Consider the following 57,671-nt stretch of genomic DNA (forward strand, 5'->3'; position numbering starts at 1 on the left):
AGGCCGGTGACGCGCAGGGTGGGCAGGTGCAGCACCGCGCCCGCGGGGACCGTGGGCGGCAGGATGATCGGACAGGCCACCCACGTCCAGTCCCGATACGATCGCGGATCGGGGCGGGTGGGCAACTGCAACCGCAGCAACACCCTCCTGGGGTCGGTGTCGCTGCGTTCGATGGTGGCCTGCTGCCGGTCACACGCGGCCAGCAGCAGCATCCGCGCCACTGCCGGGACGCCTTCCAGCTCGAAGACGTCCACCGGCAGCCGGCCGTGCGCGGCAAGGAACCTGGCAGCCTGCCGCGTGCGGGACTTGATAATGCTGGACGGTAGATGCTCCCCGCCCGGAACCGCCTTGCGTACCTGCTCCCACTCCTGCGCGGTGCGCTGACGCGGATCGGCCGGCCACGTCGCCAACACACCGGAGGTCAGGCCCGCACGCCACCACGCCGAGCGCAGCGCCCGCCCGGCCTGTTCCTGGGCCATGCGCACGATCCGGTCGTTGACCTTCACACCCACCGGCGCGGCGACCGTCCAGCCCAAGCGTCGCAGCGCCATCCACGCATTCGACGGAAGTTTCCGGCCACCCGCGTCGTGTCCGGAGGCCAACACCTCCACATCCGCGCAGTTCCACCGCTCAACCAACAGGCCAGAGACCATGCCCGCCACCAGATCGGCACACCAGCCGATCCGCTGCGCAAGCACCGCCTGCGACAGGACCTCACCGCTCTCCTCGTCCACCCCCGATCGGAGCAAAGCGCGGGCGCAAGCGGTACGGGAAGTCTGGCCCCCAGCCAGCGGTAGTTTTCCGGTCACCGGCTCATCACCTCAACAACGACCCAGAAGAACCCGCGATCACGACCGGCCCACCTCACCGGAATCTCCCCCGAACCAGCCCAAGGCGAAGCGCCACAGTCCACACGGTCAACCTATGATCACCGACGATTCCTAATCAAGTTGGTCAGCCTACGCGCTGCGGTTCGGCGGCCGGAATCGCAGCTGGCTGCGGCCACCTGGCCCGGACGGCGAGGTAGGCGCCCAGGCCGAGCGGCCCGAGCAGGATCGTCAGCACCAGCACCGGAGCCATCACCAGCGCCGGCACCCCCCGCTCCCGGCTGTCGAGCCACGCCCACCGCCCGACGAACAGATCGAACGCGATCATGTGCGCCCAGGCGGCTGCGGCGCCGTCGGCGGTGCCGAGCAGGTCGCGTACGCCGTCCAGGGTGGGGGACGCCACGGCTGGCAGCACGTCGGCGAGCGCTGGGATCACCAGGATCGCGTAGATCACCAGGACCGGTGTCACGATCAGCGGCGACCTGATGATCCGGGCGGTCCACGACCAGCGCGGCAGCAGGATCATCAGCGTCCAGAACGGTGCGGCCAGCGCGAACGTCAGCGAGAACAGGGTGCCGGTCATGCGGCCAGCACCACCTGCGGGCGACGCCGGCCGGCCACGACCGCGCCGGCGGCGGTCGCGGTGGCGAGCGCCAGGGCCGCCACGGCGGTCAGAGTGAGCGCGTCCGGCCGCAGCAGCGGCTGCCCGCGCAGGGCCTGCCAGGTGAACAGCATCGTGAGTGCACCGTACGCGGCGCCTGCGACGACCACCAGCCGCGCCTGGGTGTGCTCGTCCAGTCGCCGGAGGAACCGGCGCAGCAGGATCGCCAGGATCGGCAGCGCCTGCAACGCGTGCATACCCACGAAGTGCCCGATCCGCAGATCCCCGCCGGTGGTGCTCCAGCCGACCAGCGGCAGCCCGGGCCCGCCGTCCGGTACGCCGACGCTGTGCGCCCCGGAGATCCCCTCGAGGCCCGGGGGTTCCTGGCTGGGCAGCACCATCGGTATCGCCACGGCCATGCCGAGCAGGGTCAGGCCGAGGCCCAGCCCGACCGCGTACTTGGCGGCCCGGTCGGCGATCGGCTGACGCACCACCACGATCCCGATGACGAGGTGCGCCATGAACAGCACCATGATCGCCGCACCCATCAGCGCGAACAGGGCGGCGTTCAGCGGGCTGGTCCCGTTGAAGTGGCTGGTCGTACCGCGCAGCACCTGCCCGACGATCACCGTCATCTCCACCACTCCCATGGCGACGATGACGGTGGCCGCCCACTCCGCGACCCGGCTACGCCTCGGCAGCAGGGAGAGCATCCAGGCCAGCGTGGTGCCGTACAGCACGAACGACACGGAGAACTTGAACGGCTTGAGCCAGATCGGCACGCCGGTGAGGATCCGCGAGTCGGCGACGATGCCGACTGCGGAGACGAGGGCGAGCACCGCCATCGCCGCGACGAAGAGCATCAATGGGCGGTGCCAGTGAGCCGCCCGGCGCATCGTGGTTGTCATACCTGCAGATGCTGGTGCGCCGGCATGCGGACTTCGCCCGACCTGAAGCCCCGGCTGCGGCCGGCGGTCGGACCGCTTCCTCCTACCTGGGTAGGAGACGGAAACGTTCGACACCGCTACGATCCGCGCGGTCCCTGGCACCCGGTCGCGCCGGCAGGTGCGTGCCGGCGCGACCGGGTGTGCTGGTCAGGACAGTTGCAGCCGGGGCTCCAGGGTCACCTCGAAGAGCCGGTCCCACGGCAGCTCCACCCGCACCGACTCGACTCCCGCCAGCGTGGCCGTGAACGTCTTCGCACCCCGCCGGCCCAGCACGATGCGGTGCCCGGCGAAGTGGTCGGCGAAGTACCGCTCGGTCAGCGGCACCAGCCGCTCGCGTACCCAGCCGTCGAAGTAGGTCTTCTGCGTAGGCGTGAGCGCGAGCGGGTCCCAGCCCTGCGCCCGGGCATGCGCGTACGCCTCGACCTGCACCACGTTCTTCCACGGGTCGTCCTTGACGAACCGGTAGAGCAGGTACTCGGCGTGCGCCAGGCCCGGCTCGCGCAGGTCCGGCACGCCGTACCCGCTGCCGGAGGAGCGCAGGTGGGCCCAGCGGGCGGTGCCGTGACCGAGCGCCAGCCCGAGCGCGTTGCCGCCGGTGTTCCACCCCGAGTAGGACAGCAGCGCGGCGAGGTCCAGCCGGTTCTCCATCCGCGCGACCAGGTCGTGGTCGGCCTTGTTCACGATCAGCGGGTCCACCACGATCACCGGGGTGCCGGCGGCCAGCAGGTCGCCGATCCGCCCGACGAAGGCGTCCAGGTCGGCGGCCCGCTGCCCGGCCGCAGCCGAGGGGGTGTTCACGGCGAGCACGATGTCCGCGTCGCCGTCCACCACCCGGCCACCGACGGCGGCCACGTGCCGGCGGATGTTCTCCGCGAACGGGATGCCCTCCAGCTGGGCGGTCCAGTCCTCACCCGAGACGCCGGCGTACTCCAAGCGGTAGGTGGGCGTCGTGCCGGCGGCGACCACCCGGGCGACCAGCAGCGCGTCGACCTCGTCGGCTCCGGGGAAGATCTCCACCCGGTCGCCGACACCGAGCTGCGCCACCAGCGCCTCCAGCTCGACCCGCTCCGCGCGGGCCAGGCCGACCGGCGCGGTGTCGTCCTCGGAGAGCACCAGGTGGCTGATGGTGCCGTCGGCGACCCACTCGACCATCAGCCGGTTGACCTGGTGGTTGCGGGCCCGCGCGGCGAGGTAGTCCTCGACGACCTGGTCCGGGATCTGCGCCCGGACGGTGTCGAGCCGGGCCCGCAGCTCCTCCTGCCCGAGGTTGACCACCTGGTCGTAGAGCTTCGCCCACTCGACCAGCCGGTCGCGGTACTTGTCCAGCTCGGTGCCGGTGCTGGTGATCGCGAGCCGCTGGATCGTGTCGTGCACCTCGATCACCGCTCCCGGCCGGGTCGCCCGCAGGTTCCGGATCGCGGCCAGGTTCGCCAGGGCGGCGGCCAGGGTCGGCGCGGCGGTGCGGGAGGCGATCAGACCGCCGTAGGCGAGCATGCTCACCGAGATCACATACCCGTCGACGCCGTCGGTGGCGCCGAGCCAGCGGGCGATGACGGCGCCGTCGCCGGGGGTGAAGAAGCGGCCCAGCAGCTCCCGGGGCGGCAGCAGTACCTGCGCGCCCGCGCTCGCCGCGGTCATCTGCGGGCAGTAGGTGTTGACCGGTCGGTCATCCAACGGCACCAGCGCCACGGTCAGCTGCCGGTCGGCGGCCCCGGCGAACGCCGGCCGGCCGATTGCCACGGTGGCCAACCCGGCCACGCCGGTGGCCAGGAGGGTACGTCTTCTCATCTGTTCTCCCTGTTATCTGGGGGCGCCCGCCGCGCGGGGGGTGGCCGGCACGAGCCGGCGGGTGATCCACAGCGGTGAGGTGACGGCGTTGCCCATCACCACCGCGTGCGCACCGGCCTGGAAGGCCGCGCCGATCTGCTCCGTGGTGCGGTACCGCCCTTCGGCGATCACCGGCACCGGTAGCTGTGCGACGAGTCGCGCCACGAGCCCGAGGTCGGGCCCGTCGGTCTGCGGGCTGGCCGGGGTGTAGCCGGACAGCGTGGTGGCCACGGCGTCCGCGCCCGCCTCGACGGCGGCGACGCCCTCGGCCGCGGTGGACACGTCGGCCAGGACCAGCGCGTCGGTGTGCTCGCGGATCGCGCGGACCGTGTCGGCGAAGGTGCGCCCGTCCGGTCGGGGGCGGTCGGTGGCGTCGACCGCGACGATGTCCGCCCCGGCCCGCGCCACCTCGAGCGCGTGCGCCGCCGTCGGGGTGATGAACACATCCGCCGTGCCGTGCTTGTACAGCCCGATCACCGGCACGTCGACGGCCGCGCGCACCGCCCGGACATCGTCCGGTCCGTTGACCCGCACCGCCACCGCGCCGCCGCGTACCACCGCGGCGGCCACCCGGGCCTGCACGTACGGGTCCCGCATCGGGTCGTCCGGCTCGTCCGGCAGCGGCTGGCAGGACACCACCAGCCCGCCGGTCAGGTCGTCGAGCACGCTCACTTCTCTGGTCCTTCCACTGATCCGGGTACGGCTCGCGCCGTCACCGCCTACTCCGCTGTGGTCATGGCCAGCCGGGCCGCGCCGACCACCACGGCGTCGGCGCCCAGCGCGGCCGGCAGCAGCGGCACGTCGGCCCAGCCCGCGGGCAGCTCCGCCGGGTAGGCGAGCGACGCGGCGGGCAGCAGCGCGCCGGCCGCGCCGCCGGCCACCAGGACGGCCGCCGGGTCGAGCAGGGCCACCAGACCCGCCAGGGCCGCGCCGAGGACGCGGCCGGCCCGGTCCACGACCTGCCGGGCGGCGCCGTCTCCGGCCGCCGCGCGGTCCGCCACGGCGCGCCCGGTGAGGCGTTCGCCGGTCTCGATGGCGTACGCGGCGGCCAGCCCGGTGCCCGACGCGATCGCCTCCAGGTGCCCGTACCGGCCGCACCCGCACCGCAGCCGGTCGGCGCCCGGGGCCGGCAGATGCGCCACCTCACCGGCGGCGCCGCGGGCACCGGACTCGACGCGGCCGTTGCGGACGATCGCCCCGCCCAGCCCGGTGCCGACGGCCACCAGCAGCACATGACCGCGGTCCCGGCCGGCCCCGGCCCAGCATTCGCCCAGCGCCGCGGCGTTCACGTCGTTGGTGATCCGCACCTGTCGGCCCAGCCGCGCGGCCAGCGCCTCGGCGACGGGGGTGCCAGCCCAGCCGGGCAGGCTGTCGGTGGCGTACCGGATGCTGCCGGTCGCCGGGTCGACCGTGCCGGCGGTGCCCACCCCCACCGGCCCGGGCCCGGCCACGCCGAGCAGCCCGGCGGCCAACCCCGCGGCGGCGTCCAGCACCGCCTCGGGCCCGCAGCGGGCGGGGGTGGGCACCTCCCGGCGTTCCAGCACCTCCCCGCCCGGGCCGACCAGCGCGACGACCGTCTTGGTGCCGCCGATGTCGACCCCGACCACCGAGGCCGTCATCCCTTGAGGCCGGTGTGCGCGAGGCCCTCGACGAACTGCTTCTGCGCGATGACGAACACCACCAGCACCGGCAGCGCCGTCATCGACGCCGCGGCGAGCTGGACGTCCCACATCGGACCGCCGTAGGCGTCGACGAACTGGGTGAGCGCCTGGGGCAGGGTGAACTTCTCCGGCGAGGAGAGGAACACGATCGGCTCCAGGTACAGGTTCCAGCTGTGCAGGAAGGTGAAGATCGCCACCGCGCCCAGCGCGGGCCGGGACAGCGGCAGGGCGATCCGCCAGAACGTGGCGAAGCGGCCCAGCCCGTCGACCCGGGCCGCCTCCTCCAGCTCACCGGGGAGGCTGATGAAGAACTGCCGCATGATGAACGTCGCCAGCACGCTCGGCGCGCCGAAGATCGGCACCAGGATCAGCGGCCAGTGCGTGTTGATCAGCCCGAGCTTGAAGAACATCTGGAACAGCGGCACGATCGTCACCTCGCTGGGGATCAGCAGACCCGCGAGGACGACCAGGAACAACACGTTCTGGCCGCGGAACCGGATGCGCGCGAAGGCGTACCCGGCCAGCGCCGACACGGCCAGGGTGCCGACGGTGACCACCAGCGCGATGTAGAGGCTGTTGAGGTACTGCTGCCCGAACGGTTGCAACTCGAACACCCGCTGGTAGGCGTCGAGCCGCGGGTTGACCGGCAGCAGTTGCGGCGGGAAGGCGAAGATGTCCGCCACCGGCTTCAGCGACGAGGTGACCATCCACCAGGTCGGGAAGACGAACGGGATCGCCAGGACCAGCAACACCCCGTAGAGCACGAGCTTGGTCCGCCGGGACAGGTCACGATTCATGGAAGACCCACCTCTTGCGCATCTGCCACTGCAGCACGGTCAGCGCGAGCACGATGGCGAACAGCACGATCGACAGCGTGGCGCCGTAGCCGAAGTGGTGGAACTGGAACGCCTGCTGGTAGAGGTAGTAGACGAGCACGGTCGTCGAGGTGCCGGGACCGCCCTGGGTCAGCACCGCGATCTGCGCGAAGACCTGCAGCGACCCGACCACCGTGATGATCGAGGTGAGCAGGATGGTCGGGCTGATCAGCGGTACGGTGATCCGCCAGAACTGGCGCATCCGGCTCGCCCCGTCCACCTCCGCGGCCTCGTACAGCTCCGCCGGCACGCCCTGCAGGGCGGCCAGGAACAGCACCATGTTCAGGCCGACGTTCTTGAACACCTGCACGACGATGACCGACAGCATCGCCGTTCCCTCGCCGCGCAGCCAGTTCGGCCCGTCCACACCCAGCGTGTCGAGCAGGCCGTTGATCCCGCCGTTGTCCTGCAACAGGAAGCCCCACACGATGGTCCAGGCCACCAGCGAGACCACCACGGGGGAGAAGAACAGCGTGCGGAACAGGATCGTGCCCCGCAGCTTCTGGTTGAGCAGGACGGCCAGCAGCAACGCCAGCCCGAGGTTCAACACCACCAGCCCGACGGAGAACAGCCCGGTGGCCCGCAGCACCGCGCCGAGGTTGGGATCGTCGGCGAGGGCCGCGTAGTTGTCGGTGCCGACGAAGTCGAACGTCCCGGCCAGCACGTTCCACTCGTGCAGGCTGTACCAGACCACGAGGACCAGCGGCAGGATCACGAAGACGGCGCTGCCGAGCAGTTGCGGGGCGACGAAGAGGTAACCGGTGAGCTGGTCCCGGCGGCGGCTGGTCCAGAACGGCCGGGCCGGGCCCAGGGTGGGCCCGGCAGCGGCCGGGCCCACCCTGGTGTCCGTCTGGGTCATGATCGTTGGCCTTACTTCGCCAGCAGCGGCTGGATCTTGGCGCAGACGCCGTCGAGTACGGCCTTGACGTCCGCGTCCGGCTTCCACAGCGGGTCCAGGCCGGCGCGGACCTGCTGGCTCAGCTCGGCCTGGCCCGCGTGGCTGGGCTTGACCACGCCGCTGGTGATGCCGTCGATGACGACCTTCTGCAGCTGCTCCGGCTTGAGCTTCGGGTTCGTCTTCGCGAGGGTCTCCGCGGTCAGCTGCGACTGCCGCGGCGGCGGGAAGAACTGGGCGAGCTTGGCCGAGTTGGTGGGGTTGGTGAAGAACGCGAGGAAGTCGGCCGCCTGCTTGGCGTGGGGGCTCTTCTTCATCACCCCGACGCCGGCCTGGCCGACCACCGCGTACGGCCCCTTCGGACCCGCGGGCAGCGGAACCAGGTCCCAGCCGAAGCCGCCGTCCTTCAGCAGCGAGGCGCGGGAGATCTGGGTGACCGTCATGGCCGCGTCACCGGCGAAGAAGTCGGCGGTGGTGCCCGGACCGGGCAGCGCCTTCGTGGTGAAGATGGCCTTGTGCAGGGCGGTCATCGCATCGACCATCTCCGGGCTGGCGAAACCGCAGGTCTTGCCGTCCTCGCTCCACGCCTGGGCGCCCCACCCGGTCCAGAAGGTGGACAGGTTGTCCCAGCCCTTGTAGTCGAAGTCCCGGATCACCAGGCCGGCCTTGCCGGTGGCCTGCTGCGTGGCGCCGGCGGCGGCCAGCGCGTTGTCCCAGGTCCACTGCCCGGCCGCGATCAGCTCAGCCGGCGTCTTCTGCCCGGCCTTCTTCAGCAGGTCGGTGTTGACGAACACCCCGAACGGCGAGGTGGAGAACGGGTACGCGTAGAGCTTGCCGCCGTTCTGCCAGAGCTTCAGCGTGGCGGGGGAGAGGTCGTCGTACTGGTAACCGTCGGCCTTCTTGAGCGTGTCGTCCAGCGGCAGCAGCGCGCCGGAGGCCACGAAGTCGGGGGCGGAGTTCTCGAACACCCACGCCAGGTCGGGCGCGTTCCCGCCGGCGATCTGGGTGGTCAGGGTGGTGGTGTAGTTCTCGAACGGCAGCGGGTCGAACTTGATCTCGGCGACGTCCGGGTGGCTCTTGCGGTACTCGTCGGCGATCTCGTTGAACAGCTTCAGGTGCGCCTCGTTGGCCGACCAGACGGTCATCCGCAGACTGGCCGGACCCTCGTCCTTCGCCTCGCCGCCACCGCAGGCGGACAGGGCGAGGACGCCGGCCAGCGCGGCGGCGACAACAGCCAGACCCTTTCCTGGTTTCACTATCTTCTCCTCACCGGGGGTTTCAGTAGCCCGCGATCTGCGGCCAGCGGCGTTCCACGCCGGCAGCCGAGACGCGGTCGGTGAACTCGGCCAGCAGGCGGGGGGTGCCGCGGACCGCACGCGGGGACTCGCCCCGCGTCAGACAGAAGTCGGCGAGCAGGCCGGCGACCTCGCCGACGTTCCACTCGACGGGGTGCAGCCGGTAGCTGCCGTTGGTGATGTGCGTGGTGCCGATGTTCTTGCCGGCCGGCAGCAGGTTCTCCATCCGCTGCGGGATCAGCGCGCCGAGCGGGATCTCGAACGGGCAGGAGCCGACGTCGATGTAGTTGTCGCCGCCGGTCGACGGGTGCAGGTCGATCCGGTACATCCCCACGCCGACCGAGTCGGGGTAGTGCACCGCGCCGTGCTCACCCCGCACCGCGAGGGAGAGGTCCTGCTCCACCACCGTGTACTCGGCCCGGATGCGGCGCGACTCCCGGATGTAGGGGGCCTGTGCCAGCCCGTCCGGGCTGCCGGTGACGTCACCGCGCAGCCGCAGGCCGGGAAACCCGGTGCCGCCGTCCGGCCGCGGCGCCTCCGTCTGCAGCCAGTAGAGCACCGAGTACGACAGCTCGCGGGCCTTGGCCAGGTGCCACGACGCGTTCGGCACGTCGATCACCGGGCCCTCGAAGTAGTCGATCATCGGCCAGTTGACCAGCGTGATGTCGCTGCCGTACGCCCCGTCGGTGAAGTTGCGCCGGGCGGCGATCCGCCGGAACGTCCACAGGTTGCCATCACCGGGGTTGACCCGCTGGTCGGCGTTGACGCTCAACGGGTCGTCGTCCGGGTTCGGGGTGAAACTGCGCTCGACGATCTCCAGCGTGCGCGGGTGCGGCGACCGCCACGACAGCAGCCGGTCACCCCAGAAGTCGGGCTTGTAGTCGCGCCAGAAGTCGTACCCCGCGGGGCGGTCGATGGTGTGGTCGCCGTCGACGTGGTCGAGGGCGAAGCACACCGACACGGCCTGCATGTTCATCGGCTGCGCCTCGGCCGGCGCGCTCGGCTCCCCGGTCTCGGCCTGCGACTCGAACCCGGTGACGTACTCGGTGCCGGTCAGCGGCAGCAGCTCACCGGTCTCGGTGGCGTCCAGGACGTACGGTGCGACCACGTCGATCCGCTCGTCCCGGTCCCGGTGCGCCAGGGTGACGCCGGTGACCCGGTCCCCGTCGGTCGCCGCGGCGACCGGCCGGTACGGCTGCAGCACCGTCAGCCGCCCCGACCCCCGGTACGGCGCGAGCATCTCCTCGAGGACGGCGACGGCCACCCGGGGCTCGTGGCAGAGCCGGCTCACCCACCCGGCCCCCGGGTTGAGGTCGGTCCAGGCCCGGGTCCGCTCGGTCAGCGGGTAGTGCCGCCGGTAGTAGTCGCGGATGCCGTTGCGCAGAGCCCGGTAGCTGGCGGTCGCGCCGAACTGCTCGATCCAGGAGTGCTCGTCCGGCGGCACGGCCTGGCTGGTGAGCTGCCCGCCGAGCCAGTCGAACTCCTCGGTCAGGATGACGGACCGGCCGGCCCGGGCCGCGGCGAGCGCCGCGGCGACCCCGCCCAGTCCGCCCCCGACGACGAGGACGTCCGCACGCATCTGTACCACTTGCTTCCTTCCAGTTGCGCGGTCGACCGCTCAGCGGCGGTCGACCGCCGGATCAGGGGTGCCGAGGGTGTTGCCCTCGACGAGTTCGCAGGGGAGAAGTCGCTGCTGGAGACCGGCCGCGCTGCCGTCGATGACGCCGGTCAGCACCTCGACCGACTGCCGGCCCATCTCCTCGCGCGGGATGAGGAACCCGGTGAACGCGATGTCGGTGGGGACCGGGACGGTCGGATCGCCGAGGGTCACGATCGACAGGTCGCCGGGCACGGTCAGCCCGCGCCGACGGGCGGCCGACTCCAGCGCCACCGCCGTGGCGAAGTCCTCCACGAACGCCACGGTGGTCCCGTCGGCCAGCAGGTCGTCGAGGCACGCGTCGGCCTCCTCGGCCACCGCGGACACCTGGCGCGCGCTCTCCGCGGTGGTCGCGGCGGCCAGATACCCGCGCCGCCGGTCCTCAGAGGACTCGGCGGTGCTGCCCATGCCCACGTACGTCAGGCGCCGGTGGCCGTGCCGCAGCGCCAGCTCGGCGAGCCGGTTCACCGCCGTGGCGTAGTCGGCGCCGACGTAGGGCACCGGTCCGCCGGCGTCGTCGCGGCGTCCCACGGCGACGTACGGGTATCCGTCGCGGTTGAGCCGGTGCAGTTCCGCGCCGTCGACCTCGCGTCCGAGCAGGATGCACCCGTCGGCCAGGCGCAGCCGATTGTCCTGGTGGAAGATGCGTCGCCGGCCGTCGACCACCGGTGCGCTGGTGAACAGCAGCAGATCGCAGCCGACCCGCTCGGCGTACTCCTCGATGCCGAGCAGGAACGGGTGGAAGAAGTCCCGGCTGCCGCTGGGGAAGGCGGGCTCGTACGTGAAGACGCCGATGATCCGGTTGAACCGTGAGGCGAGGCGGCGAGCCACGGGGTCCGCGGCGTACCCGGTCTCGGCGATGACCCGCAACACCCGGTCCCGGGTCTCCGGGGCGATGCGGATCTCGGCGTCTGCCCGGTTGTTCAGCACCAGCGACACGGTCGCCTGACTGACACCGGCCAACCGCGCGATGTCACGTTGGGTGACGCGTCTGGGGGGAGCGGTCACGACGGGTCCTTCCGGTGCGGCTAATGCGTATTAGCGCTCGGCGTTGGGAAGGAGCCTGGCGTGGCCGGCCGGCCCGTGTCAAGAGGGCGAACGGAGATTTCGACGGGATGAACTCCCTGAAGTAATGCGCATTAGCGAGAACCGCTCCCGACGACGCGCCGCCCCGGGCACCGGGGATGCGCTCGGTGCCCGGGGGAGTTGCGGCAACCTCTTGACAGGAGCCCTCCTCGGCGAGCAACATTCGAGAAACATAGATGCTAATACGTATTAGCGCGGTGGCCCCGGGTGGGGCCACCGACGTTCGATGATCCATGTGTTCTTACTGAGAGTTACGCACGCCGCCCGGCGCCCTGCCCGGCCGGCGCGGAACGCCACGCCCGCGACAGCGGCCCTCGTGCTGTCGTCGCGGTGCAGCGTGCCCGGCGCGCCCAACGCCCGAACGAACCGACAGAAGGGGAAGACGCATGACGAGACCACCCGCCCCATCATCCCGACGTGCTGTCCTGGCGACCGCCAGTGCCGGCCTGCTCGTCGCCGCCATGACCGGCGCCGCGCCGGCCGCCGCCGACCCCGGCCTCGACTTCCCCCAGTTCACCTACGTGGGCACCGCGTTCGACAAGAGCACCCTCGCCTACAACCCGACGAACGAGTTCATCTTCCCGAGCGTCATCCGGGCCGCCGACTACTTCCCGAACCCGCTCGGCACCTACTACCTGTACTACGCGCCGCACGAGCGTCCCGGTGGGATCGCCCTCGCCTACTCCGACTCGATCAACGGCCCGTGGACCGAATACGACGCCAACCCGCTGATCAGCAACACCTGGCTGCCGTACTACTCCACCGTCAGCCACATCTCCTCACCGCACGCGGTCTGGATCGAGGGGGAGCGGAAGCTGTTCCTCTACTTCCACGGCGAGAACTCCATCACCCGGTACGCGACCTCCGACGACGGCATCCACTTCAGCTACGGCGGCACTGCGGTCAGCCGGAACGAGACGACCGGCGGCGAGACGTCCTACGCGCGGGTGTTCGAGCAGTCCGTGCCGCGCCTCGGCACCCGGTACCTGATGGTCTTCATGGACAACCCCACGGGCGGGGCGCCCGGACCGACCGGGCCGGTGTCCCGGCGGATCCGCTGGGCGGTCTCCAACGACGCCCGCACCTGGACCATGCAGCCCGAACCGATCGTGACGCCGCAGGGCGACGAGGGCCCGAACGCCTCCGGGCCGTTCTTCCTCCGCTGGAACGACCGCAACCTGGTGATCTACCACGCCGCCGACGGCAACATGCACGCCGTGGACGTGGGGGAGGACTTCGACCAGGAGATCCACCTCGGTGTCGTGCACGACTCGATGACCGCCGCCCCCGACCTCGGCCGGTCGGCCGCGCCGACGTTCTACTTCGACGGCCGGACCGCGCACATGTACTACGAGGCCGGTGGCCGGCTCACCGCGACCATCGGGCACGCCACCGCCACCCTGGCGAACCCGCTGCCGGTGCGGCAGCTCGACTGCGCCGTGGACCGGCCGGTCCTGTGGCCGCCGAACCACGAACTGGTCGACGTCAATGTAACCGTGGACCTGCACGACGGGGTGCTCGGCCCGAACGCGTTCGCCCTGACCGGCGTGACCGGCGGTGACGCCGCCGACATCAGCGGCTTCGCCGTCGGTGTGCCGGACACCAGCGGCCAGCTGCGGGCCGAACGAGCCGGGAACGGCGGAGACCGGGTCTACCACCTGACGTACACCGGCCACGACGAGATCGGACGCCCGGTCGGATGCACGGTCACCGTCACCGTCCCGCACGACGAGAGCACCGACGCGCGCTGATTCCGCGGGCCCGCCGGCACACGGCCGTCCAACGGCCGGTGCGGCGGGCCCTCCGGGACCGCTCAGTCGAGAACCGACTCACCACCGGGGTACGCGAACGACGAACGCGGCGAGTAGAAGCCCCACACCACCTCCAGCGGCTCGGCCGGACGCAGCGCGTAGACCGGGTGGTCCGGCTCCAGGAACTCCAGCGACTCGACCTCGAAGGGGTCGACCGGCGCCGCCACGAACGGGTAGTTGCCGCTGAGCAGGTTGCCGTCGAGCCGGGTCAGGTAGCGGAGCTGCCCCCGATTCACCGCGTCGCCGGTGCGGCCGACGCGGGCGGTCGTCCTGATCACCGGTACGCCGTCCGCCTCCGTGGTGGCGACCAGCCGCTGGCCCCGCACCTCGATGGTCGTGGCACCCACAGTGGCCGGTACGCCCCGGGCGGCGGCATACTCCCGGACCACTGAACTCGAGTTGAAGTAGTGCGTCCACCAGCGGCCCGGGGTGACCCCGTCAGGAGCGTCCACGCCGGACAGGTCCGGCCCGATGTACGTCAGCGAGTAGGCGCCAAAGCCGGAGGTCTGACCGGGTTCGTCGACGACGTACTGATTCATGAAAACCTGTCGGTTCGGCGTCGGCTTGAGCCCCTCCGGCACCAGGGCGGCCACGGCCTCCGGGTCGGCCGGCAGCCAGCCGAAGTAGATCATCCTGCTGTTCACGACGAGCTGCGGAGCGACGAGTTCGGTCACGAGGGGAGTCCTTCCGCGCGGCATCGATCTGTAGTCGCGACGCTACGGACGGCCCTGTGGCGAGACAACGACGGATTGACGACACGCGACCGCCCGGGCGGCACCACACCGAAGCCCGCAGATGCGAGCCGGCCCCGGGCCGACGCGACAGCGCGCCGATCCGGGGCCGGGGAGGTGGCGGAGCTACTCAGCCGAACGGCTCAGGCTGCGGGGTCCGGCGTCGCCCGGCCCAGTGCCGGCGGGCTCACCGGGGACATCCTCTCCAGGTAACGCCAGAGCGCGTCGCCGCCGCTGTAGCGGGGTAGGGCGATGAGAAGAGCGACTTGCCGGCGTCGGGAGAGGGGCGACGACCGGGTGGCGGGCACCGAGCTACCCGGGTCGCTGACGTAGCACAGGCGCAAAGATGTCGATCACTCGAGGTAAGACAAGTTTTTCGCTCCATTCGAGCCGATGTCGCTCGGGTGCGGGCAAGCTCCACATATGCGCTTTCCACGAGTCCTCGTCGCCCTTCTCGCCCCCATCGCCACGGCAGTGGCCCTGGCCTCGCCAGCCGGCGCGGCAGCAGCCGTCGATTCGCCCCGACCGCAGGCCCCGGATCGACCCCTGCGCGTGATGACCTTCAACATTCACCACGGGGCCGGTACCGACAACGTCCTCGACCTGTCCAGAGTGGCCCAGGTGATTCGGGACAGCCAGCTCGACGTGGTCGGCCTGCAGGAGGTCGATCGGCATTACGGCGAGCGGAGCAACTTCGTCGACCAGGCCGCCTGGCTCGCTCGCGAGCTGAACATGCACGTCGTCTACGGGGCCAACCTCGATCTCGATCCGCTCTCCCCGGACCAGCCGCGTCGCCAGTACGGCACTGCGATCCTCACCAACTACCCGATTCTGGACTGGGACAACACCCATCTCCCGCGGTTCGGCAACCATGAACAGCGCGGCCTGTTGCGGGCTCGGATCAATGTACGCGGGGTACCGGTGCAGGTCTACAACACCCATCTGCAGCACAACGACGCCGCCGAGCGGGTCGTCCAAGCGCAGGCGATCACGCAGCTGATCGGCACTCCCGCGGAGTCCGTCGTCCTCGTCGGAGACCTGAACGCGACCCCGGACGCGCCCGAGATCCGTGCGCTCGTCGACGACCTTGTTGACGCGTGGGAGGCCGCCGGTGTGGGTGAGGGAAACACCCACCCCGCCGAGGACTCCACCCACCGCATCGACTACGTCCTGCGGTCCGGCGACGTGGTCGCTCGCACCGTCGCCGTCCTCACCTCGCCGCTGGCCAGCACGGCTTCTGATCACCTGCCGGTGGTCGCGGACCTCGCCCTGCCAGGGCAGAAGGTCGGCATCGGCCATTGACCGCGCACTCCGCTCCCGCCCACTGGCGGGACGCTCCCGCAGCGGAGACAGCGGCGGCGACCGCCGGAGCCCGAAGCTCCTGCGGTCGCCGCCCGTCCGAGAACACTCAGTCGTTCGTCGTGTCCCAGCCGTAGTCGGGCAGGTCGAAGAAGTCGTCACCGTCGACCCGGTCGACGGTGCCGTCGGCCAGGCCGCCGATCAGCGACTCCACACCGGTCTGCACGCTCTTCACCAGCATGCCGTGCTGCTTCTGGCCCAGGTCGTCCTGCTGGCCGCGGACCTCGAACAGCACCGTGCCGGTGCCGTTGAGGGCGAACGCCGAGCGGCCCTGGCCCGCGTACTCCCGCGCGTCCGGGTGGAAGTACCGGCCGACGGCCGCGAGCTTGGACTGGCTGCCGTACTGCGCCTGCATACCGTTGGCGACGGTGAGCGCGTAGCGGCGGGACTTGTCCTGGTCCAGCGCCGGCCACGCCGCCTTGTACTTGGCGCCGTCCTGCACCCCGAGCGGCGGGTAGTCGAGCGAGACGGAGATGAGCTTGCCGTCCTGCTCACCGCCGGTGAGTCGGTCGCACGGTCCCATGTGGTGCAGGTCGACGTACGCGTCGACCGCGCCCTTCTCCGACCGCAGCCCCACATAGACGTCGCGGATGGCGCGCGACTCGGGGGAGAGGAAGAACCCGGCGTCGGTGTCGCGGCCCGGCAGGTCGGCGGCGCGCGGCACGTAGTTGAGGTCGGGATTGAAGTCCCGGTTCAGGTCGTAGCCGGGCAGGTCGATGCCGTCTCCCCTGAGCCCGTGGTACCAGGCGCGCGGCGCCCCGGCCAGCTGCGGGAACTCGGCCACCGTCTCGTCCCAGGACCGCACGTTCATCCGCCGGTTGAGCTCGCCGCCGTCCGGGTTGACCATGGGCATCGCGACGAACGTGATCTCGCTGAGGATCTTCTGGGTCTGCGCGTCGCCGCTGCTGCCCAGGCGCTTGAGGATCGCGAGCAGCGCCTCGGTGCCGGTCCGCTCGTTGCCGTGGATCGCGCTGGTGACCAGCAGCACCTTGTCGCCGGTGCCAACCCGGGCCGCCCACAGCTCCCGGCCCTGCTGGGTGTGTCCGGCGACCTCGACCTTCACCCGACCGCCGCTGGTGCGCTCGATCTGCGCCAGCTGCTCGCCCACCTGCTGGTGGTTGCTCCAGCCCGACCAGGACGGATCATCGGCGATCTTGCAGCTGCCCTGCCCCGGTCCCTCTGGGGCGGCGGCGGAGACGGGTGGGGCGGTGAGGATCGAACCGGCCAGGGCGGCCGTCACGGCGGCGGCCAGCGCGCCTCGGGATCGGAGGATCGTCGACATCTTGTGTACCTGCACGCGTGCTCCTCTCGTGGATCCACCCACCGAGCGAGGCGCACGTGAGCACCGGTGATGCTCGGGGGAGCGGACCACCTCTGCCTTTTGGCGATCTTGACGTGCCGGCGAAGGAAGAAGCAACAAAAAGCTGCAGCTTTATCAATGAAAGCGCCGATTTCCTACAGATGTGGCGGACCCGCCCATCCCTCTTCCTACAGAAGGTGGTAGAAGCCCAGAGCTGGACTCGTCCGGCCTTCGGCATCGGTCATCGACGGGGCAGCGCCGCGGCGTCGCCTGCCGCATCCTGATGCGATGACAGTCGGCATCAGTTCTGACGGGACGCAGGGGCGGGCCCTACGCGTCGCTGCCCTCGGCGGTCTGGGATTCGATGCGCTCTACGTCGCCCACCGCCTGCTGCAGGGCTTCGGGCCCGAGGCATCGACCGCGGACGCCATCGCCGCGTACCAGGCCGATCATCGTGGCGCTCTGCTCGGCAGCGAGGTCGCTGTCGGGCTCGCGCTACTGGCCGTCGTCGTCTTCCTGGCGCCGCTGGTGCCGGCCATCCGGCGAGCTGGGCAGGAGGCACTGGCCACCGCGGTGCTGATCTCCGGCGTCGCGTTCATCGCGATGGGCTTCCTGTCCCTGGCCGCCGAGACCGCCCTCGTCGGCGTGGCCGACAGCGACCAGCCCGCGGCCGTACTTGTCTTGAATGAGCTGCAGGGACGCACACCGGTGGTGTGGACCATCACCGCGCTCACCGCGGCGATCTCGCTGGCCGTACTGCGCACCCACCTGCTGCCGAAGTGGCTGGGCATCGCCGGTGTGGTCGCGGCCGCCGTGTTCCTGCTCGGATCCATCTTCAGCGTCCTGGGCCGCACGGCCGAAGGAAACTCCTCACTGTTCGGCATCGGCCTGTTCGTCGTGTGGATGCTCGCGCTGAGCATCGCGCTGTGGCGAGCAGCCTCCTATCGCGACAGGCCACTGTCGTAGACGACGGCGCCGCCGGCGATCGTGTGGGTGACGCGGGCGTCGGCCGGTAGTCCCGCCCCGGCGGCGAACAGGTTACGGTCGAGCACGGCCAGGTCCGCGCGCTTGCCGACCGCGATCGTGCCGCCGTCCGCGTCATGGTTGACATACGCCGAGCCGGCGGTGAACGCGGCGAGGGCGACCGACAGCGGCAGCGCCTGCTCTGGCAGGAACGGCGCGTTGTCGCGGTGCTCCGGGTCGATCCGGGTCACGGCGACCTCGATCTCCTCCAGCGGGTTCGCGGTCGTCACCGACCAATCGCTGCCCATGGCCAGGGTGGCCCCGGAGCGCAGCAGATCCCCGAAGGGGTACTGCAACTGCGCCCGCTCCCGCCCGAGGAACGGCACCGTGAGCTCCTCCATCTGCGGTTCCATCTGCGCCCAGTACGCCTGGCAGTTCGCGGTCACCCCCAACTGCCGGAAGCGCGGCACGTCCTGCGGCTGAACGAGTTGCAGATGGGCGATGTGATGCCGGTTGTCGCGACGCCCGTTCGCCGCACGAGCGGCCGCGACCGCGTCGAGGGCGTTGCGCACGGCGCGGTCACCGATCGCGTGCAGGTGCACCTGGAAGTCGAGCCGGTCCAGTTCGGTCACCGCGGCGGCGAGCAGTTCGGCGTCGACGTACGTCACGCCGTGGTTGTCGGTGTGGCCGCCGCAGCCGTCGCAGTACGGTTCGAGCAGCGCGCCGGTGTAGTTCTCCAGCACTCCGTCGGTCATGATCTTGACGGTGTTGGGGTGGAAGCTGCCACCGGCCGCGGACTCCCGCTGGGTGCGGAACTCGGGGATCTGGTCGAGGCCGCGGTGCCGGTCCCACCACAGGGCGCCGACGACCCGGGCTGTGAGCCGGCCGGACGCGGCGAGGGACCGGTACGCCTCCAGGGTTCCCGGGGTCACCCAGGCGTCCTGCCAGCCGGTGATGCCCAGCGAGTGCAGATGTTCCTGGGCGTTGAGGATGGCTTCCTCCCACTCGGCGCGCCCGGGCAGGGGCACGTGCCGGTCGTTGAAGCCGTACGCCGCGCCCTCGTGCAGGGTGCCGGTCGGCTCGCCGGTGTCCGGGTCGCGTTCGATGCGCCCGTCGGCGGGGTCCGGGGTGTCCCTGGTGATGCCCGCGATCTCGAGGGCCCGGGAGTTGACCCACGCGCCGTGCACGTCCCGGTTGAACAGGAAGACGGGGCGGTCCGGGGCGATCGCGTCCAGGTCCTCCTTGCGTGGGGTGCCGCCGGGGAAGTGCTCCATCGCCCAGCCGCCGCCGATGATCCAGGGCTGGTCGGGGTTGTCGGCCGCGTACCGCGCGACCCGGTCCAGGTACGCCGGCCGGCCGGCGAGGTCGTTGAGCCACACCCGGAGCCGGTTGCGCCCGGCGAAGGGTGCGTGGAGGTGCGCGTCCTGGAAGCCCGGCAGCACCATGCCGCCCGCGGCCTCGATCATCCTGGTCCGCGGGCCGATCAGCTCGGACACGGGCTCGGAGCCGACCGCGACGATCCGGTCCCCGCGTACGGCGACCGCGTCTGACCAACTGCGGACGGCGTCGACGGTGTAGACGTCGGCGCTGGTGATGACCAGGTCGGCGTACTCGGTCAACCTCGCACCCTCTTCCGGCTCAACCGCGCGGAGGTCGCCCGCCTCTGCACGTTGGCTCAGGATCGAAGCACAGACGGAAACGCTTCGGCAATGGTCGGCGCAGCGGCGGCGCGGCCGAGGAGACCCTCGACCGGCGAGCATCGAAGAAGGCGACGCTCACCCTGCAAAGCATTCGGGCTGTTCATGCTGGCTGATCCCGGATAGGGTCCCCGCCAGTCGTCTCAGCCAGGAGGTTTCCGGTGGTCAGCAAGCGTGCGCTTCGCATCGTCGTCGGTCTCGCCACACTCTCGCTCGCCGTCACCGGCTGCGGACGCTCAACCAGCGGGCAGACCCCACCGGGCGCCGGCGCCGCCTCGGTCGCCGCCGACGCCAAGGCCGCCGACCTGCTCCCGGCCGCCGTCAAGGACAAGGGCGTCCTGCGGGTCGCCACCGCCGAGGGCTACCCGCCGATGGAGATGTACAAGGACGGGACCCAGGAACTCACCGGCGTCGACCCGGATCTGGCCGCGGCGATCGCCGAGCGGCTCGGCCTCAAGCTGGAGATGACCAACGCCAGCTTCCCCGGCCTCACCCCCGGCCTGCAGGCCGACCGCTGGGACCTGGCGATGTCCTCGATGAGCGACACCGAGGAACGCCGCAAGGCCGTCGACTTCGTCGACTACTTCCAGGCCGGCGGCTCGATCATGGTGGCCAAGGGCAACCCTGCCGGGGTGAAGGACCTGGCGGACCTGTGCGGCCGGGCCGTGGTCCTCGCCAAGGGCAGCTCCAACCTCGCCATCGGCGAGAAGCAGAACGCCTCGTGCGCCAAGAAGATGACCATCTCGCAGAGCGAGGACGCCCCGACCGGCCTGCTGCAGATCGACGCCGGGCGCGCGGTGGCCACCATCGTCGACTACCCGGTGGCCAAGATGCTGGCCCAGCAGAGCGGCAAGTACGACGTGCTGGAGGCCCAGTACGAGGCCGGCCCGTGGGGCATCGCGATCGACAAGAAGGACAGCCAACTGCGCGACGCCGTGCGCAAGGCGCTGCAGGAGCTGATCGACTCCGGCGACTACTCCAAGATCATGGAGAAGTGGGGCGTGCAGGGCAGCGCCGTCAAGACCGCCACGGTCAACGACCAGAAGTGAGCACACCCGTGGAGGAGACCGTCGCGGGCCCGGGCGAGGCCGGGCCCGCCGCCCCCGAGACGCCCGAGGCGAACCGGATCAGCCACCCGCTGCGACCGGGGCGCTGGCTGGCCGCCGGGGCGACCGCCCTGATCCTGGCCTGGCTGGCCTGGACCATCGCGATCAACCCGAACCTGCACTGGGACATCGTCGTCAAGTACCAGCTCGACCGGGTCATCCTGGACGGACTCTGGGTCACCATCCAGCTCACCGTCGCCTCCATGGCGATCGGCGTGACGCTCGGCGTCATCGTGGCGCTGATGCAGGTCTCCGACAGCCGCATCCTGCGCGCGGGCGCCATGGCCTACGTCTGGTTCTTCCGCGGCACGCCGCTGCTGGTGCAGCTGATCTTCTGGTTCAACATCGCGCTGATCTTCCCGGAGGTCGGCCTGGGCGTGCCGTTCGGCGGTCCGAAGCTGGTGACCTGGGAGACCAACACCCTGGTCACCGGCTTTGTCGCCGCGCTGCTCGGGCTCAGCATCAACGAGGGCGCCTACATGAGCGAGATCGTCCGGGCCGGCCTGCGCGCGGTCGACCCCGGCCAGCAGGAGGCCGCAGCGGCGTTGGGCATGTCCCGTATGAAGATCATGAAGCGGGTGGTGCTGCCCCAGGCGATGCGGATCATCGTCCCGCCGACCGGCAACCAGTTCATCTCCATGCTGAAGACGACCTCGCTCGTGTCGGTCATCGCCGGCGCCGACCTGCTCACCGTCGCCCAGCGGCTCTACCTGACCAACTTCGAGGTGATCGCCCTGCTGATCGTCGCGTCCATCTGGTACCTGGTGCTGACCACCGTCGCCAGCATCGGCCAGTACTTCCTGGAACGCCGGTTCAGCCGCGGCTTCGGCGCCACCACACCCGGCACCCTGCGGGGGCGGATCGCCCGCAACCTGCGGCTCACCGGGAGCGCGCGATGACCCCGCCGATGGTGCAGTGCCGGTCCCTGCGCAAGAGCTTCGGCCGCCTCGAGGTGCTGCGCGGCATCGACCTGACCATCGAACGCGGCCGGGTCGTCTGCGTGGTCGGCCCGTCCGGCTCCGGCAAGTCCACACTGCTGCGCTGCCTCAACCACCTGGAGGAACCGCAGGCGGGCCGGGTCTACGTCGACGGCGACCTGATCGGCTACTCCGAGCGCGGCGGCCGGCTGCGGCCGCTGCCGGACGCGCGCCTGCGCCGGCAGCGCGAGTCGATCGGCATGGTCTTCCAGCGCTTCCACCTCTTCCCGCACCGCACCGCCCTGGAGAACGTGATGGAGGGCTTGATCGCGGTGAAAGGCGTCCCGACGAGCGACGCGCGACAGCGGGCCGCCGACCTGCTCGACCGGGTCGGGCTGGCCGACCGCGCCCACCACTACCCGGCCCAGCTCTCCGGCGGCCAACAGCAGCGGGTGGCCATCGCCCGGTCCCTGGCCATGTCGCCGAAGCTGATGCTCTTCGACGAGCCGACCTCGGCGCTCGACCCGGAACTGGTCGGCGAGGTGCTGGACGTGATGAAGGACCTCGCTGCCAGCGGCATGACCATGATCGTGGTGACCCACGAGATGGGCTTCGCCCGCGAGGTCGGCGACCACCTCGTCTTCATGGACGAGGGCGTGATCGTCGAACAGGGGCCACCCCGCGAGATCCTCGCCGCACCGCAGCACGACCGTACCCGCGCCTTCCTGTCGAAGGTGCTGTGATGGCGCGCCTCGACCTGCTGATCACCGGCGGGGAGATCATCGACGGCACCGGCTCCCCAGCCCGTCCGACCGACGTGGGGGTACGGGACGGGCGGCTGGTCCTGCTGCCGACCGGCAGCCGCACCCCCGGCGTCGAGGTGGTCGACGCGACCGGGCTGGTCGTCACGCCGGGCTTCATCGACGTGCACACCCACTCCGACCTGCTCGCCGGCGACGACGCGCAGCGCGAGACGTTGCGCCGGGCACCGCTGCTCCAGGGCGTCACCACGGAGATCTGCGGCAACTGCGGGATCAGCCCCTTCCCGATCCCGCCCGACCGCGACGGGCCGGTGCGGGAGCTGATCGCCGCGACCTTCGGCCCGCCCGCGTCGGCGTACGCGTCGTTCGCCGAGTTCGCCGACGCGCAGGGCGTGGCCCGGCGCAACCACCTCGCCGCCCTCGTCGGGCACGGCACGCTGCGCGCCGCGGTGGTCGGCTTCGCCCAGCGGCGAGCCACGCCAGCGGAGATCCGGCGGATGTGCCAACTGCTCGACGAGGCGCTCGCCGCGGGCGCCGCCGGCCTGTCCACCGGCCTGATCTACTCACCGGGCGTGAACGCCAGCACCGACGAGGTCATCGCGCTGGCCCGGGTGGCGGCCGCGCACGGCAAGCCGTACGTGACACACCTGCGCGACGAGATGTCCCAGGTCGAGTCGGCCCTGGAGGAGGCGATCGAGATCGCCACCGCGGCCGGGTCGGCGTTGCAGGTCTCCCACCACAAGACGGCGGGGCGGCGGGCCTGGGGCAGCACCATCCGCACCCTCGCCCGGCTCGAGCAGGCGCGCGCCGACGGGCTCGACGTCACCTGCGACGTCTACCCGTACACGGCGGGCAGCACGGCCCTGCACGCGATGCTGCCGCCGTGGCTGATCGCCGACGGGGTACCGGCCATGCTCGCCGCCGCCGCCGAGCCGGCGGTCCGCGACCGGATCCGCCACGACCTGGTCGCCGGGGTGCCGGGCTGGGAGAACACCGTCGGCAACGGCGGCTGGGACCTGATCCGCGTCGCGTCCGCCCCGAACAACCCGGACACCCAGGGGCACACCATTGCCGACCTGGCCGCCGCGCGCGGCGTCGACCCGGTCGACTACGCCTGCGACCTGCTCGCCGCCGAACGCGGCGACGTCACCATCCTCAGCCACTCCATGCACGAGGACGACGTACGCCGGGTGCTGGTCAGCCCGCTGACCATGCTCTGCTCGGACGGCGTACCCAAGGGCGGCCGCCCCCACCCGCGGTGGGCGGGTAGCTTCGCCCGCGTGCTGGGCCACTACGTGCGCGACGTGGGACTGCTGGACCTGGCGGCGGCGGTGCACAAGATGACGTCGATGCCCGCCCGCCGCTTCGGCCTACCGGAACGAGGACTGCTCACCGACGGCTACCTAGCCGACCTGGTGGTCCTCGACCCGCAGCGGGTCGCCGACGGCGCCACCTACGACGACCCGCTGGCACCGCCGGGCGGTGTGCGGTGCGTGGTGGTCGGCGGCCAGGTCGTCGTGGACGACGGCACGGTCACCGACGCCCGGCCCGGGCGGGTGCTCGCCGTACCGGATCGGGCGCCGACCGGGGCGGGACGGCCGTGAGCGCGGCTCGCGGCGGTCGAGCCATGCGGGTCGGGGCGATGGTGCGGCGGCTGGAGGACGGCCACTGCCTCTCGGCGGAACCCGACCTGGTTCTGCCGCTGGCCAGCGTCGGCAAGGTCCTGCTCCTCGGCGAGGTGGCGCAGCGGCTCGCCGATGGCACGCTCGCCGCGGACCAGCCGGTGCAGCTGCGCGACGACGACCGGGACGTCGGCGGCACCGGCCTGCTCGGCCGGCTGTCGCCGACGTGCTGGACGGTCGCCGACCTGGCCACGGCGGTCGCCGCCGTCAGCGACAACGCCGCCACCAACGCCCTGCTGCGGCTGGTGACGCTGGACGCCCTGCAGCAGGCGGCCCGCCGCGCCGGGCTACGGGACACCACCGTGCACGACCGCATCCGCGCCGAGCGCGGCCCCGGCGTACCGGAAACCTTTGCCACCGGCACCGCCCGCGAGCTCTGCGCCTTCCTCGCCCAGGTAGCGACGGGGACGTGGCGGAGCCCGCAGGCGTGCCGGCTGCTGCGCGGCTGGCTCGCCGGGAACACCGACCGCGCGATGGTCGCCGACTCGGTCGGCCACGACCCGTGGTCGAGCGACGGCGTCCGGGTGGAGAACAAGACCGGCACCGACACCGGGGTACGGGCCGACGTCGGGATCGTCTCCGGCCGGCACACCGTTGTCTACGCCGTGATCGCCGCGTTCGAACCCGCGGCCGAGCGCGCCGCCGTGGCCGAGTTGCGGCGCTGGGGCACCGTGGTCGACCGGCTCGCCGGACCCCACCGCCCGGACAACTCCTGACTGAGCTCCACCGCCGCGTCGGTCAGCCGCTCAACGAACCTCCCGACCACGGGATTGGGGTTGCCGGGGCGCAACGCCACACCGATCTCCCGGTGCAGACTGGCGTGGGCGAGCTGCCGCACCGCCACCCCGCCGGGATTGCGCAGACCGAGCGACGGCACCAACGCCACCCCGACACCGGCCCGCACCAGGCCCAGCACCACCTCGTAGTGGTCGCTGCGGCACCGGATCCGCGGCGCGAAGCCCTCGGCCCGCGCCGCCAACTCCAGCACCGACACCTCGCCCTGCACGCCGAGGGTGGTGATCCACGGCTCGGCGGCAAGGTCACCGAGCTGCAGCCGCCGCCGGCGGGCGAGCGGATGGTCGGCCGGGAGCACCACCAACTGCGGGTCCACCATCAGCGGCTCGACCTTCGCGTACGGCAACTCCTGCGCCGGACTCAGCGGATGGTCGAAGACCACCACCAGGTCCAGCTCGCCCTGCTGGAGGCGGGGCAGCAGCTCGTGCGGCTGCCCCAGGATCAGCGCCAGCTCGACCTGCGGATGGTCCCGGGTGAAGCTGGACAGCGCGCGCGGCAGCAGCTCCGTGCCGGCGGTGGCGAAGAACCCGATCCGCAGCAGTCCCCGGCGGCCTGCGCCGTGCGCGGACAGCTCGTCCCGGGCCGCCGACATCAGATCGGCGATCTGCTGCGCGTAGTCCGCCAGGCGCTGGCCCGCGACCGTGAGCCGCAGGCTGCGCGGCCCCCGGTCCACCAGCGCCACCCCGGCCTCCTGCTCCAGGGTGGCGAGCTGGTGGGAGACCGCGGACGGGCTCAGCCCCAGCTGCTCGGCCGCGGCGACGATCGTGCCGTGCCGGGCGATCTCCAGGACGACCTGCAGGCGTGCAGTGTTGAACATCGGCGGGCTGCCTTCCCTGCTCAGCGGCGGTGCGGTCGATCGTCGACCGCCGCCGGTCCCACACTCTTGCATGCCGGCCGCGCCCGCTCCAGACCGACGACGCGTCGCACGGCCTACGCATAGTCCGCCGTCGGTGCGGGTAGAAGGACGTCACTGCACTGCAGTGGGTATGGGGCGACGCTGCCTCACCCCGCACGAGTCGATCCGCGCCGGCTGGACGCCCGGCCCCCGGTGGTTACCCGCTGGCGAGGCGAGGCGACTCGATCACCGCATTCGAAGGAGGGCGGCCGATCATGATTTTCCAGGGTGGATCCGTTCGTCGACGGCGGGCGCCGGCTGCGTTGCACAGCCGCCGCGCCCAGCACTGGCGGCCGTTCGCGCCGGCCTGTTCCCAGGCGTGGCACGGGCGTGTCGTCCGCCGGGTCGGGTGACCGACATGTCCGCTGTGTCCCCGCGCCGAACGGCGCTCACCGTCCCGTCGATACCTCGCGGGTACGTGCAGTACCTGCAGACCAAGCTGCTGGAGGCCGAAGCCGGCCTGACCGCGATGACCGACCGGTACGAGCGGACGAAGGCGCGCTTCGATCGCTGCTACGCCCGCCGCGGCATCACGCCCGAGGCCGACATCGTCAACTACAGCAACGCCAAGGGGATGAACCCGGAGCTGAAGTTCTGGTACGCCAAGGTCGAGCACTTCCAGCGGGAGGTGGCCGCGTACGGGGCGGCGCTGACCGGGCTCGACGCCGCGCGCCGGATGCTCACCGACGACGGCTACCGCGTCCCCGAGTACGGGCGCTCGCGCAACAACAGACGCGCCCTGAACCGCGTCAGCTGACGATCCGCGAGGCCGCCTCTTCCGGCTGCTGCTGCCTCCCGCGCTCGGGGTGAACTGGCACGTTCCAGCTCGCTCGACGCGAGCGTCCCTGCCGTCGAGGGCCGGTAGCCCGAGCCGGCAGGGGAGGAGGCGGGTGCGTGGGCACCCGCCACCTCACCGGCACGGCTCCGCCGAGCACGAGGGTTATCCCAGCGACTCCGTCAGGGGCAGGTCACCGTACGGCCGTTGGCGACGGACCTGATCCCGGCGGCGTCCCGGACCGTGCGGAAGTTGGTCCGGAACGCGTTGAACACCGTGGTGTCCTCCAGTTGCAGCAGCGTCTCGTCGGACTGGCGCAGCGAGTTGTAGCTGAAGTTGTGACTGCCGACCCAGGTGATCGTCCGATCCGCGCCGCCGTAGTAGTTGCCCTCCACCTGCAGGTACTTGCTGTGCGTCCAGACGCTGTCGCCGACGCAGTAGTACTTGACGACCGGCCCGCCGTAGGCGCTGTTCGTGGCGGCCAGGAGGTTCTTCATCGCGGTGACCTCGGAGCCGCTGCCCGAGTCGTACCGCTCCACCACCTCGACGTAGCAGCCCGCGTTGTCCAGCGCCCACAGCTTCGAGGCGAGGTAGGTGCGGCTGAAGATGGCCTGGTTGACCCGAATGATGGTGCGGTGGGTGCCGTCCTGGGTGCCCGCCACCGAGTTGCCGAAGCACGCGACGTTGTTGAGCACGGTCATGATCGCGTCTTCGTTCGGGTCGTTGTACGGCTGTCCGTTGCTCTCCTGCCGCGGGTAGAAGTGGATCTTCGCGTTGCCGGAGGTCACCGCCGGTCGGCCGGTGTCGTAGTAGTTGTTGTTGGCCACGCGAGCCCTGAGGTCGTCGAAGTAGCCGCTGTAGGCGTTGTAGATGGCGGTGTTCCCGACCAGGACGAGCGCGGCGTTCCACCCGCCGAGCCCGTCCCGGCCGGTGTGCAGGTTGGCCGTCGACTGAACCACCACGTTCGAGGCGCCCTGGGTGCTGGAGAAGAGGAGGAACTTGTTGTGGTTGATCGACTCGACGGTGCTCAACACCCGGTTGCCGATGCAACCGCGGCCCGCCGGGCAGAACAGGATCCACGACGCCGCGCCGAGGTTGGTGCCGAGCGCCGTCACGAGGGCGGCGTACGGCGCCTTGGCGGAGTCGTTGTCGTTGAAGATGACCTGGACGTTCACCCCCCGGTTCTTCGCCGCGATCAAGGCGTTGGGCACGGTGGCGTCGGTCGCGTAGAACATCGCCATCCGGATGCGGGAGCCGGCCGGCGCGCCGTCGATCAGTTCCACGAGGCGGGTCTGGATCGCCGCCTCCTCGGCGGCCGTACCGATCGGGTTGTTGAAGACGGCGGTGGTGGTCGGCACGGCGACCGCGGGCGCCATGTCGACGGACAGTCCCGCGGCCAGGAGGCACGCGGACGCGGCGATCGACGCTATGGCTCTGCGTAGGGACATGGACCCTCCCGGAGGACAGACGGGCGACGCTTGTCGATTAATCGATGCTAAAAAAATCATCGATCCGCCGCTGCCCTCTTCCGGCCGGCAGCTTGAGAGCGGCAGGCGAGGAGGCGGGCGCGGGGCACCCGCCTCCTCGGCATCGGAGAGCCTGGCGGATCAGCGGCTGAGCCGCTGGTAGCGGCGGACCGCCAGCGGCGCGATCAGCACGATGAGCAGCACCGGCCAGCCGACCGCCAGCACCAGCGGATGCTGCGCCGCCCACGACTCGCCGCCGATGCCCGGGTTGCCGAACAGCTCCCGCGCGGCCGCCACGGTGGCGGACAGCGGATTCCACGCGGCTACCGTGCCCAGCCACCGCGGCAGCAGGTCCGGGGCGACGAAGACGTTGGACAGGGCGGTGAGCGGGAAGGCGAGCGGGAACACGATCACCGCGACCGTGTCCGGGTTGGGCACGAGGAGGCCGAACAGGATGCCCACCCAGGTCAGCGCCAGCCGCAGCAGCAGGATCAGGCTCATCGCCGCCAGGGCGTCGCCCAGTCCGTTGCGCCACCGCCAGCCGACGAGCAGGCCGCAGACCACCAGGGTGGCCAGCTCCAGCACAGCCCGGGCGAGGTCCGCGCCGGCCCGCCCGGTCAGCAGCGCGGACCGGGCCATCGGCATGGAGCGGAACCGGTCGACCACGCCTCGGCTGGCGTCGACGGCGACCGCCGAGGCGGTGGCGCCGAGGCCGTAGAGCATCGTCATCACGAACACGCCGGGCAGCAGGAACTCCCGGTAGTTGCCGTTGCCGGGCACCGCCATGCCGCTGCCGAACACGTAACCGAAGACGAGCACGAACATGATCGGCAGCGTGAAATAGAGGACGATCTCCTCCGGCGAACGGACCACGTGCCGCATGTTCCGCCCGGCCATCACCCAACCGTCGGCCACCGCCCAGCCGAGCCGGACCAACACCCCAGCCGTCCGGACCTCTGCCGTGGTTGCGGCCGCGCCGCGCCGGGAGTCGACTGCCGTGCTCACACCGCCACCTCCTCACGGGGGCCGGCCGACCGCTGCCCGGTGAGCCGCAGGAACGCCTCGTCCAGCGTGGGCCGGCGCAGCACGACATCTTCGACCGCGATGTCGTGATCCTGCAGCGCCCGCATGACGTCGGCGAGCGCGCCGATCCGGTCCACGACCGGCGCGCTGAGCTGCCGGATCTCCGCATCCGAGGTCACCGGCCCGCCGGTGGCCCGCTCGACGATGCCGGCGGCGGCCGGCAGCTGGGCGCCGTGCCGAACCACCAGCTCGATCCGGTCCTCGCCGATGCGGGCCTTCAGCTCGGCCGAGGTGCCCTCGGCCACCACCCGGCCGGAGTCCACCACCGAGATCCGGTCGGCCAGCTGGTCCGCCTCCTCCAGGTACTGGGTGGTGAGCAGCACCGTGGTGCCGTCGGCGACCAGCGACCGGACCGCCTCCCACAGGCCGTTGCGGCTACGCGGGTCCAGTCCGGTGGTGGGCTCGTCCAGGAACAGCACCCGCGGCGTGGTGATCAGGCTGGCGGCGAGGTCGAGCCGGCGGCGCATCCCGCCGGAGTACGCCCCGGCCGACCGGTCCGCCGCGTCGGCGAGCCCGAACTGCTCGAGCAGCTCGTCGGCCCGCCGCCGGGCCACCCGCGCCGGCAGGTGCCGCAGCCGGCCGAACAGGATCAGGTTCTGCCGTCCGCTGAGGATCTCGTCGACCGCGGCGTACTGCCCGGTCAGCCCGATCAGCGCGCGGACCCGTTCGGGATGCCGGGTCACGTCGTGCCCGGCCACCCTCGCGTGGCCGGCGTCGAAGCGCAGCAGGGTGGCCAGGATCCGCACCGCAGTGGTCTTGCCCGCGCCGTTCGGGCCGAGCAGCCCGCACACGGTGCCGGTAGGCACGGTCAGGTCGAACCCGTCGAGAGCGGGCGTCCCGCCGTACGACTTGCGCAGCCCCTCGGCGACGACGGCCGATGTTTCGTAGGTCATGCCGGCAGCGTCGCCGGGCCCGCTGACCGGCCGCGCACCGTCCGCTGACGGGCGGCCGCGCCGCCGTCAGCGCTCGTCCAGCAGCGCGAGCGCCTGCTCCCGGCCCAGCCCGGCGCCCCGGGCGAAGGCCCGCTCGAACGTCGCGTCCCCGATCTCGGCCCGGGCGGCCGCCGCCACCGGCGCGGCCCGCGCCGCCTCGCCGGCACCGGTGCCGTGCAGCAGCGCCGACACCGCCCCGAGCAGCAGCGCCGCCTGCTCGGCCGCACCCCGCCGCAGCACCGGCCCGACCAGACCCTCCACCGCGGCGCCGACCGTCGGCACGTCCCAGACCCCGAGGGTCGCACCCAGCACCTGCCGGTAGTGGGCCCGCGCTGTCGGCGCGTCCCCGACCGCGTCGGCGAGCTGCCCGAGCGCGACCAGCGCCGCGAGCCGCACCACCTCGGCGCCGAACCAGCCGGCCGGGCACTCGGCCACCGCCTGCTCGCACAGCCGCCGCGCCCGGTCCAGGTCACCCCGCCGGCGGGCGATCTCGCCGAGCCCGTAGTGGGCCGCGGCGACCAGCTCCGGCGCCCCCGCCGGCCGGGCCACCTCCACCACCCGCCGGTAGTCGACGTCCGCCCCGTCCAGGTCACCGACCCCGAGCCGCCCGTCCGCCCGGGTCCGCAGCAGCTCGGCCATGTCGAGCGCGGAGCCGAGCTCGTGCGCCAGCCGCAGGGCCTCCGCCATCGGTTCGGCGGCCGCCGCCGGGTCGCCCACCCGGTAGGCCCCCTCGGCGAGCGTGCTGAGGACCAGGATCATGCCCCACCGTTCGCCGATCGCGCGGAAGCCGTCGAGGGCGACCGTCAGGTCCGCGCGGGCCTCGTCGTATCGGCCGTGGAGCAGCCACAGCATCGCCAGCCCGAACGAGCCCAGCGCCTGGCTCCACGGGTCGGTGCCGAGCAGCGCGTTCGGCCGCTGCGCGAGCAGCGGCATCCGTTCCTGCGGTGGGGGACCGGCGATCATCCCGGACAGGTAGAGCAGGAACGGGTGTTCCGGCGGCCGCCCCAGATTCCAGAGGATGTCGTTGGCCGGGCCGATGTGCAGGGGACGGGCTCCGCCGCCGCTCACCGTGGCGACCAGCAGGCAGATTGCGTACTCCTCGGCGAGCCCGGACGGCGGGCCGCCGAGCAGGTCGACGAGCCGCCCGGCCAGCGCGGCCCCCTCACCCCGCAGCCCGCGCAGCCACCAGTAGAACGACAGGGCGGCGACCAGCCGCAACGCGACATCCGCGTCGTCGGCCGCCACCGCCCGGCGCAGCGCGGCGAGCAGGTCGTCGCGTTCCGCGTCCAACCGCCGCAGCCAGTCCAGCTGCGCCGCGCCGCGCAACCCGACGTCGCCCGCCCGCGCGAGGTCCAGAAAGTACGCCGCGTGCGCCCGGCGCAGCTCGTCGGCCTCGCCCGCCTCGGCGAGCCGCTCGGCGGCGAACGCGCGCACCGTCTCCAGCATCCGGAAACGCCCGTCGGCGGCGTCCACCAGCGACTTCTCCACCAGGCCGGTCAGCACGTCGAGCACGTCCGCGCCCACCGGCGCGCAGACCCCCTCGACGGCAGCCAGGTCGGCGTGACCGGCGAAGACGCTCAGCCGGCGCGCCAGCCGCCGTTCCGGCTCGTCCAGCAGGTCCCAGCTCCACCGGACCACCGCGCGCAGGGTCTGGTGCCGCGGCTCCGCGACCCGGCTGCCCCGGTTCAGCAGCCGGAACCGGTCGTCCAGCCGGGCCGCCACCTCCGCCACCGGCAGCGCCCGCAACCGGGCGGCGGCCAGCTCGATGGCCAGCGGCAGGCCGTCGAGGGTACGGCAGATCCGCAGCACCGCAGGCGTCGTGGTCTCGTCCACCGTGAACCCCGGCGCCACGTCGGCGCCGCGGTGCGCGAACAGCCGTACCGCGGCGTACTCCCGGGCCAACCCGGGCGCGACGCTGCCGGACGGCACCGGCAGGCCGGCCACCGGGCAGAGCGCCTCCCCGGTCACGCCGAGCGGTTCGCGGCTGGTGGCCAGGACCCGCACCAGCGGGGCGGCCCGGAGCAGCCGGGCGGTGAGCCGGGCCGCGTCGGCCACGACGTGCTCACAGTTGTCGAGCAGGAGCAGCAACCCGCGGTCGGCGAGCGCCGCGACCAGCCGGTCGGTGACGTCACGGGGGCCGCCCGGCACGCGCAGCGCGGCGTCACGCAGGTCGAGCGCGGCCAGCATCGCCGGCGCCACCTCCCCGCCGGCCGGCACCGCCGCCAGCTCGACCAGGCACACCTCGCCGCCGTGCCGGGCGGCGGCCTCGACGGCCAACCGGGTCTTCCCGACGCCGCCCGGGCCGTGCAGCGTGACCAGCCGGGCCTCGCCGAGCAACTTGCCGAGGCGGCGCAACTCCTCCTCCCGGCCCACGAAGCTGCTCAACTGCCCGGGCAGCGGGGGCAGCCGGGGCGGCGCCGCCCCGGCGCGCGGCTCGACCTCGTCGCGCAGCAGGGTCGTGTGCAGCGCGACCAATTCGGCGGACGGGTCCGTGCCCAGCTCGTCGGCGAGCAGGCGGCGCAGGTCCGCGAAGGCGGTGAGCGCCTCGGCCCGGCGGCCGTCGGCGTGCAGCGCGCGCATCAGCTGGCCGTGCAGCCGCTCCCGCAACGGGTGGGCCGCGACCAGCTCCCGCAGCTCCGCCACCAGCGCCCCGACGGCAGGCGATCCGGGCGCCGCCAGCCGCAGCTCCGCCTCGATCCGGTCCTCCGTCGCGGCCAGCCGGCGATCCCACAGCCGCGCCGCCTGCGCCGCGGCGAACGGCGCCTCCGGCACATCCGCCAGCGGATCCCCGCGCCACAGCGCGAGCGCCTCGCGTAGCACCTCGGCGGCCCGGCGCGGATCACCGGCACCGAGCGCGGCCCGCCCGGTGTCGGCCAGGCGAAGGAACCGGTGCGCGTCGACGTCCTCCGGGTCGACGGCGAGCCGGTAGCCCGCCGGATGGAACTCGACCGGGTCGACCGGACCGGCCGGCAGCACCTGGCGCAGCCGGGACACCTGTGACTGCAGCGCATTCGCCACGCCGGCCGGCGGTTCGCCGCCGTACAGGCCGTCGATCAGGCGCTCCCGCGCCACCACCCGGCCGGCGTCGAGCAGCAACAGCACCAGCAGCGCACGCAGCCGCGGCCCGCCGACGGCGAGCCGGCGACCGTCGGCGGCGTACACCTCGGTCGCGCCCAGAATGCCGAACCGCACGCCGTCGATTGTCGCTCAGGCGTTCCCGGTCGAGGTTCGTCCGGCTCGGTGCAGTCGGTCGGTGCGTCGAGCACGGCCGTGATCGACTCCGTCAAATACGATGTGCCGCATGGTCGCAACCCGGTGGCCGCGCCGCCCCTACCGGCGTCCCCGCCGCGACGGCCCGCGCCACCACCGTCCCACCGTCCTGAGAGCCGCTCGATGACGGACCCGGTCGCAGGCTTTTCCCGCCCGGCCGGATGGTGGCTGCGAATCGTGTTCGGAGTCATCGGCCTGGCCGCCCTCGTCCTCGGCTACATCGGCTTCGAGCGCCTGCTCCAGGTACGGCCGGACACCGCCCACGACCCGTACGACGTGCTCTACTACGACCTGCAACTGTTCGTCCTCAGCGCCGAACCCTTCCAGAACGCCGGCCCCTACCCGTGGCAGCTGCAGGTCGCCCGGTTCGCCGCCCCGCTGTTCACCCTGCTCGCCGTGGCCGAGACCGGCCGGCTGCTGCTGGCCGCCGAGATCCGCCGCCTCCGCGCCCGACGAGCCCGCGGTCACGTCCTGGTCTGCGGCGACTCCCAGTTCGCCCACATGCTCGCCGACCGGCTCTTCGCCGACGGCGAACGGGTGGTCGTGGTGCGCTCCGTACCGTTCGGACCGCTGGAGTACCGCCGGCGCCGGTATCTCGGCGTCGTCGGCGACCCGACCAGCGCCGAGGTGTTACGCGGCGCCGGCCTGCCCCAGGCCCACACCATCTACGCCTGCACCGACGACGACGACCGCAACCACGCGATCGCCAACACCGCCAGCCAGCTCATCCAGGACCGCCGGCAACCACCTCGGGTCTACGTCCTGGTCCACGACTCCGAGATGTGCCTGTCGCTGCAGGCCCGACGGCTCGGCGCCGCCGGATCCAGCCGACTCCGCCTGGACTACTTCGATGTCGACGACGTCGCCGCCCGCGCGCTGCACCGGCACCACCCGCTGCCACGCGTGGCCGGCCGGCCGACCAGGGTCCTCATCGCCGGCACCGGCGCCTTCCGCCGCGCCCTGCTGGTGGAGACCGCTCGGCACTGGCGAGCCCGGCGCGCCGACACCCCTCCCGGCCACATCGGCGCGCCGCTGCGAGTGGACCTGGTGGCCCCGGACGCCACCACCGAACTCGCCCTCGCCGCGTCCCGTTACCCGTTCCTGACCACCGTCTGCCAACTCGCCGGGTACAACGTGGACCTCGCCGGTCTCGTCGAGCTCGACCAGCTCGAACGCGACCGTTACGACCGCATCTACATCTGCGGGCCGGACGAGACCAGCGGCCTGCAGTACGTGCTGGACACACCCGCCCTCTGGCGGGGCGCGGAGAGTTCCGTCTTCGTACCGGTCTACCGGCAGGCGGCGCTCGCCGCGGCCTTCCACGGCGACTCCCGCCACGACCTGCTCGACGAGGTGCACGGCAAGCTCCGCCTCTATCCGGTGCTGACCCACGCCTGCGACGCCCGGCTGATCGCCGAGGACCTCACCGAGCGGCTGGCCCGGCTGATCCACGACCGCTACCTGCAGGCCCAGCAGCGCGCCGGGGTACGCCCCGGCGACTCGCCGGCGATGGTGGACTGGTCGCGACTGCCCGAGTCGCTGCGGCGGGCCAACCGGGCCCACGTCCAGGACATCGCCGCCAAGCTGTTGAAGCTCGGTTGCGTCGTGGCGCCCCGGCACGGCAGCACCGGCGACGCCTCGGCCGCCGGGCTGGCCATCGACGACCGGATCGAGGAACTCGCCCGCCTCGAGCACGAACGGTGGTGCCGGGAACGGCGCGGGGAGGGCTGGACGTACGGGGAACCCCGCGACGACCTGCGGCGGCGGCATCCCGCGCTGCGGCCGTGGGACGAGCTGACCCCCGACGTCCAGGAGCAGAACCGCGAGGAGATCCGGGCGCTGCCCGACGTGCTGTCCGACAACGGATTCGAGCTGATCCGACTGGCACCCGCGGTGCCCACGCAGCGGAGAGGACCGGGGGATGTCAACTGACCCCGTGCCGGTGCGCGTCGGCATCACCGGGCACATCAATCTGACCCGCGCCACCGAGGCGCTCGTCGCCGACGCGCTCCGCGCTGAGTTGCGCCGGATCAGCGACCGGCCGGTGCACGGCGTCACCTGCCTGGCGGCCGGTGCGGATCAGGTCTTCGCGCGGACGATTCTGGCCACCGGCGGCACGTACGAGGTGATCCTGCCGGCCGAGGACTACCGGACCGCCGTGATCGGCCCGCAGAACCGGGCCGCCTTCGACGAGCTGCTCGCCCGGGCGGTCGAGGTCATCCACACCGGGTACGACCGCTCGGGTACCGCCGCCTACGTGGCCGCCAACCGGGAGCTGGTGCGCCGGGTGCAGCGACTCGTGGCGGTCTGGGACGGCGAACCGGGCTGCCACGCGGCGTCGACGGACCGGACCGTCGAGTGGGCGCGGCGGCGCGGCATCCCCACCACCGTCCTCTGGCCCGACGGCGCCGCTCGGCTGCCCCCAGGGGACTGACGGGTCGGCACCGGCGGCTTGCCCGTGCCGCGTCACGGAGCAGGACTGTTGCCCCAGCATTCACCAGTTGCGGCGTTGGCCTGCGCGGCGGGCTGCCCGCGTCCGATGCTTGGCAGCACGGGCACCCCACTGCGGGGCGTGTCTCAGCCGAGGGGAGGCGGGGTGGCGACCTACACGTACCGATGTTCCCGGCACGGCGAGTTCGCGGCGTCGTTCCCGATCGGCGAGGCCACCGCCCGGGTCCCCTGTTCCCTGTGCGGCGCCGACGGGGTGAGAGTGTTCTCCGCGCCGTTGCTCGTGCGCACGCCACGCCGGTTGGCCGCGGCGATCGACCGGGCGGAGCGGAGCGCGGAGCAGCCCGACGTGGTGTCGGCGATTCCTGGCGGGCAGCAGGCGAGGCGGCGCCCGGTCAACCCGCTCCAGGATCGCCTGCCGCGGCCGTGACCGCAGGAGCCGGAACCGCAGGTCCGCGCGGGCGACGCGGCACCTGGTGAAGAGGAGGCGGTTATGCCCGAACTGTTGTTCCCGCTGGACTCGACCAGGAGCTTCACCGACCAGGAGAAGATCGGCCACAACAGATGGCACCCGGACATCCCGCCCGCGGTCACCGTCCGGCCCGGGCAGTCGTTCCGGGTGCACTGCCGCGAGTGGTTCGACGGCGCCATCCACAACGACGATTCGGCGGTGGACGTGCGGGACGCGCCCCTGTCGAAGGTGCACGCCCTCAGCGGGCCCTTCGCGGTGCAGGGTGCCGAGCCCGGCGATCTGCTCGTGGTCGACATCCTCGACGTCGGCCCCATCCCGCAGGAGGATTCGGGCCCGCTCGCCGGCCAGGGCTGGGGATACACCGGCATCTTCCCCAAGCGCAACGGCGGGGGTTTCCTCACCGACCGGTTCCCTGACGCCTACAAGGCGATCTGGGACTTCAGCGGGCAGAAGGCGACGTCCCGGCACGTTCCGCGGGTCACGTTCACCGGAATGATCCACCCCGGGCTGATGGGCACCGCCCCGTCGGCGAAGCTGCTGGCGAAGTGGAACGAACGGGAAGCGGCGCTGCGGGCCACGGACCCCGACCGCGTGCCGCCCCTGTCGCTGCCGCCCGAGCCGCGCGACGCGATCCTCGGAACGCTCAGCGGCGCCGACTTCGACCGGGTGGCGGCGGAGGCCGCCCGTACGGCGCCTCCCCGCGAGAATGGCGGAAACCAGGACATCAAGAACCTCACCAAGGGTTCCCGGGTCTTCTATCCGGTCTACGTGCCAGGCGCCAACCTGTCCGTCGGTGACCTCCACTTCTCCCAGGGCGACGGGGAGATCACCTTCTGCGGCGCCATCGAGATGGGCGGCTTCGTCGACCTGCACGTCGACCTCATCAAGGGCGGCATGGACACCTACGGCGTCTCCGAGAACGTCATCTTCCTGCCGGGGAACACCAATCCGCAGTACTGCCAGTGGCTGGCCTTCTCCGGCATCTCCGTCACCCTGGACGGCGAACAGCGCTACCTCGACTCCCAGTTGGCGTTCCAGCGTGCCTGCCTGCACGCCGTCGACTACCTGACCACCTTCGGTTACGCGCCCGAGCAGGCCTACCTGCTTCTCGGAGCGGCGCCGATCGAGGGACGGTTCTCCGGGGTGGTGGACATCCCGAACTCCTGCGCCACCGTCTACCTGCCGACCGAGATCTTCGACTTCGACGTACGGCCGTCGGCCGCTGGACCGACCAGGATCGATGCGGGCCCGGGTGCGCCGAAGGCGACCTTCTGACCGCCCAGGAGGACGTACCCGGGCTCTGGGCACCGTAATGCCCAGCGGCCCGGGCGTCGCCGACGGCGGGTCGAGGCCCGCCAGGTACCCCTACCGGCTCTTCTTGAGGTTCTGGTGGAGCTTCTCGGGATCGCGGACGAAGTCCATCTTCTTGTCCCGGGCCCGGGAGAAGTCGTCGATCATGTGCTGCACCTCGCCCGGGGTGAACCGTCGGTCCTCGTCACCTTCCTTCTTCAGCCAGTTGATCACGTCGTCGTAGCTCTTCCAGTCCTTCTTGCCCATCAGGCGCTCGATGTCGGTGACGTCGTAGTCCTTCTGCATCGCCTGGCTGGACGGGTCGTGGATCTTCATCGCCTGCTCCTCCCGTGACGTGCTTCCTCGCGCGATTGCCCGTGGTGCGCCCCGGCAAACGGGCCCGGCAACGGACGCGCCTCCGGGCCGCAGGCGACGTTGGCGATCTGCCGTCTCGGGTACGCGGGGCGGATGGCCGAGCTGCTGGAGGACGGCGACATCTACTTCCTCTACCGCCCCCGCGTGGAGGAGGAGCACGTGGATTCGCTGGAAGAGGTGCAGCGGCTGCTGGTGGTGATGCACCCGTGGCACGGGAGGCACCTGCGACTGCTGGTGGTCGGGCGGAAACGTCTGCCGGACATCTCCGAGCACGACCGCTTCTGGGCGTTCGTCGACGAGGTCGTGGACCGGCCGGAGCAGCTGCACGAGGCGTTGCAGGCGCGCGCGTACCGGACGAGCACCCGGGGCCGGCGGCGGCAGCCGCCGGCGCGGCCCGCAGCGGAGGGGGCGTACGTGATCGCGCGGCACGACGACCACACCCATCTGGCGTACGAGCTGGAACTGCCGATGCGGCTCGGCGAGGCGCAGCATGAGCTCAGCATCGAGCCGGAGGCGAGCTACATCGTCACAGTGAAGAACCCACAGGCTCCCTCCCCGCCGGGCGTCGGCCTTGCCCGCTCGCAGAAGGTCAAGCTGCCTGCCCCGCTGCAGCAGAAGTTCCACGGTCGCCGGTTCGCCCCGCTCGACCCGCCGGGCTTCCTCGATCATCCCGGGACCGAGCTCGTGCTCATCGGCGCCGCCCACGACGCCTCGCAGGAGTTGCGGGTCGATCTGGACGCGGAGGTCGACCGGGCGGAACGGAGCACGATCTTCGGAGATCTGCGGATCAGCCGCCGGGACCGACCGGTCGCCCCGCTCTTCGAGGGCCGGTGGGCCTGACCGGCTGGCTCGCCGGCTCCCGCTTCGGCGGACGCGCACTCGCGTCGCGGTACCGGTTCCCGGAGGCGCCGCTCCGGCCTGGCCCGGGTCGGCTCGCTGGACGACCCTCGGCGCCCGCGTCGCCGAGGGTCAGGTGCCGGTGGCCTCGGGCCGCTGGTGGAAAGGGCTCGCGGCCCACGCCTCAGACGGTGATGACAACTTGGCCGGCCAGCCGGAAGCCGACACCGCGTACCGCGACGATGGTGACGTCGGTGCCGAGTTCGGCGAGCTTGCGCCGCAGCCGCTTCACCAGGGACTGCACGTCCGCCTTGCGCTCCCGTCCTTCGTCGCGCCAGACCGACCGGTGCAGCTCGGGGTAGCTCCAGGCCCGCACCGGCTCGGTGGTCAGGCAGGCCAGCAGGTCGTGCTCGAGCCGGGTGAGGCTGATCTCACGGTCCCGCCAACGGGCGGTCGACCGGGCCGAGTCGATCAGCAACGTGTCGTCGGCACCGGCGGGCGCGACGGCGGGCGCCGGCGCGGACGCCGTCCGGGGAAGCCGCTGCGGGGCGGCGATCAGCCGGCGCAACTCGTCGAGGTCGGCGACCAGCAGCAGCGGCGCGACGCCGGCCAGGTGTTCGGCGAGCCGGAGCCGGTCGGCCGGCGACGGCGTCACCGCGATCACTAGCGGAAACAGGTCCTTGGCCGGTTCGGATCCGCCTGACACCTGGTCTTCCTCGGCCACCGCACCCCACCCCGAACGATGGGCAAATTCCGCCCAACTTCGCTACGGCCCTGACAGTAATTGTCAATCCTGCCGACAACCAGGCGACCGTTAGTGAGGAGTTGCTCACGTAGCGTTCTTGATCGCGCTTTCCTCTAGATCATAGTGTCCACTCTGGGCAGCCGGCGTGGCCCGCACGGCGCCTGAGGGGCACGGGGTTCGCTCATGCCGATGTGACCCGGATGGGAGCGTTCCCCTGCACCCTTCGCCATGGCTCGTTCAACTGCGGGTCGTTTTGGAGGAGGCAGCACCAATGCTAAGACGTCCACACAGGAGGCGCATCACCAGATGTCTGGTGAGCGCCGGGGCGGCGGTCGCCCTCGCCGCGACAGGACTGGCCACCAGCGGTTCAGGTGCACAGGCGGCACCGAACGGGGCCGACAAGATCCGCCCGGAGTTGGCGAAGCAGCTGCAGGGCAAGGCCGAGGGCGACTTCTGGATCCACTTCAAGGACAAGGCGGACCTCAGCAAGGCCAGCAAGATCAAGGACTGGGCCGAGCGGGGCACCGCAGTCGCGGAGGCGTTGCAGAAGACCGCCGCCGAGAGCCAGGCCAAGATCCGGGCTGAGCTCGCGAGCTCGGGCGTGAAGTACCAGACCTTCTGGGCGACCAACGCCATCAAGGTCACCGGCGGCACGTCCACGATGGCCCAGAACTTCGCCGCGCACGCCGAGGTCGACGGCCTGTACGCGCCGACGGAGATCAAGGTTCCCGAGGTCACCAAGGGCACCGACGAGAAGACCGTCAACGCCCTCGAGTGGGGCATCGCCAACATCAACGCCGACGACGTCTGGTCCCAGTACGGGGTCAAGGGCGCGGGCATCACGATCGCCAACATCGACACCGGCGTCCAGTTCGACCACCCGGCGCTGGTGAACTCCTACCGCGGCAACAACGGCGACGGCACGTTCGACCACAACTACAACTGGTTCAACGCCGCCGGCACCTGCGCCGCCGCGCCCTGTGACAACAACGGCCACGGCACCCACACCATGGGCACCATGGCCGGCTTGGACGGCGCGAACCAGATCGGTGTCGCCCCCGAGGTCAAGTGGATCGCCGCGAACGGCTGCTGCCCCAGCGACGCCGCGCTGATCTCCTCCGGCCAGTGGATGCTCCAGCCCCGGGACCTCAACGGTCAGAACCCGGACGCGAGCAAGCGGCCGAACATCATCAACAACTCGTGGGGTACCACCCTGCCCTCCAACGAACCGTTCATGGAGGACGTGACCGACGCGTGGACCGCGTCGGGCATCTTCGGGGCCTGGTCCAACGGCAACAACGGTCCGGGCTGCCAGACCAGCGGCTCGCCGGGCAGCCGGACCAACAACTACTCCGCCGGTGCGTACGACATCAACAACAACATCGCCAGCTTCTCCTCCCGCGGTGCCGGGCAGGACGGCCAGATCAAGCCGAACATCTCGGCCCCCGGCGTGAACGTCCGGTCGAGCGTTCCGAGCAACAGCTACGCCAGCTACAACGGCACCTCCATGGCCGCTCCGCACCTCGCGGGCGCGGTCGCGCTGCTGTGGTCGGCGGCGCCGTCGCTGGTCGGTGACGTCGACGCGACCCGTGCGCTGCTGGACAACACGGCGGTCGACAAGGAAGACCTCCAGTGCGGTGGCACCGCGGACGACAACAACGTCTACGGTGAGGGCCGGCTGGACGCGCTGGCGCTGCTCAACGCGGCCCCGATCGGCGACACCGGCACCCTGGCCGGCACGATCACGGACGCGGGCACCGGTGCCCCGATCGCGGGTGCGGCCGTGGCCCTGACCGGCGCCGCCACCCGCCAGCTGACCACCGGCAGCGACGGCAAGTACTCGTCGCTGCTTCCGGCCGGCGAGTACCAGGTCGCCGTGTCGGCGTTTGGCTACGAGACCAAGACGGTGCCGGCGACGATCACGAAGGACACGACCACCACCACCAACGTCGCGCTGGCGGCGATGCCGAGCGTCACGGTCAGCGGGTCGGTCACCGACGGATCCGGACACGGCTGGCCGCTCTACGCGAAGGTCACCGTCGAGGGCCCGTCGGGGGTGTCCGACTACACCACTCCCGCCGACGGTCACTACAGCTTCAAGCTCCCGAGCGGGGCGACCTACAGCGTGAAGGTCCAGCCGCAGTACCCGGGCTACCAGACGGTCACCAAGGACGTCGTGGTCGGCTCGAGCAACGTCACCCACAACGTGGCCGTGCCGGTGGACGCCAACGCCTGCACCACGGCGCCCGGCTACCGTAACGGCTCCGACGGGGTGTACGAGACCTTCGACGGCACCACCGTGCCGGCCGGCTGGTCCGTGGTGGACCACCTCGGCAACGGCCAGGTCTGGCAGTTCAACGACCCGGGCAACCGTGGCAACCTGACCGGTGGCAGCGGCAACTTCGCGGCCATCGACAGCGACAAGTACGGCAGCAGCGGGCGTCAGGACACCTCGCTGGTCAGCCCGATCGTCGACCTGACCAACGTCGCCGCTCCGGTGGTCCGGTTCAACCAGGACTTCCGGTGGCTGAGCTCCGACCGCGCCGACGTCGACCTCAGCCTCGACGGCGGCACGACCTGGACCAACGTGCTCCGGCAGGCGGCCAACTTCCGCGGGCCGCGGGTGACCGAGGTGCCGATCCCGCAGGCCGCGGGCCAAAACCAGGTCCGGGTCCGGTTCCACTACTACGACGCCTCGTGGGAGTGGTGGTGGCTGGTCGACAACGTGCTGATCGGCAGCCAGGTCAGCTGCCAACCGATCGACGGTGGCCTGGTGCTCGGTCACGTGCAGGACAAGAACGACGACAGCTACCTCAACGGCGCCACCGTCACCAGCGACGACCGGACGGCCGAGAAGGCCACCAGCGCCGCGACTCCGGACGACACCGACCTGCCGGACGGCTTCTTCTGGATGTTCTCGTCGTTGACCGGGTCGCACAAGTTCACCGCGAAGGCCGGCAGCTACGTCAGCCAGAGCAAGGACGTCAACGTCCAGAAGAACGGGGCGACAGCCGCCGCCTTCCAGCTCGGCGCCGGCCGGCTGTCCATCCAGCCGACCGAGGTGAGCGGGACGGTCCAGATGCCCGCCGGCAAGGTCAACAAGACCTTTACGGTGACCAACACCGGCGCCGCCCCGGTCGACGTCCAGTTCAGTGAGCGGGACGGCGACTTCCAGCTCCTCCGCGCCGACGGGTCCACGATGAGCAAGCAGCAGCTGCTCGCCTCCTCCGGCGCGCCGGTGCAGCGGCTCAACGCCCCGACGTCGTTCGCCGCACAGGCCTCCGGCAAGGACAGCAAGGAGACCACCGCCGCGACCGGCCCGCAGGCCGCGCCGTGGACGGACATCGCGGGCTACCCGGCCAACGTGATGGACAACCGGGTGGTCAACCTCGACGGCAAGGTGTACTCGATCGCGGGTGGCAACGGATCGGCGTCCTCGGCGAAGAACTACGTCTACGACCCGATCGCGCAGACCTGGACGGCGATCGCCGATCTTCCCGGTGCCCGTAACGCCATGACCGTGGGCGCCGTGGACGGGAAGATCATCGCGACCGGCGGCTGGGGGGCGTCCGGCCCCGACGCCACCACCTGGTCGTACGACCCGGCGGCCAACACCTGGACGAAGGTGGCCAACAACCCCGCGCCGCGCGCCGCGGCCGGGCAGGCGGTCGTCGACGGCAAGCTGTACGCCGTGGGCGGTTGCACCACCTCCTCCTGCACCCCGATGTCCAACTCGGTCGTCCGGTACGACCCGGGCAGCGACACCTGGGAGACGTTGCCGAACTACCCGAAGTCGGTGGCGTTCGCCTCCTGCGGCGGGATCGACGGCGTCGTCTACTGCACCGGTGGTAACGACGGGTCCGCTGCGCTGAAGGCCGGCTACGCCTTCGACGCGGGTGCCAACGCCTGGACCGCCATCGCCGACGCGCCGGCCGACACGTGGGCCAGCTCGTTTGCCGTCGCCAACGGCAAGCTGCTGGTCGTCGGCGGGGTGCAGGGTGGTGCCATCACCAACGCCGGCTTCGCCTACGACCCGGGCAGCAACGCCTGGTCCAACCTGCCGAACGCCAACACGGCCCGCTACCGCGGTGGCGCGGCGTGCGGCTTCTACAAGATCGGCGGCTCCTCGGGCAGCTTCAACGCCACACCGGACAGCGAGGCGCTGCCCGGGTTCGAGGAGTGCGCCGAGGGACCGTCCGACGTGAGCTGGATGACGATCGACAAGACGTCGGCCACGCTGGCGCCGGGCGAGAAGGTCACGGTCACCGTCGGGATGACGGCGAACGTCGACCAGCCGGGTACCTACACCGGTTCGATCGCGATCAAGGAGAACACCCCGTACACGGTGCAGCCGGTGCCGGTGACGATGAACGCGACGCCTCCGGGGACCTGGGGCAAGCTGCTGGGTACGGTCACCGGGAAGAGCTGTGAGGGTGTCAGCTCGCCGCTCCAGGGTGCGACGGTCCAGGTCGACTCGAAGACGACCTCCTGGACGTTCACCACCGACGCCCAGGGCAAGTACGCCTACTGGCTGGACCGCAAGCACAACCCGTTGAAAATCATCGTCGCCAAGGACGGCTGGAAGCCCCAGAACCGTCAGACGACGGTCAGCAGCACCCCGACGGTGGAGGACTTCGTGCTCTCCCCGACCCGTTGCTGACAACTGAGAGGTGACAAGATCCGGCCCGCCTGGTTTGCGACCAGGCGGGCCGGACCCGTTCGGCATGCCGCGGCCCCACGTGTCGCTCCCAGCCAGGTCGCGTTTCGGCTCGGCATCCTGTTCTGCCCGGGGAGTAGGAGGGGAGCCGCCAGGAGGAGAAGACCGGCGACGCGACAGCTCGACGGCGTGGCGCCGGGTGCCCGTGTGACGGCCAGGAGGTCAGGCCAATGCGAGGCGGAAGCCGACCCCTCGGACCGCGTGGATCGCCGCCGAGGCGTCCAGCCGCGCCAGCTTGCGCCGTACCCGTCGTACCACGGAGTGCATGTCGGAGCCACGGCCGAGGTGCTCATTGCCCCAGACCTTCAGGTGCAGCTGCTCGTAGGTCCACACCTGTCCGGGCGTGCCGACCAGACACACCAGAAAGTCGTGCTCCAGCGGCGTGAGATCGATCTCGCGGTCCAGCCAGCGCAGCACCCGCCGGTCGGAGTCGACGATCAGCTCGGGCGGTGGCGGTGGACCCATGTCCGCTGTGGCGTCCACGATCGCCGGCTGGGCACCCGCTGCTGCGGCGGGCGCCCCGGCCGCGTCGAGGAACTCCCGTGCCTGCTGGACGGTCGAGACGATCAGGAACGCCTCCGCTCCGCCGAGCAGCCGCGCCAGTTGCCGGCGTTCGGCCGGCGACGACGCGATGCCGATGACCAAGGTTTCACTCGGGATCGCCCTCATCCCCCCACCCCTTCCGGTACCCCACCCGTTCTGGGATGTATCCCCGTAACGCCGATTCGATCAGCGCCTCATACCCCGGTAATGACCGTTTGACCAAAATATCCGTTGATTAGCAACTGATTAGCTGGTCAACGGGCAGCAATTTCGAAACGTGACTGTCATATTTGCTGAGCGGAAACTGCTCGCGGCGCGCGTGGCGGCACGTCTCCCTGTTCGCCTGGCCTGCGACCCCAGGTGGCCGTCCTCCGGGGCGGTCGCTGATTCGGTTCCTGTGCTGGCGAGTGGTAACTCTGTGTTTGCAACGGCTCTCTTCGGGTCTTGCGGTGCTGCGTTCTGGATCATTACACGATTGGTATAGTAATGCACTTCGATGTAATGGACAACGCCCGATCTGTGCCTTGTATTTGTTATAGCCGATGCCAGTTTGGGCGACCGAATGCCGAATGTGTAGGTCATTCCGCGCCGGAGGCGGCTGATGACCCCGGCGGGAGGGGTCTCCTTCCCGCGAACCGGCGCCGACGCGCGCTCGTCGTCCCCGCCCGGCTCCCGTCCGGCTCCTGCCCAACTTCCGTCCGGCTTCCGTCCCGAGGGGTCGTCCGCTGGCTGGGAATTTCGACAGCGAACGCTATTGAAATTCCGCCTCGAGCGCGCCAGGATGGCGGAGAGAAGCGACCATCCCTGATGGAGACGGAGGTTGCGGCGTGGCACCTGCACACCGCGCTCGGAGGGGGCTGACGTGAGCATCGCACCGGCCCAACGTCGCGTGGACCAGCGACCAGTGCTTGACCTGGTCGCCGCCGAACAGGCCGCGGCCCAGTTCCTGACCGCACTCGACATCGACCTCGACTCCGAGAGCCTGCGCGACACCCCGCGCCGGATGGCCCACGCGTACGCCGAACTGCTCACCGCACGCCCGTTCGACCTGACCACGTTCCCCAACGACGAGGGCTACGACGAACTGGTCCTGGCCCGAGCCATCCCGATCCGGTCGGTCTGCGAGCACCACCTGCTGCCCTTCATCGGTGTCGCACACGTCGGCTACCTGCCCGGCGAGCGGATCCTCGGACTGTCCAAGCTCGCCCGGGTGGTGGAACTCTTCGCCCACCGCCCCCAGGTGCAGGAGCGGTTGACCAAGCAGGTCGCCGACTGGCTGGCCCTCGAACTGGCGCCCAAGGGCGTTGGTGTCGTCATCGAGGCGGAGCATCTGTGCATGAGCCTGCGGGGCGTGCGGGCCACCGGCGCCACCACCGTGACATCCACCCTGCTCGGCACCCTGCGGGACGACCCCCGCTCCCGAGCCGAGTTCTTTTCCCTCACCGGAGCCCACTGACCGAACTGGAGAGCGGCATGGGAAGCAGCGACACCTTCGTCATCGTCGGCGCCGGCCTCGCCGGCGCCAAGGCCGCCCAGACACTCCGCGAGGAGGGCTTCGACGGCCTCGTGATCCTGCTCGGCGCCGAGCCCGAACGACCCTACGAACGGCCACCGCTGTCCAAGGGCCTGCTGCTGGGCACCACGCCACGGCCCGACGTGTACGTGCACGAGGCCGACTGGTACACCGCGCACGACGTCCAGTTGCGGACCGCGACCCGGGTCACCGCCATCGACCGCGACCTGCGCCAGGTCGTCCTCGACGACGGCGACCGGCTCGGCTACGACAAGCTGCTGCTGACCACCGGCTCCACGCCCCGTCGCCTGGACGTGCCCGGCGCCGACCTGGACGGCGTGCGCTACCTGCGTACCCTGGCGGACTCCGACCGGATCGCCGAGGCCCTCACCGACCGCGCTCACCTCGTGGTGGTCGGCGCCGGCTGGATCGGTCTGGAGATCGCGGCGGCCGCCCGCCAGCGCGGCGCCACCGTCACCGTGGTGGAGACCGCCGACCTGCCGTTGCAGCGGGTCCTCGGCGACGAGGTCGCCCGGGTCTTCGCCGACCTGCACCGGGGCCACGACGTCACCTTCCACTTCGGCGTCGGGGTCCGGCAGCTGCAAGGAACAGGCCAGGTCTCCTCGGTGCTGCTGACCGACGGCACCGAACTGCCCGCCGACACCGTGGTCGTCGGCGTGGGCATCCAGCCCGACACGCAACTGGCCGAGGCGGCCGGCCTGAAGGTGGACAACGGGATCGTCACCGACGCCCGGCTGCGTACCTCCGACCCGCACATCTACGCCGCCGGCGACGTGGCCAACGCCCACCACCCGCTGCTCGACCGGCACCTCCGGGTGGAGCACTGGGCGAACGCGCTGAACGGCGGCCCCGCCGCGGCCCGGTCCATGCTGGGCCAGCAGGTCGAGTACGACAGGCTGCCCTACTTCTTCTCCGACCAGTACGACCTGGGCATGGAGTACTCGGGATGGGTGGACCCGCACGGCTACGACCGGGTGGTGTTCCGCGGCGACCCGGCCGTGGTGGACGGCAGTGCACCGGAGTTCCTGGCGTTCTGGGTCTCCGACGGCCGCGTGCTGGCCGGAATGAACGCCAACGTCTGGGACGTGACCGACCAGATCCAGGCATTGGTGCGCGCCGGCCACCGGGGCAGGGCGGTCGACCTGGACCGGCTCGCCGACCCCCAGGTGCCGCTGGGCGACCTCCTGCCCTGAAAGGAGGCAACCGCGAGCTCGGCGGGTCAGGCCGGATGGACCTGCACGCAGCAGGCGTCGGGCGAGGGGGCCAGCCGCGCGCGCAGGTCCGCCCGGCCGAGCCCGCTGAGCAGACCGGCGATGAAGGCTTCGTTCAGCCCGCACACCAGCTCGGTCTGCCTGGCGGCGAGTGCGTGGAAGGGGCAGTTCCGTAGCCGGATCAGCCCCTGCTCGTCGGCCGGCTCGAAGCCGAGGTCGGCCAGGACTGCCGCGACCGGCCGGCCGCCGCCGAGTTGACGACCGATGGCCGCGCCCCGCTGTGCGGACACGCGGAGCGCAGCCGCCCGGGCGTCGGTGGGTTCCTCGGCGACGGCCTGGGCCAGGATCTCGCCGATCAGCTCGTAGCGACGCTCCGGGATGCTCAGGGCGATGCAGCCCGGTGCCGCCTCGTACACCTTCGGCGTGCGACCACGGCCGCGCGGCTGGTCGGCCGGCGCCTCGTACCGGGCGTGCAGCAGCCCGGCGCCGACCAGCTTGTCGAGGTGGAACGCCGCCAGATTGCGCGAGATCCCCTGGGCCTCCGCGGCCTCGTCCCGGGTCACCGGGTGGCGCTGGCTCCGGACGTAGTCGTACAACGCCCGTCGTACCTGGTCGGTGAGGATAGTCACCGCCTGCCAGGGGCCTGTCGCCATGCCGAGAGCTTATCACCAACAGCTGTTGTTGAAATTTCGCGAGAAAACCCGTCGGCCGGCGGCACCGAGATCATCTATTCTTTTCGCACTCATCGTCAGGGAGGTTCAATTTCGTGAAGCTGGGCGAGGCGCTGGCAGACCGCGCCGAGACGACCCGCCGCGTGGAACAGCTCCGATCGCGCATCATCGGCAGCGCCCGGTACCAGGAGGGCGAGCTGCCCGCGGAAGACGCGCAGCAGCTCCTGGCCGAGCTGCACGCCGTCCTTGATCATCTCGAGGAGCTGATCCGGCGGATCAACCGCACCAACGCGTCCGTGACGGTCGGTGACCTCGGCACCCTGACCGACGCGCTGGCCCGCCGCGACGTACTCCGGTTGCGCCACGCGGCGCTCACCGCCGCCGCCGACGCCGCGGCGGGGAGCGGACGCGGTCATCTGGTGCGGCAGCTCCGCTCGGAGCTGAAGATGCTGGCCGCGCTTCCGGTCGGGGAACTGCGCGGCCAGGCCGACGCGATCGCCCAGGAGCTCCGGGAGTTGGACGTGTTGATCCAGCGCACCAACTGGGAGGCCGATCTCCTGGAGTAGCTCCGGCGAAGCGATGTGGAGCAGGTAGTCGTCATGGAAGCGTGCACAGACAGGGCCGGCTGTAACCCGGCTCCCTTCTCCCGGCGCGCGATGGGCAGCGCGGGCGTTCGACTCGCCGAGGTGACAACGCAGCCCAGCACCGAGGACAGGTGACCGCGCACCGCGCACCATTCACCACCACGTGCAGGTCCATGACGGCGAGGGCGGGTTCGGGGTCCTCCACATCGCTGGCGCCGTCCCACTTCCACCCCCACGGTTGCGCCGTTCACAGTCGGAAGATCCGAACCACCAGCCCGGTGTCGTGCATGGTGTGCGGCGCGACGGCGTGGTACGCCCAGGCATGCACCCACGCGTTGCCGGTCCGTGCCGTCAACCAAGTCTTGAACGCACCGGGCAGGGCGTAGATCAGCAGCACGAACAGGACCGTCAGCACGAACTCGCGTGGTGATCCCCACCGCCCCCAACCCTCGAACACGTGTAGGGCCGCGTAGGTCAGACCGCCGAGGACCAGCGTGCCGGTCGTGGAGCCGGTGAGCCGCGCGTACCGGGGTACAAGGAGGCCCTGGACGAAGATGACGGTGGGCAGTACGGTGCCGGCCAGGTATAGCAGAAACGTCAACGGTGCGCCGAGCGCGATCTGCCCGGCCGTTAGCCCGGCGAACGCGTGGCCGAGCGTCACCCACTGGGCGAGCGACTCGAGAACCAGCACGACCACGATGAGCATCGTGTCTCCACGGCGATCCGCCGAGCGGAGGCAGAGCTGGTGGGCGGTGTACCGCCGCCGGAACCACAGGTACGGCAGCAGCGCGTAGACCAGGCTGTTGTACCCGGCCCAGCTGATTGCCTCGGCCGGACGGACCGGATCTGTAGTGCCCACCAGGGTGCCCGCAAGGTGGAAGCCGATCGGATGCCAGTCGAGTGCTCGGCCGAGGAGCAAGCCGCCGAGTTGGGCGAGGATGCCGTACGCCACGAGCAGCCAGGTTTCGCGGTGGGCGGTGGGGCGTGGGGGGACGCGCGCCGCGATCGCCGGGTCCGGCCGTCGGCGGGTGAGTGCGTACGCGACGAGTCCCAGCAGCAGCAGTTCGACCAGGGTGAGCTGAGCGGCGATCACCTGGCCGGGGCCGGACGGCGGGTCATGCTGCGCCGGCCAGTCGAACGGCGCGTGGCTGGGCGCGAGGAGCAGCACGGCTACGTTGACGGCGATCCAGCCGGTGATCGCGACTGCCAGCCAGCCCTGTTCTCGACGTGGCATCCGTCCTCCCCCGTTTTGTAGAACAACCGTGTTGGAACGGCACCGTAGCACGACTGTGCTATAAAGACGAGGTGCCGAAGGTGGTGGATGCGGAGGCCCGCCGCACGGAACTCGCGGAAGCGGTGTGGCGGATCATCATGCGCGACGGGCTGGAGCAGGCGTCCGTGCGTAACGTGGCGCGCGAGGCCGGTCTCTCCATGGGCTCGCTACGGCACTACTTTGCCACCCAGTCCGAGCTGCTCGGCTTCGCGCTGCGCCTAGTCGGCGACCGGATCGAGGCGCGGCTCCGGGCCGTGGACATCACGGGCGACCAGCGACGCGTGGTGCTCGCGATGATCGACGAGATGCTGCCGCTGGACCGGCAGCGGCGCGGCGAGTGTGAGGTGTGGTTGGCGTTCACCGCTCGGGCGGCCGTCGAACCGAGCCTGGCCAGCCTCCGTGAGGAGATCGACGCGCGCCTCGCCGAGGCGTTCCAGATGATGATCAGGCGGTTGGCCGACAGCGGCGCGCTACGACCCGAACTGGATCACACGGTCGAGGCTGAGCGGCTGTACGCGCTCGTGGACGGGGTGATCCTGCACGCCGTCCTGCAACCCAGCCGGATGTCGGGCGCGGCCGGAACGGCGGTCATCGCCGCGCATCTGGCACAGATCGCGCCCAGAGACCCGGGCGCCGCCTGAGCGTCATCCGCCCTGATGGTGAGTCGTTCACGTCGCTGCCGGCGGCGTTGTCACCGCGGCGGGTCCACCTCCACGAGCACCGCTCCCGGCTGCGGCAGGTCCAGTTCCAGCACCATGCTCCCGTCCCGGTCGACGGCGTCCGCCGGCTCGGCGCGCAGGGTGTCGACCGCGCGCAGCGCCGCCCACTTCTCCTCGTCCGGCCACTCGTCGACCCCGAGCCGGGCGGCGACGGTGGTGATGTCCCCGTGCTCGCGGTCGAGCCGGGTGACCCGCACCGGCTGCCCGGCGGCGCCGTCGATGGTGAGCGCGACCCGGCGGGCCAGCGCCGGGTCGCCGTCGCGCTTCGACTGGTCCAGCGTGGACGCCCACACCAGCACCGCAAGCGAGCCGTCGTCGCGCCGGCTGGCCCAGGTCTGCACGAGCCCGTCGGCGCCGTCACCGCTCGCCCGCACCGGCAGTTCCGTCTCGCCGAGACGGGAGAGCAGCCACAGCGCGTGGTAGCGGGGCTTGGCGATGCCGCCGACGGTGATCAGGCCAAACCCGCCGTGCAGCAGCCGCGGCGGCCGGCCCAGCTCCTCGAAGTGGTCGCTGGCGACCCAGTACGACAGCGCGTCGACCCGGCCCGCCGCCGAGCGCATGCCGGTGAGCAGGAACGCCGCCGCGAACACGCCGTCGTTGACCGGGTGGAAGTGGGTGGGGGTGACGCCCCACTCGGTCCACAGGATGCGCGCGTCGGGGCGGCCGAACCGGCGCAGCGTGGGGCGCAGGTCCAGCGGCGGGCTGCCGTACGTGTGGGTGGAGACGAAGTCGACCGGCGCGCCGCTGATGCTGGCATGCTCGAGCAGGGCGTCCACCCAGCCGGCGGCGGCCGACGACGGCCCGCCCACCGGGATGCGCGGATCGACGTCCTTGACCGCCTGGGCGGTCACGTCGTAGAGCCGCATCCACTCCGCCCGCGTGCCGGACCAGAACACCTCCAAGTTGGCCTCGTTCCAGACCTCGAAGTCCCAGCCGAGCACCTCCTCGCCGTACCGGTCGAGCAGGTGGCGCACCAGCGCCCGGACCAGGTCCGCCCACCGGTCCCAGTCCTTCGGCGGCGAGATGATGCCGCGGTACTCGAAGACCGTCCGCTCCGGGTCGCGGGCCAGGTCGCGGGGCATGAAGCCGATCTCCACCACCGGTCGCAGCCCGGTGGAGAGCAGCAGGTCGTACGTCTCGTCGACGCGAGAGAAGTCGTGCCGGGGCTCGCCGTCCACCTCGCGGTAGACGCCGAGGTCGTCGTGCAGGATCGAGTGCGCGCGTACCGTCTCGACGCCGATCTCGTCGCGGACCCGGCGCAGCGCCGCGAGCAGTTCGGTGCCGATCTCCCGGCCGCCGGTCAGGTCCGGGCACAGCAACTGGGACAGCCGCTCGCTGCCGATCATCGGCTGCCACGGGCAGTGCAGCGGTACGCCCGCGGCGCCGGCGTCCACCCGCAGGCGCACGGTCGGGGGTGCGTCGACCGCCGGGAGCGCGGCGGCGGTGACCGGCGCCGACAGCGCACCGGTGACCGTCACCTCCGGCACGGCGGCGACCGCATAGTTGTACTCGTGCCCGGGCTCGCCGGTGGTGTCCACGTACCACGGGTCGGGGACGGCGAGCACGTCGCCGCCCAGGTGGTCCACGGGGGCGAAGGCGGACGGCTCCCCGGCCGGTGCGCGGTGGACGAGGTAGCCGACCGCGCCGTCGACCGGCTGCCAGGACAGGCGTACGTGGCCGACGCCGGGCTCGGCGCGCAGCCCGGCGGGCGGGGGGAGGTCGGGTGTCCCCGGGCGTCGGCTCTCGTCGCTGCGGCGGGAGATGCGGGCCGCCCAGTCGGAGCGGGCGTCGTTGCCGGGGGGTGTGCCGGTTGCGCGGGTCACCGAGGTTACCTCCGGGTGTCTCTGCGGATCCGTGTCGCGACTGTAACCGGTTACCCCGCCCGCCGCAGGCGCGGACGGGGCAACCGGGGCGGGCCGCGCCCGGCCCTGCGGCGCAGGTGGTCGCCTGCGCCGCAGGACCGTCGGCGGCCCCGGGTTCAGCCGTTCTTCGCGCCGGGCAGGGAGAACTGCTCCATCCGCATCAGCGGCGCCAGGCGCTGCTTCATGGCGCCCATGCTGAACGGCTTGCGGAGCACGTCGTCGGCAAGCGCGTTGCCCAGCGCCGCCATGACCATGCCCTGGTCCAGCGCCAGGTACCGCTCGGACACCTGCCCGCTGGTCACGTTGACGGCGTCGTAGAAGCCGCCCGGTCCGTACGCGTCGAAGTCCCGGCGCAGGTTGGCCAGGTTCCGCAGGGCCTCGTCCTCGGCGTAGCGCAGCGCGAGGAACGACGCGTGCGGGGTCACCACCCCCTGCCCGTACGCCGCGGGCGGCGACTGCGCCGGCCGGCATTCGCCGTACCCGTAGTCGACGGAGGTGCGCTCCTGGTCGGAGGTGTAGCCGCCGGCGTCCATGCCGATCGGGTCTACCCCGTACTCCCGGTACCCGCCGGCCGGGTTGTTCGACGGCGAGAAACCCCAGTAGCCGTAGCCGGCCTCGCGCAGCCCGTGCTCGATCTGCGCTCGCACGTACGTCGGGTGGTTGATCGCCCAGCTGTCCTTGCCCCACTGCTCCTCCGGCACGAACAGCGGCACCATCAGCGCCTCGAACATCGAGCCGCCCCAGGTGGGCACCAGCTGCATCCCGCGGTAGCGGTAGGCGCCCTCGAAGAGTCGTACCCCGAGGTAGGTGCGCCATTCGCCGACCGCCCGCTGCTCTGACCACGACCAGTCACAGCCCTCCGGCGGGAAGGTCCGCCACATGCCGAAGTAGTGCTCGGGCGGGATCTGGCCGGCGGCGATGCCCAGGTAGCTGGCGATCCGCGGTTCGGTGTTGAAGGCGCCGTAGTGGTGGCAGGTGTAGTAGATCTCGGGCCCGCCGCGGTAGTTGCCGGGGACGGAGCAGCCCGGCGGCGCCTGCACCCAGAAGCCGCCGCGGATCTGCCGCTCCGCCGGGTTGTAGTAGTAACCGAAGTCCATTCGGCGCAGCAGCGCGTCGGCCGGCGTCGCCAGCTCCGGCACCTGGTCCTTGATGATGGTCAGGGCGGTGGCGAGCCAACCGTTGTCGACGCTGGACAGGAACGGGTGCACGGTGCTGCCGTCGGCCGGCCAGGTGGTGAGCTTCGCGCCGGTCGACGGGTCGTACCAGTTGTAGTACATGCCCGACGGCTCGTGGATCTCCAGCCGGCCGAGCGTGGCGAGGGTCTGGGCGACGCGGCTGCGGGCCTCGCCGGCCGAAATGAGCCTGGTCTCCCGGGCGACGACCGTGCTCCACAGGTAGGCGCCGATGTTGGTGGGGGAGGTGTAGGCCGACCGGTCGGCCGGGTCGAGGTCACCGCCGATGTTGTCGGCGACCAGACCGGTGGCCGGATCCACCATGGCGGCGAACGAGCGCCAGGTGTCCGCGGCGTACCCCTGCAGGACGGCGTTGCGACCCGCGGTGGATGCGGGGGAGGGGGCGGCGGTGGCTGCGGGGGCGGCGGCGACGACCAGTCCGACGGACATGATCATCCCCGCGACGACGGTGAGACGGGATCTGGATCGCATGAAGACTCCTCACTTGAGGCCGGTCATGGCGATGCCTTGCACGAAGTAGCGCTGCAGGAGCACGAAGATGACCAGGATCGGCAGGATGGTCACCACGGCGCCCGCCATCAGCAGGCCGTAGCGGGTGTTGTTCTCCCCGATGGCGTAGAGCGCCAGGGCCACGGGGAGGGTGAACTTCTCCTCGGACTGGGCGACGACCAGCGGCCAGAGGAAGTTGTTCCAGGTGGCCAGGAACTGCAGGATCCCCAGCGTGGCCAGGGCCGGCCCGCACAGCGGCAGGATCACCCGCGCAAAGATCCGAAACTCCCCGGCGCCGTCCACCCGGGCCGCGTGGATGAGGTCGTCGGGCAGCCCCTGGATGAACTGGCGCATCAGGAACACCCCGAACGGTTGAGCCAGCCACGGCAGGATGAGCCCCGCATAACTGTTCACCATGCCGAGCTTGCTGACCAGCATGAACAGGGGGACGAACGTGACCATGACCGGCACCATGAGCATGCCGAGCACGAGCGCGAACACGATCCGCTTGCCGGGAAACTGCAGCTTCGCCAGGGCGTAGCCGAGCATCGAGCAGAACACCAGATTGCCGACGGTGATGGCGACGGCCACCACCGTGCTGTTGAAGAAGAACTGCGGGAAGTCCAACTGGGTGAACAGGTGGCGGTAGTTGTCCATCGACGGGGATTCGGGCAGCCAGGTGGGCGGTACCCGGCGTAGCTCGGCGTCGGTCCTGACCGAGCCGAGCAGCATCCAGACGAACGGACCCACCAGGAGGACGAGCCCGCCGGCGAGGACGGCGTACACCCACAGGTGGCCACGGGCCTCCGGCGCGGCGCCCGCCCGGCGCCGCCCGGTGGTACGAGTCGGAGCCGGTGTGTGCACGGATGTGGTCATGACGGCCCCCTCTACGTCTTCGAGCGGAGCAGCCGGAACTGCACCAGGGTGAGGACGACGATGGCGATGAACAGGATGTAGCTGATGGCCGCGGCGTAGCTGTAGTTGCCGAAGCCGAACTGGTTGTAGGTGTAGAAGGCCAGCGACAGGGTGGTGTCCAGCGGTCCGCCCTTCGTCATCACGAACGGCTCCTCGAAGAACTGCAGGTAGCCGATGCCGGTGATGACGCCGCCGAAGAGCAGCGTGGGGCGCATCAGCGGAAGCGTGACATGGCGGAACCGCGACCAGGCGCCGCTGCCGTCCATCGCCGCCGCCTCGTACAGCTCCCGGGGGATGGCCTGCAGCCCGGCCAGGAAGATGACCATCAGGTACCCCATGTTCCGCCAGGCCGCCATGATGATCAGCGCGGGCATCGCGGTCGTGGGGTCGGTCAGCCAGCTCGGGCCGTCGATGCCGACGTAGCCCAGCAGGGTGTTGACCAGGCCGCTGGCGGGTTCCAACAGGAAACGCCACACGACGGCGACGGCCACGATGCTCGTGACGACGGGCAGGTAGTAGCCAACTCGGAAGAACGTCCGGAACCGGGTGATCCCCGCGTCCAGACCGACCGCCGCCGCGAGCCCGAGGATCATCGTCAGTGGAATCCCGACCAGCACGAAGTACGCCGTGTTGAGCGCGGCCTGGCGGAAGGTGTCGTCACCGAACAGCTTGATGTAGTTGTCCAGGCCGACCGGGTTGACCCCGAGGGGGTCGCGCAGATCGGCGCTGCGCAGGTCGGTGAAGCTCATGGCGAACGAGGCCAGCACCGGGCCCGCCATGAACACGGCGAAGACGAGCAGGAACGGAAGCGCGAAGCCCCAACCCGCGACGCCCTCCCGGCGCCGGACCGTGGCGCCCCGGTTGCCGCCGGTGCGCGCAGGCCGCCGCGCGGTGGCGGAGGTCATGTCAGCTCCCGGTGCCGATCGAGGATGCCTTGGACTGCATCTCCTTCGCGGCGGTGGCGGGATCGGTGACGCCGCGGACCACCCGCTCGATGCCGTCGTCGATGACGTCGGCGACCTGCTCCCAGGTGGCGATCGCCGGTGCCGACTTCGCGTCCTTGAGCTGCTCACCGAACGCCTGCAGGAACGGGTCGTCGGCCAGCTTGCCGGACTGCCAGGTCTCCTGCACCGCCGGGAGGCTGCCGACCAGGTCGTACAGCTTCTGCTGAGCGGGCGGGGTGGTGAGGAACTGGACGAACTTCCAGGCCGTGTCGCGGTTCCGGGAGTCCTTGAAGACCGCCAGGTCGGAGCCGCCGATGAAGGAGGTGCCGGCCTGCTCGTGTGGCATCTGCGCGACGTCCCACTTGCCCTCGAACGCCGTGCCCCCCTCCCCGCGCAGGATCCCCATGTGCCACGGACCGGAGACGAAGGCGCCGACCTCACCCTTGATGAAGCCCGATCCCACGGCCTCGGGGGCGAGATCCGTCGGCGCCAGGCCCTGCTTGAAGAATGAGGCGTAGTACTCCAACGCCTTCTGCATCTCCGGAGTGTCCAGGGTGAACTTGCCGTCCTTCATGATGTCGGCGCCGGCCTGCCAGGCGAACGGCATGAAGGTCTGCCACGAGCCGGTGCCGCCCGGCTGCAGGTAAATGCCCCACTTGGCGCCGCCCTTTTCCTTCATCCCCTTGGCGAAGTCGGTGAGCCCCTGCCAGTTGGCCGGCATCTGCTGGCCCGCCTTGGCGGCGAGATCCTTGCGGTGGAAGATCAGCCGCGTCTCGACGTACCACGGGACCCCGTATGCGGTGCCGTCGACGACGGTGCTGTTCCACGCGCCCTCGAAGAACTTGCTCTTGTCGAACAGACCAGTGGGGGCGGGGTCGAACGCGCCGGTCTTGGCGAATTCGCCCATCCACGTCGTGCCCACCATGCTGACGTCCGGCGTCTGCCGGCCCGCGATCGCCGTGGCGATCTTGTCGTGCGCGGCGTCGAACGGGAACGACGTCACGTTGACCTTGGCCTCCGGGTTCTCCTTGGTGAAGTCGGCGGCGAGCGCGGTCAGCTTCTCGCCCTCGCCGCCCATGGCCCAGACGGTGATCTGGCCCTTGGCCTTGCCGGCCGCGATCTCCTTGCCGGCGGGCTCACCGCCGGAACCCGAGCCGCCCTCGTCCCGGCCGCAGCCGGTCACCCCCAACGCGAGCGCGACCACCAGGGCTGTCGCATACCGCAGCTGCTTCATGACGTCTCCTTCTCGGAGTGGTCGCCGCCGCCCGCGCGGCCCGCGCCACCACGGCGCGATCCGGTCGTACGGCGGCGTCCGGTGGTGGTTGTGGTGTCGGTGCTTGTCGGGCAGCCGCAGCTGCCCCGAATGACGAGTTCGGTCGGCAGGACCGGGCCACCGTCCGGGTGCGCGGCGTCCCCCGCGGCGACCTGCAGCAGCAGCCGCGCGGTCTGCGCGGCCAGCTCACGCACCGGTTGCCGGACGGTCGTCAGCGGCGGGGTGACCAGCGCCGCCATCGGGATGTCGTCGAAGCCGGCGATCACCAGCTCCTCCGGCACCCGCAGCCCGCGCCCCGTCGCGCCGACGAGCACCCCCAGCGCGGTCTCGTCGTTGGCGCAGACCACCCCCTGCGGTCGGAT

General features: G+C 71.3%; 49 protein-coding genes (1 of these 49 running past the window's edge). 19 read left to right on the top strand and 30 right to left on the bottom strand.

Annotated elements, in window-relative coordinates:
• The 11 genes from ACY34I_RS12240 to ACY34I_RS12290 all read right to left on the bottom strand — a co-directional run.
• Positions 1-734 (bottom strand): hypothetical protein (locus ACY34I_RS12240; protein WP_462754870.1); only part of this gene is annotated, 734 nt, incomplete at its 3' end.
• 220 nt (positions 735-954) lie between these two features.
• On the bottom strand, positions 955-1,410 hold the full coding sequence (locus tag ACY34I_RS12245) for an ABA4-like family protein (protein ID WP_462754871.1): 456 nt from the start codon (positions 1,408-1,410) through the stop codon (positions 955-957).
• The gene (locus ACY34I_RS12250) at positions 1,407-2,336 is read right to left on the bottom strand and encodes a hypothetical protein (protein WP_462754873.1); all 930 of its coding nucleotides are present in this window, start codon (positions 2,334-2,336) and stop codon (positions 1,407-1,409) included. The genes ACY34I_RS12245 and ACY34I_RS12250 overlap by 4 nt, the downstream gene beginning before the upstream one ends.
• A 186-nt stretch (positions 2,337-2,522) precedes the next feature.
• A complete protein-coding gene (locus tag ACY34I_RS12255; RefSeq protein ID WP_462754874.1) occupies positions 2,523-4,163 on the bottom strand; it encodes a DUF4127 family protein in 1,641 nt (546 codons plus the stop codon).
• A gap of 12 nt (positions 4,164-4,175) precedes the next feature.
• Entirely contained in the window at positions 4,176-4,874 is a 699-nt protein-coding gene (locus ACY34I_RS12260; RefSeq protein ID WP_462754875.1) for an N-acetylmannosamine-6-phosphate 2-epimerase, read from the bottom strand.
• 47 nt (positions 4,875-4,921) lie between these two features.
• A complete protein-coding gene (locus ACY34I_RS12265; RefSeq protein WP_462754876.1) occupies positions 4,922-5,821 on the bottom strand; it encodes an ROK family protein in 900 nt (299 codons plus the stop codon).
• Positions 5,818-6,660 carry a carbohydrate ABC transporter permease gene (locus ACY34I_RS12270; RefSeq protein ID WP_462754878.1) on the bottom strand — a complete coding sequence of 281 codons (843 nt, stop codon included), beginning with the start codon at positions 6,658-6,660 and terminating at the stop codon, positions 5,818-5,820. The genes ACY34I_RS12265 and ACY34I_RS12270 overlap by 4 nt, the downstream gene beginning before the upstream one ends.
• On the bottom strand, positions 6,650-7,597 hold the full coding sequence (locus ACY34I_RS12275; RefSeq protein ID WP_462754880.1) for a carbohydrate ABC transporter permease: 948 nt from the start codon (positions 7,595-7,597) through the stop codon (positions 6,650-6,652). The genes ACY34I_RS12270 and ACY34I_RS12275 overlap by 11 nt, the downstream gene beginning before the upstream one ends.
• Positions 7,598-7,608: 11 nt before the next feature.
• Complete coding sequence (locus ACY34I_RS12280; protein ID WP_462754881.1) at positions 7,609-8,889, bottom strand: ABC transporter substrate-binding protein; 1,281 nt, start codon at positions 8,887-8,889, stop codon at positions 7,609-7,611.
• Between the two features lie 22 nt (positions 8,890-8,911).
• Entirely contained in the window at positions 8,912-10,507 is a 1,596-nt protein-coding gene (locus tag ACY34I_RS12285; protein ID WP_462754883.1) for an FAD-dependent oxidoreductase, read from the bottom strand.
• A gap of 39 nt (positions 10,508-10,546) precedes the next feature.
• On the bottom strand, positions 10,547-11,593 hold the full coding sequence (locus ACY34I_RS12290; RefSeq protein ID WP_462754885.1) for a LacI family DNA-binding transcriptional regulator: 1,047 nt from the start codon (positions 11,591-11,593) through the stop codon (positions 10,547-10,549).
• A 464-nt stretch (positions 11,594-12,057) separates the two neighbouring features.
• On the opposite strand from ACY34I_RS12290, the gene ACY34I_RS12295 reads away from it, so the two are divergent.
• A complete protein-coding gene (locus tag ACY34I_RS12295; RefSeq protein ID WP_462754887.1) occupies positions 12,058-13,422 on the top strand; it encodes a glycoside hydrolase family protein in 1,365 nt (454 codons plus the stop codon).
• A gap of 62 nt (positions 13,423-13,484) precedes the next feature.
• Here ACY34I_RS12295 and ACY34I_RS12300 read toward each other — a convergent pair whose 3' ends face one another.
• The gene (locus ACY34I_RS12300) at positions 13,485-14,156 is read right to left on the bottom strand and encodes a hypothetical protein (RefSeq protein WP_462754889.1); all 672 of its coding nucleotides are present in this window, start codon (positions 14,154-14,156) and stop codon (positions 13,485-13,487) included.
• A 612-nt stretch (positions 14,157-14,768) separates the two neighbouring features.
• Here ACY34I_RS12300 and ACY34I_RS12305 point away from each other — a divergent pair.
• Positions 14,769-15,515, top strand: a complete 747-nt coding sequence (locus ACY34I_RS12305) for an endonuclease/exonuclease/phosphatase family protein (protein WP_462754891.1) — start codon at positions 14,769-14,771, stop codon at positions 15,513-15,515.
• 106 nt (positions 15,516-15,621) lie between these two features.
• On the opposite strand, the gene ACY34I_RS12310 is transcribed toward ACY34I_RS12305, so the two are convergent.
• The gene (locus ACY34I_RS12310; protein WP_462754893.1) at positions 15,622-16,869 is read right to left on the bottom strand and encodes a M14 family zinc carboxypeptidase; all 1,248 of its coding nucleotides are present in this window, start codon (positions 16,867-16,869) and stop codon (positions 15,622-15,624) included.
• 291 nt (positions 16,870-17,160) lie between these two features.
• Here ACY34I_RS12310 and ACY34I_RS12315 point away from each other — a divergent pair, with 291 nt between their 5' ends.
• Positions 17,161-17,838: a DUF4386 family protein gene (locus ACY34I_RS12315; protein ID WP_462754895.1), complete on the top strand. Its 678-nt coding sequence runs from the start codon at positions 17,161-17,163 to the stop codon at positions 17,836-17,838.
• On the opposite strand, the gene ACY34I_RS12320 is transcribed toward ACY34I_RS12315, so the two are convergent.
• Positions 17,814-19,454, bottom strand: coding sequence for an amidohydrolase (locus ACY34I_RS12320; protein WP_462754897.1), 1,641 nt, complete (start codon positions 19,452-19,454; stop codon positions 17,814-17,816). The genes ACY34I_RS12315 and ACY34I_RS12320 overlap by 25 nt on opposite strands.
• 239 nt (positions 19,455-19,693) lie before the next feature.
• Here ACY34I_RS12320 and ACY34I_RS12325 point away from each other — a divergent pair, with 239 nt between their 5' ends.
• The 5 genes from ACY34I_RS12325 to ACY34I_RS12345 are packed head-to-tail and all read left to right on the top strand — an operon-like array spanning position 19,694 to position 24,714.
• Positions 19,694-20,581 carry an ABC transporter substrate-binding protein gene (locus ACY34I_RS12325; RefSeq protein WP_462754899.1) on the top strand — a complete coding sequence of 296 codons (888 nt, stop codon included), beginning with the start codon at positions 19,694-19,696 and terminating at the stop codon, positions 20,579-20,581.
• Entirely contained in the window at positions 20,578-21,537 is a 960-nt protein-coding gene (locus ACY34I_RS12330) for an amino acid ABC transporter permease (protein ID WP_462754901.1), read from the top strand. Before ACY34I_RS12325 ends, ACY34I_RS12330 begins: the two co-directional genes overlap by 4 nt.
• Entirely contained in the window at positions 21,534-22,298 is a 765-nt protein-coding gene (locus ACY34I_RS12335; protein ID WP_462754903.1) for an amino acid ABC transporter ATP-binding protein, read from the top strand. Before ACY34I_RS12330 ends, ACY34I_RS12335 begins: the two co-directional genes overlap by 4 nt.
• Positions 22,298-23,920 (top strand): N-acyl-D-amino-acid deacylase family protein, encoded by a 1,623-nt coding sequence (locus ACY34I_RS12340; RefSeq protein ID WP_462754905.1) that lies wholly within the window; start codon positions 22,298-22,300, stop codon positions 23,918-23,920. The genes ACY34I_RS12335 and ACY34I_RS12340 overlap by 1 nt, the downstream gene beginning before the upstream one ends.
• Before the next feature lie 23 nt (positions 23,921-23,943).
• Positions 23,944-24,714 (top strand): serine hydrolase, encoded by a 771-nt coding sequence (locus tag ACY34I_RS12345; RefSeq protein WP_462754906.1) that lies wholly within the window; start codon positions 23,944-23,946, stop codon positions 24,712-24,714.
• Here ACY34I_RS12345 and ACY34I_RS12350 read toward each other — a convergent pair.
• Positions 24,597-25,610: a LysR family transcriptional regulator gene (locus ACY34I_RS12350; protein WP_462754908.1), complete on the bottom strand. Its 1,014-nt coding sequence runs from the start codon at positions 25,608-25,610 to the stop codon at positions 24,597-24,599. The two genes, ACY34I_RS12345 and ACY34I_RS12350, sit on opposite strands and share 118 nt — an antisense overlap.
• Positions 25,611-26,046: 436 nt before the next feature.
• Between ACY34I_RS12350 and ACY34I_RS12355 the strand changes: the two genes are divergently transcribed.
• On the top strand, positions 26,047-26,445 hold the full coding sequence (locus ACY34I_RS12355; RefSeq protein ID WP_148797427.1) for a hypothetical protein: 399 nt from the start codon (positions 26,047-26,049) through the stop codon (positions 26,443-26,445).
• A 200-nt stretch (positions 26,446-26,645) separates the two neighbouring features.
• Here ACY34I_RS12355 and ACY34I_RS12360 read toward each other — a convergent pair whose 3' ends face one another.
• From ACY34I_RS12360 to ACY34I_RS12375, 4 genes are all read right to left on the bottom strand, one after another.
• Positions 26,646-27,911, bottom strand: a complete 1,266-nt coding sequence (locus tag ACY34I_RS12360) for a phospholipase D-like domain-containing protein (protein WP_462754910.1) — start codon at positions 27,909-27,911, stop codon at positions 26,646-26,648.
• A gap of 159 nt (positions 27,912-28,070) precedes the next feature.
• Positions 28,071-28,934, bottom strand: coding sequence for an ABC transporter permease (locus ACY34I_RS12365; RefSeq protein WP_462754911.1), 864 nt, complete (start codon positions 28,932-28,934; stop codon positions 28,071-28,073).
• A complete protein-coding gene (locus tag ACY34I_RS12370; RefSeq protein WP_462754913.1) occupies positions 28,931-29,905 on the bottom strand; it encodes an ATP-binding cassette domain-containing protein in 975 nt (324 codons plus the stop codon). The genes ACY34I_RS12365 and ACY34I_RS12370 overlap by 4 nt, the downstream gene beginning before the upstream one ends.
• Before the next feature lie 66 nt (positions 29,906-29,971).
• Positions 29,972-33,136, bottom strand: coding sequence for a BTAD domain-containing putative transcriptional regulator (locus ACY34I_RS12375; protein WP_462754914.1), 3,165 nt, complete (start codon positions 33,134-33,136; stop codon positions 29,972-29,974).
• Positions 33,137-33,391: 255 nt separating this feature from the next.
• Between ACY34I_RS12375 and ACY34I_RS12380 the strand changes: the two genes are divergently transcribed.
• The 4 genes from ACY34I_RS12380 (at position 33,392) to fmdA (ending at position 37,409) form a co-directional block, all read left to right on the top strand.
• Positions 33,392-35,146, top strand: a complete 1,755-nt coding sequence (locus tag ACY34I_RS12380; protein ID WP_462754915.1) for a RyR domain-containing protein — start codon at positions 33,392-33,394, stop codon at positions 35,144-35,146.
• A complete protein-coding gene (locus ACY34I_RS12385) occupies positions 35,136-35,648 on the top strand; it encodes a hypothetical protein (RefSeq protein WP_462754917.1) in 513 nt (170 codons plus the stop codon). Before ACY34I_RS12380 ends, ACY34I_RS12385 begins: the two co-directional genes overlap by 11 nt.
• A gap of 162 nt (positions 35,649-35,810) precedes the next feature.
• Entirely contained in the window at positions 35,811-36,092 is a 282-nt protein-coding gene (locus ACY34I_RS12390) for a zinc ribbon domain-containing protein (RefSeq protein ID WP_462754918.1), read from the top strand.
• Positions 36,093-36,155: 63 nt separating this feature from the next.
• The gene (gene fmdA / locus ACY34I_RS12395) at positions 36,156-37,409 is read left to right on the top strand and encodes a formamidase (protein ID WP_462754919.1); all 1,254 of its coding nucleotides are present in this window, start codon (positions 36,156-36,158) and stop codon (positions 37,407-37,409) included.
• Positions 37,410-37,499: 90 nt separating this feature from the next.
• Here the strand turns inward: fmdA and ACY34I_RS12400 are convergent, their stop codons facing one another.
• On the bottom strand, positions 37,500-37,760 hold the full coding sequence (locus ACY34I_RS12400) for a hypothetical protein (protein WP_148797435.1): 261 nt from the start codon (positions 37,758-37,760) through the stop codon (positions 37,500-37,502).
• A 132-nt stretch (positions 37,761-37,892) separates the two neighbouring features.
• On the opposite strand from ACY34I_RS12400, the gene ACY34I_RS12405 reads away from it, so the two are divergent.
• A complete protein-coding gene (locus ACY34I_RS12405; protein WP_462754920.1) occupies positions 37,893-38,639 on the top strand; it encodes a hypothetical protein in 747 nt (248 codons plus the stop codon).
• Between the two features lie 181 nt (positions 38,640-38,820).
• Here the strand turns inward: ACY34I_RS12405 and ACY34I_RS12410 are convergent, their stop codons facing one another.
• A complete protein-coding gene (locus tag ACY34I_RS12410; protein WP_462754921.1) occupies positions 38,821-39,342 on the bottom strand; it encodes a winged helix-turn-helix domain-containing protein in 522 nt (173 codons plus the stop codon).
• A gap of 352 nt (positions 39,343-39,694) precedes the next feature.
• On the opposite strand from ACY34I_RS12410, the gene ACY34I_RS12415 reads away from it, so the two are divergent.
• Positions 39,695-44,041, top strand: coding sequence for a S8 family serine peptidase (locus tag ACY34I_RS12415; RefSeq protein ID WP_462754922.1), 4,347 nt, complete (start codon positions 39,695-39,697; stop codon positions 44,039-44,041).
• Positions 44,042-44,260: 219 nt separating this feature from the next.
• Here the strand turns inward: ACY34I_RS12415 and ACY34I_RS12420 are convergent, their stop codons facing one another.
• Complete coding sequence (locus tag ACY34I_RS12420) at positions 44,261-44,767, bottom strand: winged helix-turn-helix domain-containing protein (protein ID WP_462754923.1); 507 nt, start codon at positions 44,765-44,767, stop codon at positions 44,261-44,263.
• Between the two features lie 736 nt (positions 44,768-45,503).
• Here ACY34I_RS12420 and folE point away from each other — a divergent pair.
• Complete coding sequence (folE, locus tag ACY34I_RS12425; RefSeq protein WP_148797440.1) at positions 45,504-46,097, top strand: GTP cyclohydrolase I FolE; 594 nt, start codon at positions 45,504-45,506, stop codon at positions 46,095-46,097.
• A gap of 17 nt (positions 46,098-46,114) precedes the next feature.
• On the top strand, positions 46,115-47,368 hold the full coding sequence (locus ACY34I_RS12430) for an NAD(P)/FAD-dependent oxidoreductase (protein ID WP_462754926.1): 1,254 nt from the start codon (positions 46,115-46,117) through the stop codon (positions 47,366-47,368).
• A gap of 26 nt (positions 47,369-47,394) precedes the next feature.
• Here the strand turns inward: ACY34I_RS12430 and ACY34I_RS12435 are convergent, their stop codons facing one another.
• Positions 47,395-48,039 carry a helix-turn-helix transcriptional regulator gene (locus ACY34I_RS12435; protein WP_462754927.1) on the bottom strand — a complete coding sequence of 215 codons (645 nt, stop codon included), beginning with the start codon at positions 48,037-48,039 and terminating at the stop codon, positions 47,395-47,397.
• A gap of 113 nt (positions 48,040-48,152) precedes the next feature.
• On the opposite strand from ACY34I_RS12435, the gene ACY34I_RS12440 reads away from it, so the two are divergent.
• Positions 48,153-48,623, top strand: coding sequence for a DIP1984 family protein (locus ACY34I_RS12440; protein WP_462754928.1), 471 nt, complete (start codon positions 48,153-48,155; stop codon positions 48,621-48,623).
• A gap of 265 nt (positions 48,624-48,888) precedes the next feature.
• Here ACY34I_RS12440 and ACY34I_RS12445 read toward each other — a convergent pair whose 3' ends face one another.
• A complete protein-coding gene (locus tag ACY34I_RS12445) occupies positions 48,889-49,875 on the bottom strand; it encodes a hypothetical protein (RefSeq protein ID WP_462754929.1) in 987 nt (328 codons plus the stop codon).
• An 80-nt stretch (positions 49,876-49,955) separates the two neighbouring features.
• On the opposite strand from ACY34I_RS12445, the gene ACY34I_RS12450 reads away from it, so the two are divergent.
• The gene (locus tag ACY34I_RS12450; protein ID WP_462754931.1) at positions 49,956-50,555 is read left to right on the top strand and encodes a TetR/AcrR family transcriptional regulator; all 600 of its coding nucleotides are present in this window, start codon (positions 49,956-49,958) and stop codon (positions 50,553-50,555) included.
• 50 nt (positions 50,556-50,605) lie between these two features.
• Here the strand turns inward: ACY34I_RS12450 and ACY34I_RS12455 are convergent, their stop codons facing one another.
• From ACY34I_RS12455 to ACY34I_RS12480, 6 genes are all read right to left on the bottom strand, one after another.
• Entirely contained in the window at positions 50,606-52,456 is a 1,851-nt protein-coding gene (locus tag ACY34I_RS12455) for a GH39 family glycosyl hydrolase (RefSeq protein ID WP_462754933.1), read from the bottom strand.
• Between the two features lie 155 nt (positions 52,457-52,611).
• On the bottom strand, positions 52,612-54,159 hold the full coding sequence (locus tag ACY34I_RS12460; RefSeq protein ID WP_462754935.1) for a glucoamylase family protein: 1,548 nt from the start codon (positions 54,157-54,159) through the stop codon (positions 52,612-52,614).
• A gap of 9 nt (positions 54,160-54,168) precedes the next feature.
• The gene (locus ACY34I_RS12465) at positions 54,169-55,053 is read right to left on the bottom strand and encodes a carbohydrate ABC transporter permease (protein WP_462754937.1); all 885 of its coding nucleotides are present in this window, start codon (positions 55,051-55,053) and stop codon (positions 54,169-54,171) included.
• A gap of 11 nt (positions 55,054-55,064) precedes the next feature.
• Positions 55,065-55,997 carry a carbohydrate ABC transporter permease gene (locus tag ACY34I_RS12470; protein WP_462754938.1) on the bottom strand — a complete coding sequence of 311 codons (933 nt, stop codon included), beginning with the start codon at positions 55,995-55,997 and terminating at the stop codon, positions 55,065-55,067.
• A 1-nt stretch (position 55,998) separates the two neighbouring features.
• Positions 55,999-57,270, bottom strand: a complete 1,272-nt coding sequence (locus ACY34I_RS12475; protein ID WP_462754940.1) for a sugar ABC transporter substrate-binding protein — start codon at positions 57,268-57,270, stop codon at positions 55,999-56,001.
• On the bottom strand, positions 57,267-57,671 hold the 3' end of the coding sequence (locus ACY34I_RS12480) for a LacI family DNA-binding transcriptional regulator (RefSeq protein WP_462754942.1). The gene runs 705 nt beyond the window's last position; the window shows 405 of its 1,110 coding nt (coding positions 706-1,110); its start codon lies beyond the right edge, outside the window; the stop codon is at positions 57,267-57,269. Before ACY34I_RS12480 ends, ACY34I_RS12475 begins: the two co-directional genes overlap by 4 nt.

The sequence above is a fragment of the Micromonospora sp. RTBAU3-60 genome, assembly GCF_054963695.1.

Bases quoted from the DNA above. Each gene is read 5' to 3' on its own strand.
- ACY34I_RS12335 (WP_462754903.1), top strand. From the start codon at position 21,534: ATGACCCCGCCGATGGTGCAGTGCCGGTCCCTGCGCAAGAGCTTCGGC.
- ACY34I_RS12435 (WP_462754927.1), bottom strand. From the start codon at position 48,039: ATGGCGACAGGCCCCTGGCAGGCGGTGACTATCCTCACCGACCAGGTA.
- ACY34I_RS12350 (WP_462754908.1), bottom strand. From the start codon at position 25,610: ATGTTCAACACTGCACGCCTGCAGGTCGTCCTGGAGATCGCCCGGCAC.
- ACY34I_RS12345 (WP_462754906.1), top strand. From the start codon at position 23,944: ATGCGGGTCGGGGCGATGGTGCGGCGGCTGGAGGACGGCCACTGCCTC.
- ACY34I_RS12355 (WP_148797427.1), top strand. From the start codon at position 26,047: ATGTCCGCTGTGTCCCCGCGCCGAACGGCGCTCACCGTCCCGTCGATA.
- ACY34I_RS12275 (WP_462754880.1), bottom strand. From the start codon at position 7,597: ATGACCCAGACGGACACCAGGGTGGGCCCGGCCGCTGCCGGGCCCACC.
- ACY34I_RS12445 (WP_462754929.1), bottom strand. From the start codon at position 49,875: ATGCCACGTCGAGAACAGGGCTGGCTGGCAGTCGCGATCACCGGCTGG.
- ACY34I_RS12250 (WP_462754873.1), bottom strand. From the start codon at position 2,336: ATGACAACCACGATGCGCCGGGCGGCTCACTGGCACCGCCCATTGATG.
- ACY34I_RS12405 (WP_462754920.1), top strand. From the start codon at position 37,893: ATGGCCGAGCTGCTGGAGGACGGCGACATCTACTTCCTCTACCGCCCC.
- ACY34I_RS12265 (WP_462754876.1), bottom strand. From the start codon at position 5,821: ATGACGGCCTCGGTGGTCGGGGTCGACATCGGCGGCACCAAGACGGTC.
- ACY34I_RS12360 (WP_462754910.1), bottom strand. From the start codon at position 27,911: ATGTCCCTACGCAGAGCCATAGCGTCGATCGCCGCGTCCGCGTGCCTC.
- ACY34I_RS12385 (WP_462754917.1), top strand. From the start codon at position 35,136: ATGTCAACTGACCCCGTGCCGGTGCGCGTCGGCATCACCGGGCACATC.
- ACY34I_RS12475 (WP_462754940.1), bottom strand. From the start codon at position 57,270: ATGAAGCAGCTGCGGTATGCGACAGCCCTGGTGGTCGCGCTCGCGTTG.
- ACY34I_RS12400 (WP_148797435.1), bottom strand. From the start codon at position 37,760: ATGAAGATCCACGACCCGTCCAGCCAGGCGATGCAGAAGGACTACGAC.
- ACY34I_RS12430 (WP_462754926.1), top strand. From the start codon at position 46,115: ATGGGAAGCAGCGACACCTTCGTCATCGTCGGCGCCGGCCTCGCCGGC.
- ACY34I_RS12465 (WP_462754937.1), bottom strand. From the start codon at position 55,053: ATGACCACATCCGTGCACACACCGGCTCCGACTCGTACCACCGGGCGG.
- ACY34I_RS12460 (WP_462754935.1), bottom strand. From the start codon at position 54,159: ATGCGATCCAGATCCCGTCTCACCGTCGTCGCGGGGATGATCATGTCC.
- ACY34I_RS12340 (WP_462754905.1), top strand. From the start codon at position 22,298: ATGGCGCGCCTCGACCTGCTGATCACCGGCGGGGAGATCATCGACGGC.
- ACY34I_RS12295 (WP_462754887.1), top strand. From the start codon at position 12,058: ATGACGAGACCACCCGCCCCATCATCCCGACGTGCTGTCCTGGCGACC.
- ACY34I_RS12420 (WP_462754923.1), bottom strand. From the start codon at position 44,767: ATGAGGGCGATCCCGAGTGAAACCTTGGTCATCGGCATCGCGTCGTCG.
- ACY34I_RS12305 (WP_462754891.1), top strand. From the start codon at position 14,769: ATGACCTTCAACATTCACCACGGGGCCGGTACCGACAACGTCCTCGAC.
- ACY34I_RS12285 (WP_462754883.1), bottom strand. From the start codon at position 10,507: ATGCGTGCGGACGTCCTCGTCGTCGGGGGCGGACTGGGCGGGGTCGCC.
- ACY34I_RS12370 (WP_462754913.1), bottom strand. From the start codon at position 29,905: ATGACCTACGAAACATCGGCCGTCGTCGCCGAGGGGCTGCGCAAGTCG.
- ACY34I_RS12315 (WP_462754895.1), top strand. From the start codon at position 17,161: ATGACAGTCGGCATCAGTTCTGACGGGACGCAGGGGCGGGCCCTACGC.
- fmdA (WP_462754919.1), top strand. From the start codon at position 36,156: ATGCCCGAACTGTTGTTCCCGCTGGACTCGACCAGGAGCTTCACCGAC.
- ACY34I_RS12470 (WP_462754938.1), bottom strand. From the start codon at position 55,997: ATGACCTCCGCCACCGCGCGGCGGCCTGCGCGCACCGGCGGCAACCGG.
- ACY34I_RS12245 (WP_462754871.1), bottom strand. From the start codon at position 1,410: ATGACCGGCACCCTGTTCTCGCTGACGTTCGCGCTGGCCGCACCGTTC.
- ACY34I_RS12255 (WP_462754874.1), bottom strand. From the start codon at position 4,163: ATGAGAAGACGTACCCTCCTGGCCACCGGCGTGGCCGGGTTGGCCACC.
- ACY34I_RS12270 (WP_462754878.1), bottom strand. From the start codon at position 6,660: ATGAATCGTGACCTGTCCCGGCGGACCAAGCTCGTGCTCTACGGGGTG.